Here is a 57671-nt window from a genome sequence, read left to right on the forward strand (position 1 = left end):
TTCAGGAGCCATGTATCGTGCAACCACTTTACACTTTTTAAATGGCTATCTCGGTGCTACCAACCCCAAAGACATCCAAAAAGGCTTGAAAGATTTGGAGATCAGTTTTCAGTTGAATCCTGATACAGGACAGCAGGATACTTTTTTGAACGGATTGAACGTTGAACAGGAAATTCGGAGCATGCGCGTTTCCGAGCGGGTAAGCGATTTTGCCAAAGTCAAAGAAATCCGGGAAGAACTTGTCGCACAGCAGCAACGTTTAGGGAAGGAAAAAGGAGTCGTCATGGATGGTCGGGATATCGGTTCGGTAGTTTTTCCGGATGCAGAGCTCAAGGTTTTTATGACTGCAGATTTGGATACTCGAGCATTTAGAAGACAAAAGGAACTCCTCGAAAAAGGTGAGATTGTAGATCTGGAAGATATTAAAAACAATTTGGGCGAACGAGACCGAATTGACAGCAGTCGAGCGGAGAGTCCTCTTTTTAAAGTGGAGGATGCCGTGGAAGTCGATACAAGTAATTTGAGTTTTGCAGAGCAGGTTGCTCAGATCGTAACCCTTGCTAAGCAACGAATTAATCAAACAGAGAAATATGCAAGTAACCATCGATAAAAATTCAGGCTATTGCTTTGGGGTGGAGTTTGCCATCAAAATGGCAGAGGATGAAATGGAGCAGTCGGACAAGCTGTATTGCCTGGGAGATATCGTGCACAATGATATGGAGGTCAAGCGTCTGGCTGACAAAGGACTTGTGGTTATTGATCGGGACCAATTATCCGAATTGAGCGACTGCAAGGTTTTAATTCGTGCTCACGGGGAGCCACCGGAAACGTATAGGACAGCCATTGAAAATAATATTGAGTTGATTGACGCCTCCTGTCCAGTAGTTTTGAAGCTTCAGCATCGTGTGAAAACAGCTTTCGACAAAATGGAGCGTGAAAATGGGCAGATTGTGATTTACGGGAAAAAGGGCCATGCTGAAGTTATAGGCTTGACTGGGCAGACGATGGAAAAGGCTATTGTGGTGATGGAAGATACCGATTTAGAAAAAATTGATTTCAATCGTCCTGTGACCCTTTTTAGCCAAACGACCAAAAGCACCAAAGGCTTTTATGAATTATCCCAAAAAATCCAGGAGCGAATTAAAGCATCCAAAGGAGAATTAACCGAAGTGGATTTTAATGCAAATGACTCCATTTGCCGACAAGTATCCAATCGGGAACCCCAACTTCGTCAATTTGCCAAGGAGAATGACGTGATCGTTTTCGTTTCTGGAAAGAAAAGCTCCAATGGAAAGGCGCTCTATCAGGTATGCTTGGAAGAGAATCCAAGAAGTTTTTTTGTAGAAAATCAAACAGAGATACAGCCGGAGTGGTTCTACCCAACAGATAGGGTAGGGATTTGCGGGGCTACTTCTACACCGATGTGGTTGATGGAAGATGTTAAAAAACACCTGGAATCTATGGAGGCAAATACGCTTCCTGCCTGAAAATGATAGGGTTTAAGTCAAAATTCTACCGCTTAGGAGAAAGTTCAAAGATTAAAATTCAATTCGCCTCAAAATAAAAAGGTTATTTATTAGATTTGGGGCGTTTTTCAAAAGCCCATAGTTACGAAATAGATATGTCAAAAAACGTGAAGCTTAGGAAAGGCTTTGACATCAACCTGGCAGGCAAAGCAGCCAAAGAAATGGTTGACTTTGAGCCAGCTCAAACCTTTGCCATTAAGCCGACAGACTTTGTGGGTATGCAACGTCCCAAAGTCCTTGTCAATGAAGGGGATACTGTGAAAGCAGGTACACCCATCCTATTCGATAAAGCCATGGATCAAGTTCAATACTTGGCTCCAGTATCAGGCGAAGTTATCGAAATCAAACGTGGTGAAAAGCGTAAACTTCTTGAAATCAGGATCTTAGCTGATAAAGAAATTAGCTATGAAGATCTTGGTAAAATTGATCTGAAGTCGGTTGACCGAGCTACTTTGGTCGAGAAACTAGCTTCAGGGGGAGTTTGGCCTCATATCATCCAACGACCATTCGGAGTGGTGGCAAATCCAGCCGATGAACCAAAGGCAATTTACATTTCAGCCTTTGATTCTAATCCATTAGCTCCTGATATGGGATTTGTATTGCAAGGGGAAGAAGGATATTTCCAGGCAGGGTTGAATGCTTTGACTAAATTGACCAATGGAAAAGTCCATTTGAATGTCAATGGCGCCGAGCAAGTTCCTGCAATTTTCGAAAATGCCCAAGGCGTTCAAATCAATAGATTTTCTGGAGCTCATCCGGCAGGAAACGTGGGTGTTCAAATACATCACTTGGACCCAATCAACAAAGGAGATCTAGTTTGGACGGTTAGTCCTTCCGGAGTTGTTCAGATTGGTAAATTGGTCCTAGAAGGTAAATATGATGCTTCCAAAGTCATTGCATTGACTGGTTCTGAATTGACAAAGAAAGGTTATGTGAAAACTATTTCAGGAGCGTCTGTTTCCACTTTTGTTAAAGGAAATCTACAAAGCGGTAATATTCGAGTAATCTCTGGTAACGTATTGACTGGAGAGAAAATCTCCATGGAAGGTTACCTAGGATTCTATCATAATCAAATCACTGTAATTCCTGAAGGAGATTATGAAGAGTTTTTGGGTTGGTTGATGCCAAGCACCAAAAAACTCAGCTTCCATAAAGCGATTGGAATGTTGTCTTTCCTTAATAAAGGGGAATTCAAGGTTGATACGAATACCCATGGGGAAGAGCGACCTTTCGTAGTTTCAGGAGTATTTGAAAAAGTACTTCCAATGGATATTCTTCCAACTTATTTGTTCAAAGCAATTATCGCGGAAGACTTTGATGAAATGGAAGAGCTAGGACTTTATGAGATAATCGAAGAGGATGTGGCTCTTTGTGAATTTGTGGATCCTTCTAAGAATGATTTGCAGCAGTTGGTAAGAACAGGGATTGAATTATTAATGTATAGCTAAATTATGAAGGCATTACAAAATCTTTTCGATAGCATTAAGCCAAACTTTGAAAAGGGAGGTAAATGGGAAAAGTTTCATACCCTCTATGAAGGGCATAGAACGATTGCATTTGCTCCTGATTTGACAACAAAGGCTAAAGGAGCTCAAATTAAGGATGCAACTGATTTGAAGCGGGTAATGATCACCGTAGTGATTGCTATGGTTCCTGCTTTGATCTTTGGTATTCTAAATATTGGTCATCAGCACTTCTTGGCAATAGGTGAAGAGGTGACTTGGATCGACAAAGCAATCTTTGGAGCTATTTCAGTTCTTCCTGTTCTAATTGTTTCTTACGCTGTTGGTCTTTTGACGGAATTCACTTTCTGTGTTATAAGAAACCACCCCATTTCTGAGGGGTATTTGGTTACGGGTATGTTGATTGCACTAGTGATGCCTCCATACATCCCTCTTTGGCAGGTAGCTTTGGCTACAATTTTCGCCGTAGTGATTGGAAAAGAAGTTTTTGGTGGCACAGGAATGAATATCTTGAATGTCGCCATGACAGCAAGAGCATTCTTGTATTTTGCATATCCTGCTCAAATTTCTGGCGATCAAGTATGGACGTATCTTTCAGACAAGACGGCTGTTGATGGTTTCTCTGGAGCTACTGCTCTTGCTGTTGCTTACAACGCTGGTGTGGAGGGTGTTCCTGCAAGTCAAGCCTTAGCAGAGCATAACGCCGCTTTTGGGGCGGACTTTAGCTTCATGAATATGTTTATGGGTTGGATCCCTGGATCTATCGGAGAGACTTCAACCCTAATGGCCTTAATTGGCGCGGTAATTTTGATTTATACAGGTGTTGCTAGCTGGAAAATCATTGTATCTGGATTCGGCGGAGCTTATTTGATGGGTGTGGTAATGAATCTATTTGCAGCGAATGAGTTTATGGCGATGGCTCCACATTTACATTTAGTAATGGGAGGTTTGGCCTTTGGTGTTGTCTTCATGGCAACTGATCCAGTATCAGCAGCTCAAACAGAAACCGGAAAATGGGTTTATGGATTTTTGATTGGTGCATTGACCATCATCATTCGTGTGACGAATCCTGCCTATCCGGAAGGAATTATGCTAGCCGTTCTATTGATGAACGTCTTTGCTCCATTAATTGACTATTACGTAGTGAAAGCTAACAAAACAAGGAGGTTACAACGTGCAACAGTCTAACGCATACATTATTACATTTTCGGTTATTCTGACCGTAGTTCTTGGTTTGCTTCTTTCAGGTACCTCTCAGGTATTGGGACCTTTGCAGCGAGAAGCAGAAGCTTTGGACAAAAAGAAGCAGATTTTAGGTGCTGTAATTTCCGGAGAAGAAATCAGAGCTATGTCTCCTGAGGAGGTTAACGCTTTTTACACTTCTCATATTGCTTCCACGGTGGTGGATATCAATGGAAATGAAGTTACCGAGAAAGAAGGTGCTGCTGTTTCTGCAGAGAATGTAGATATCGCTAAAAACTATAAAATGCCTGCTGAGGATCGGCTTTACCCAGTATTTATCTTCCATGCAGAAGGAAATCCTGATGACGTTCAATCCTATATCCTACCCTTGTATGGTGCAGGTCTTTGGGATGCGATCTGGGGATATATTGCGCTCGATACAGACATGAACACCGTAGGTGGAATTACCTTGGCACACGCTGGTGAAACTCCAGGTCTTGGAGCTCGAATCACTGAGTCTGGGGTTCAACAACGCTATGTAGGGAAAGAAATTTTTGATGAATCCGGTGAATTGGTAGCAGTTCAAATGCAAAAAGGAGAAGGCAAAGACTATTCTGCAGACCCTCATAAGGTGGATGGAATGTCCGGAGCTACCATTACAGGTAACGGTGTAAACAGTATGTTGAAAAACTACTTAAGCCATTACCAGGCATTTATCGAATCCAAGAAATCTTCTCAGGCTGTTGCGGCAGCTTTTTAATCAATCAATCACTCTCTGACCATCATACGTATGAGTACTGAAACAGTAGAAAAAGCGATCGAGAAAAAGCCCGCAGAAGCTTTACTCTCTAAGCGAAGAAAAAAACTCATCACAGATCCGCTTGTAGATGATAACCCAATTACCATTCAGGTATTGGGAATTTGTTCTGCATTGGCTGTGACCACGCAGATGAAACCAACTTTGGTGATGGCGATTTCGGTAATTTTCGTAATCGTGATGTCCAACTTGGTAATTTCATTGATGCGAAATACCATCCCTACACGAGTTCGAATCATTGTTCAATTGGCAGTGGTTGCAACTTTGGTAACCTTGGTTTCCGAAGTATTGAGAGCCTTTGCCTATGACATGTATAAGGAACTTTCCGTATTTGTAGGTCTGATCATTACCAACTGTATCGTTATGGGTCGTCTGGAAGCATTTGCTTTAGGAAACAAACCTTATGATTCTGTTTTGGATGGTTTTGGATCAGCTTTAGGATATTCATGGATCATTTTGACAGTAGCCTTCTTCCGGGAGCTTTGGGGATCCGGATCTGTATTTGGAATTCCGGTATTTGATTATGTGTCTGGAATTTTCGGACCAGATTTCAAATTAGCAACGAATGGATTGATGGTTTCTCCTGTGGGAGCCTTCATCATTCTCGGATTGATTATCTGGGTACAGCGTACCAAAACAGGCTATGTAGAACACTAAAATCGGGTAGAAAAAATGGAATTATTCAATTTAGGAATTCGGTCGATCTTTATCGACAACATGGTTTTCGCTTACTTCCTCGGCATGTGTTCTTTCTTGGCCGTTTCTAAAAAAGTAAGTACCGCCTTAGGTTTGGGAGCTGCTGTAATCTTTGTGTTGACAGTGACTGTGCCTGTTAACTGGCTTTTGAATGAGTTCGTATTGAAAGAGGGTGCGTTGACTTGGGTTAATGCTGAACTAGCAACCGTCGATTTGACTTTCTTGAGATTCATCATGTTCATCGCCATCATCGCCGCCATGGTGCAGTTGGTGGAAATGGTTGTAGAAAAATTTGCTCCTGCTCTTTACGGAGCTTTGGGTATTTTCTTGCCTTTGATTGCTGTAAACTGTGCCATCTTGGGTGGATCCCTTTTCATGGCTCAAAGAGATTATACTTTGGCAGAATCTGCTGTCTATGGTTTCGGTTCTGGTACAGGATTCTTCCTAGCCATTGTTGCTTTGGCAGCGATTCGAGAAAAGTTGAAATATTCTGCAGTTCCTAATGGATTGAAAGGTTTGGGTATCACCATGCTTTTGACTGGTTTGATGGGGATTGCATTTATGTCCTTTATGGGAATTGACCTTTAAGGAATAGAATTCATTTTAAAAGGCTCTGGAGAAATTCAGAGCCTTTTTTATTTTCCTCAGGTTTGGATTGCTACCTCTACAGATCGTATCTTACTATTTCAAACCTGATCTCATACTATGAAAAAGCCTATTTCACTTTTAATCTTCCTTCTTATTACTCAGCTTTCTTTTGCGCAATCCGGAGAATGGATTGAGTTGTTTAATGGAGAAAATTTGGAAGGATGGAAGATATCCGAAAATCCAGATTCATTCCAGGTAGTAGATGGAGTAATTAAAGTTGATGGTCCGCGTGCCCACGCATTTTATGTGGGTCCTGTAGGAAATCATGATTTTAAGAATTTCGAGCTGATGGTGGAAGTAAAAACCATGCCCAAGGCCAATTCTGGGATATTTATTCATACAGAATACCAAGAAAACGGTTGGCCCAATGTAGGCTATGAAATTCAGGTCAATCAATCTCATTCTGACTGGAGAAAAACCGGGAGTGTGTATTCTTTCCAAGATGTGCGTGAAGTCTACGTGGAGGATGGGGAATGGTACACGGAGCATGTGATCGTCAAAAGTGACCAAATCACTGTGAAAATCAACGGAGAGACTATCAATGAGTATGATGAGTCGGAGGTACGAAGCGGTGATTTAGGGACCAAGAAGTTAAGCTCAGGAACTATCGCTTTACAGGCACATGATCCCGAATCTGTGATTTATTACCGCAGTGTGAAGATTAAGATTTTGGATTAAGTTATATTTTGAGTTTTGAGATGCCTAGCAAATTGTTAGGCATTTTTTTTGAAATACACTTCCTATGGCATTTACCTATAGACGAATTCTATCCTATTTCTTTCGGGGTTTACTATTTCTGACTCCGCTTGCGGTCACGGGTTATGTGATTTATGCAATATTCATCTTTTTGGATGGACTAATTCCTGTACCAATCCCGGGGATAGGTATTGCTATGGTTTTGGCCCTGATTACCTTTATTGGGTATTTGGCTAGTTTGTTTTTTACCAAGCCTTTTTTTGATCTCTTTGAGAGAGCGGTTTTTAAGATTCCATTAGTGAACCTGCTTTATACCTCCATCAAAGATTTAATGGCTGCTTTTGTGGGAGAGAAGAAAAAATTTAGCTCTCCAGTAATCGTGCAGGTTTCTGATTCGCTCTCCCGATTGGGCTTTATTACCCAAGAGGATATGAGCAATATCGGAGAGCCTGAATTAGTAGCTGTTTATTTCCCTCACAGCTACAATGTGTCGGGAAATGTATTCCTCGTTCCCAAAGACAAGATCACACCTCTAAAAGGGGTCAAAAGCTCAGATGTAATGAAATTTATGGTGTCGGGTGGGGTGTCGAGTTTGAAGTAATGAATCAACGATGATACCTCACATAAGCAATCCACTCACCATCTGGTGACCAGGAATGCACATTGATAGTTCCTTGTCCTCCATAGAAAACAGGCGTCAGGTCACGAATTTCTTTAGACTCAACGTCTAATAGTCGGAGTTTGACGTCTTTTCCAAATGGATGTGCGCCTTTTTGATCTTCCAAATAGGATATGATTACCGCGGTTTTTCCATCGGGTGAAGGATGCGGAAACCAATTATCAAAGTCATCAAAAGTTAATTGTTCTTGCTGCGACCCATCCGGCTTCATTCGGTAGGCATGCATCCGTCCTGTACGATGAGAATTAAAATAAATCCACTTTCCGTCATAGGAATATTCCGGTCCATCATCTAAACCGGGGGCATCCGTTAAACGGACTTCTGTACCTCCTTCAGTTGAAATTGCCCAGACATCCCAGTCTCCATTTCTTTCTGCACAGTAGACTAAGGTTTTTCCATCTGGACTGATTCCATGCCAGTAACTTGGGTACTTCTCGGTGATTAATTGGGGAGTTCCTCCTGCTAGCGGGATTGTATAGATACGTGAACTTAGTCCTTCATCATTTCGACTGTAGACCAAGGTTTTCCCATCAAAACTCAGCCCATGGTCATTATTGACTCGATCTATTTGGTCAGGAAATAGGAGTCCAAGATTTTTGCCATCTAAGCCTATTTTCTCCAGTTTCCCTCCAGAATTAATGAGGAGGTATTTTCCGTCTCTAGACCAGTTCGGAGCTTCAAAGTGTCTATTTTCAAGTAGGATGGTTTTTTCTTCCCCAGAATGGACATTCAGAATGACCAGTTCACTTTTTATATTTTCTGGCACCTGTGAAAATGTAAGAAGAGGGGCTAGCATAATCAATAGGGAAAGAAGCAATCGTAGATTCATTTTAGTTGGGATTGATGGTTTATTAAGTTACCAATCTTCTCCCATAAATTACAGTACTTCGACTTTAAAGTCCTGCTTTTCAATAAATCGTCCAATTTCCCAAACGATTTGATTTTCTGTCTTCATAGTATCTTCAAACCATTTTTGATTTTCTTCCCCTACGGCAATTAGCAATCCACCGCTTGTCTGAGGATCACAAAGTGGTACCAAATCCATTCCGGTAACACCCTTCGCTTTTGACTGGAAGGCATTCCAGTTTCGATAAGTATTGTCAGGGAAAATGAATTGCTTGACGTATTCCTGAATTCCTTCAAGCAAGGGAAGCTTAGAGAAATCAATTTGTGCAGAAATGCCAGAAGCTTCTGCCAGTTCGATTAGATGTCCCAAAAGCCCAAAACCAGTCACATCCGTCATGGCATGTACTTCTTCGTGATTCCCCAAAACCTGCCCGATTCGATTTAAACGACAGGCTGTATCGATCAAGGTTTGGTAATCTTTTTCTGAGATTTTCTGTCTTTTCAAAGCCGTGGCTAAAACGCCAATTCCCAGAGGTTTGGTCAAGTATATTAAATCTCCTGCTTTAGCTCCTTGGTTCGTTTTGATTTTTCGGGGATGAACCACCCCATTTACGGAGAGTCCAAAAATGGGATCTTTTGCTGCAATGCTATGCCCTCCCGCTAATTCAATTCCCGCTGTTTTACAGATGCTTTTTGCACCTTCAAGAACTTTCGCTGCGAGTTCTGGAGCAATTTTTTCAACAGGCCAACTTAAAATCGCATTCGCAAAGAGCGGCTTTCCGCCCATTGCATAGATATCCGAGATGGCATTAGCAGACGAAATCCGTCCAAAATCATAGGGATCATCCACGATGGGTGTAAAAAAATCTACCGTATTCACCATGGCCAAATCCTCACTTACCTGATAAACGGCGGCATCATCTTTGGCCGAATTCCCTACCAATAAATTTGGATCCGATTGCGTCCAAGATTGGCTTGAAGACAGAATTTGATCCAAAATGGCAGGGGCAATTTTACACCCACACCCAGATCCTTCACTCCATTCAGTTAATCGGATTGTTTGCTCGTTCATAAAGTTGATCTTTCGATTGGATTAGCAAATCAATTTGGGCCGATAAGGATAAACCTGTCAAATCAAGGTTCAAGGTATCCTCCTTCGGATGTTTTTCAAGTTCAAATTCGTATGCCTTGTCGTAGTAAGTCAAGAGGTTTTGAATCCAGCGAGGATGATCTCCTTCTTCTATGGCTTCAAGGGCTTCTTTGGTACGCAGCCCTCCCAATTTTTTGCTTAATTTTTTTACAGCCTGTTTCAATTCTTCTTTTGGAAGCTCAGCATATTCTGATTCAATATGCTTGATCCTTTCTTGATCAGATTTGCTGATATCCAAATGCGGACTTTTCTGCATTTGTGAAAAAAACAGATCAGGAAGGATGATGCGACCGATCTTTCTACTTTCATTTTCAACCCAAATTGGGGGATCTGAATTCAGAAGAAGAAGTATTTCTGCCAGCTTATTTTCAAATTGTTCTACGGAAGGTTGTGGGGATTGTCCGATTCCTCCAAAGGCAGAGCCTTTATGATGTGCCAATTGTTCCAAGTCCACAACTTGCTCCCCGGCTTCTTTTAGGTGTTGGAGCAAGAGTGTTTTTGCAGTTCCTGTTTTTCCGCCGAGAACTATAAGATTTCGTTTTTTTCGAACTTCTTCATAGGTGAAATTCCGATAGGTTTTATAGCCTCCTTTAAGTCTAAAAACCTCAAAACCGACCATTCCCAAAAGCCAGGAAAGAATTTGACTTCGCATTCCTCCTCTCCAGCAATACAGGATGATTTTCCGATTGGTAAAGAGACGGATCGCTTCTTTCTGTATTAAATGAAACCGTGGCCCAACTAATTCAAAGCCTTTTATGGTGGCTTTCTCACTTCCTTCTTGCTTGTAGAGCGTCCCTATAGCTTTCCGTTCTTTATCATTTAAAATCGGGATATTGACCGCTTCGGGGATATGGCTATGAGAAAATTCTCCCTCACTTCGGGCATCTACAATAGGAAGGGTTTTCCGTAGTTCTAAAAATTCAGAAAGTGAAATCAGCATTTCTTTCATACAGTCCGAATATAAAAAAATGCCACCGGATTTCCGGTGGCATTTCAATAAGGATAATTTTTGATTAAAGCTGTGCTTCCAACTTTTGGGTCAAAATCGTTTTTGGTACAGCACCGATTTGCTTGTCTACAATTTGACCGTCTTTAAAGAACAATAAAGTAGGGATGGATCGAATTCCAAAGGCTTGAGCCACACTTGGGTTGGTGTCAACATCCACTTTTCCAATGATTGCCTTTCCCTCGTAATCACCCGCTAGTTCTTCAACAATCGGTCCGATCATTTTACAAGGTCCACACCATTCTGCCCAAAAATCGATCAATATTGGCTTATCAGACTTGATAACCTCTTCAAAGTTGGCATCAGTTATTTCTACTGCTTTTCCCATTTTATAATACGTTTAGTTTCGGTTCGAATCCTCAAATATATGAGAGAAAGTAGATTAGCCGGCAATAAGTTCAAATTGCTTGGCAAATAATTTCTATGAGCGATAGTTTTTTTCTTTATAACTAGCTGCTGATCACCTTGTAGGCTATCTCCGGAATCAACTTTAGCTCTCCAATTAGCTCTTCGCAAGGGTTGATTGAAAAGCGTTTGGAGAACAGTTCCAAGGTGATGTTTTCTTTCCGGTCTTTGACGGTAAAATACAATTTGGCTTCCCCCTTATACTTTTCAGTTATTCCCTCCAATTTTTCCATCAGGTCATAATTGAGATCATCCAAATCGATATTTACCCGGAGGCCTTTGACCATTTTTCCACGTATTTCCGAAAGCAGCATGATGGAGCTTACTTTGAACTCCAATTCATTCTCGGCCCATTTCTTTTGACCGACTTTCCCTTTGATGAAAAGGAACCAACCTTTCATGAAGTACTCCTTATACTTGACATAGTCTTCTCCAAATAAGAAGAAAGTATAACCGCCTTGATAATCTTCTAAGCTCAGAGTACCAAAAGGTTTCCCATTTTTGGTTGTTCTATGTGCAAAATCAGTTACAATTCCAGCGAGCTGAATTTCATTTTTCGATCGAATGGTATTTAAATCATTCAAATCCGGTAAACCCGCATTGGTGAAACTCTCGATTTCAAGTTTGTATTGATCCAGCGGATGGCCGGAGATATATAGGCCAACCACTTCTTTTTCAATGTTGAGCTGCTGAAGCTGGGAAAATGGTTCCATTGGATTCACCGTAGGTAGTGGAATGTCCATGCCGCCTCCTGCTCCTCCAAATAAACTCACCTGAGCGCTTTCTTCCTCTTGTTGGATCCGCTGGGCGTATTTGACCGCTTTTTCAATCAATGTGACATCGCCTTCCGGAGCTTCCAGGTACTGTCTTCGATGATGCTCTGGGAAACAGTCAAAACTTCCTGCCATCGCCAAAGCTTCCATGGTCTTCTTGTTCAACGCTCTGGAATTGACCCGTTTTGCAAACTCGAAGATGTTTTTGAAGGGACCATTCTTTTCCCGTTCGGAGATGATATCATCAACTGCTGCAGATCCTGCACCTTTGATAGCAGCCATTCCAAATCGAATTTCGCCTGCTTGGTTTACCGTAAATCCTCCTTTGGATTCATTTACATCCGGTCCCAAAACGGGGATTCCCATTCGTTTACATTCTTCCATGAAGAAGGTCACCTGGGTGATATCATTCATATTGTTACTGAGTACAGAGGCCATGTATTCAGCAGGATAATGAGCTTTCAGATATGCCGTCTGATACGCCACCCATGCGTAACAAGTTGAATGAGATTTGTTAAAGGCATAAGAGGCGAAGGCTTCCCAGTCGGTCCAGATTTTTTCTAGTTTTTTGGCATCATGACCTTTGGCTGCTGCTTGATCGATGAATTTGGGTTTCATCTTATCCAGAACGTCCTTTTGCTTTTTACCCATGGCTTTTCGAAGCACGTCTGCCTCACCTTTGGTAAAGCCCGCCAATTTTTGGGAAAGTAGCATCACCTGCTCCTGGTAAACGGTAATCCCATAGGTCTCCTCGAGGTATTCCTTCATATCATCGAGGTCATAAGTGATTTCCTTTTTACCATGCTTCCGCTCAATAAACTCCGGAATGTAAGCCAAAGGCCCTGGACGGTAGAGGGCATTCATGGCAATCAAATCGGCGAAAGCAGTAGGTTTCAAATCCCGCATGTATTTCTGCATTCCGGGGCTTTCGTATTGGAAAATACCGACCGTTTCACCGCGCTGGAAAAGCTCATAAGTCTTCTCATCATCTATCGGGAAATTATCCGGATCTAACTCGATTCCATGCCTCTCCTTGACGATTTTACAGGCATCCTTGATAAGCGTGAGGGTTTTCAAACCCAAAAAGTCCATTTTTAGTAGCCCTGCCGATTCTACCACGGAGTTGTCAAACTGGGTACAAACCATGTCCGAATCTTTGGCAAGTGCCACTGGGACAAAATTGGTAATGTCGTCCGGCGTGATGATCACTCCACAGGCGTGAATTCCGGTGTTCCGAACAGACCCTTCCAAAACCGTAGCCTGATTGACGGTTTTGGCTGATTCGTCCTGACCTTGTGCAATTCGTAATAATTCCTCTGCTTTTTGAATCAATTCACTCTGGCCTTTCAGTTTGTCGGCGAGGGCACTTTTATTTTTTGCTAATTCAAAAAGCGTTTTGAGTTTGAGGTCAGGGACTAAGTTGGCTAATCTTCCTGCCTCCGGCAAAGGTAAATTCAAAACCCTTGCAGTGTCCCGAATGGCGGATTTTGCTGCCATGGTACCGTATGTAATGATTTGGGCTACCTGATTGGAACCGTATTTTTTGATCACATAGTCGATGACTTTTCCTCTGCCTTCATCATCAAAGTCAATATCAATATCGGGAAGTGAAACCCGGTCTGGATTCAAAAATCTCTCAAAAAGGAGATCGTACTCGATAGGGTCTACATTGGTGATTCCAATACAATAAGCAACGGCGGAACCTGCTGCAGATCCCCGTCCTGGACCTACCGATACCCCCATGTCTCGAGCAGCTCGGGTAAAGTCCTGAACAATCAAAAAGTATCCTGGATAGCCTGTTCGCTCGATCGTTTCCAATTCGAAATCCAATCGCTCCTGAATCTCTAGCGTGATTTCGCTGTACCGTTTTTTAGCCCCTTCATAGGTTAGATGTCGGAGATAGGCATTTTCACCACGCTTACCCCCATCTATGTCATCTTGGGGATCTTTGAATTCTTCAGGAATGTCAAATTTTGGAAGCAATACCTCTCTAGCAAGCTTATAGGCTTCACACTTATCGACAATTTCTTGAGTACATTCAATAGCCTCCGGTAAATCCGCAAAGAGCTTTTTCATTTCCTCGGGAGATTTCAGATAAAATTCGTCATTGGGAAAACCATAACGAAACTCTCTCCCTCGTTTACCTACGTATTTTTTCGGTTTCTCTACCAATTCGCCATCTTTCACACAAAGCAAAATATCATGGGCTTTTGCGTCTGCTTTATCATTGTAATAGGTGTTATTCGCGGCGAAATACTTGACATTGTACTTCTTTGCAAATTCGAGTAGAACCTCATTGACCTTTTCTTCTTCTGGGATACCATGTCGGTTAAGCTCCACATAAAAATCATCGCCAAACTGCTCCTTCCACCAAATAAAGGCTTCTTCGGCTTGGGTTTCTCCCACATTTAGAATTAGAAAAGGAATCTCTCCCCAAAGCCCACCGGTAGTCACGATTAAATCGCCTTTATATTGAACAAGAAGCTGCTTGTCAATCCGGGGTACATAATAGAAACCTTCGATATTAGCATAGGAGGCAAGCTTAGCTAAATTGTGGTAGCCGGCTTTATTTTTGGCAAGGAGTACGGTTTGGAATCCGTCATCCTTGTTGCTTTTATTTTTTCGATCCCGACAAAGGTTAAATTCACAACCTACAATAGGCTTGATCTCTGCAGCCATGGCAGCTTTCACAAAATGAAAAGCTCCCATCATATTGCCATGATCTGTCATAGCAATGGCTGGCATATTCATAGATTTTGCTTTGGCGACTAAGGCTGGGATTTCAGTCGTAGCCTGCAAAACCGAATATTGAGTGTGAACATGGAGATGTGTAAATGGCACATCCACCAACTCAGAAATATCTGCTTTGCCTGCCTGCTTTAAAATTTCTTTAGCCGCGGCTTTTTGCTCATCCTTTGCTTGGGCAAAATTGGCTTCTCCCAAATCAGGAGCCTCATAGATCACATGCTCCACCAGAATGCCTTCTTCTGGTGGGTGAACTCGCTGAGTGATCAACCCAAAGAAACAACGAGCAGTTGCGTCTACATCATATGCCGCATCGTGTGCATCTCCAAAGCCTTTCCCGAATAATTTCTGATGGAGTTCTGTGAGGGTAGGCCATTTGAATTTTCCTCCTTTTCCACCTGGAATCGCACAAAAATCAGTTGATATATCTTTGGTATCCAGTGGATTAGCCGTCAATGGCATTCCTAATTCGGAGCGGAGAAATTCCGAACCAACGACATTGATGTCGAATTCGATATTATGCCCGACTAAATATTTGGCTTCATTGACATCTTTCTCAAAAATCTCTAATACTTCCTGTAAAATATGACCTTCTGCTAATGCTCGCTTGGTGGAAATTCCGTGAACCTTTTCCGCATTGTAAGGAATGGTAAACCCTTCCGGCTTTATAATGTAATTGTGATTAGAAAGTAGTTTTCCTTTGGCGTCGTGGAGCTGCCATGCCAATTGAACTAGTCGTGGCCAATTGTCCAAATCGGACATGGGGGCATTGTAATCGCGAGGTAATCCAGTGGTTTCGGTATCGAAAATAATATACATACAGCACAGAAAATTGAGGTTTCAAATTAGGGGAATTCGATCAGTCAAAAAAGCGGAGTGGCAGGAATTGTCAGAGATATTCCACCAACTAGAAGTAAGAGTTTTTTAGGGGGATCAGGAAAGATTTCCCACCTTAACGTTTGTCCTCCCAAGGCATATAAACAACCTTTTTGGTCTCGAAGAAGTCCTCTTTGAAGTAGTCACTCAAGTGATAGGTGACATAGGATTTTCCTGTTTCTTCCATTTCCTCATCCACATCTCCTCCTTTGAGATATAGGATGCCATTGGGAAACTCGTTGAAATCTTCCTTTTTGATTTTTCCTTTGACCCAAGGATAAAAATTAATCATTCGCGTGACTGCACGACTAATTACAAAGTCATATTTCCGGACCAAAGTCTCTGCTCTAGCTTGTTGAGCATCCACATTGCTTAGCTTGAGAGCCTTTGCCACTTCTTTGACCACGGTAATCTTTTTGCCAATGGAATCTACTAAGTGAAAATGGGTGTCTGGAAAAAGGATAGCCAAGGGAATCCCCGGAAACCCACCTCCAGTCCCGATATCCAAGACCTTCGTGCCAGGCTGGAATCGCATAACCTTTGCAATTCCGAGGGAATGAAGCACATGGTGAACATAAAACTGATCCATGTCCTTTCGGCTGATCACGTTGATTTTAGAGTTCCAATCCTCGTATAATTCCTGCAAGCGATCGAATTGCTCGATTTGCTTATCAGTCAAATTCGGGAAATAGGACAGGATTAATTCAGTGCCGGAATTCATCAGATATGCTTTTCTTTGCCGGAAGCGATTTCATAAAGCAATTCCCGGGAGCGGTGCAATTGTGCTTTCACCGTTCCGAGCGGTTTTTCCAATTCTTGGGCGATTTCTTCGTATGACAATTCGTCAAAATATCGCAATTTGACTAGCTTTCGGTATTTAGCTGGAAGCTTATCAACAAAAATCCGAACCATTTCAATCCGTTGTGATTTGATGAATTCATCCTGTGGATTGTTTTCATCGTCTTCAACATCAATATTGACAGCATTTCCACTGTCATCAGACATTGTGGTATTCAAGCTCATGGTTTTGAGCTTTTTCTTACGGATAAAATCAATGGCGTTATTAGTGGCGATTCGGAATAGCCATGTTGAAAAAGTGTAGTCTTTTTTAAAGCGATGTAAGTTTTTAAATGCCTTTGCAAAGGCTTCCATGGTTAGGTCTTCGGCATCATCTGCATCTCGAATCATTTTCAGGATCATGAAATACACGGCTTTTTTGTACCGCTTCATGAGGGCCGCATAGGCAGACTGATCCTTCTCGATGACTGCACGATCGATCAGTTCGAAATCCTCTAAAGCCTTGTTTGAAAAACCGCGTTCGTTTATTTCCATTTGATGTCTTTTGACTGATGGGAGAAGGTTCCTAATCCCCAAAAATACCCGATGTATATGAGATCATTAATCAGGATATTGGATCGGGTTTTGGTTCCGTTAAGTTTTTTATTGGCTTTGGAATAAATCCATATCACCAATAGAACCCTTACGAGGAATATACCTAAAACGATGAGAAATTGTTCCCAATTCTGTTCTAATCCCAAATAAATCAGTAATCCAATGCCTCCTGCCCAAAATAACAAATGGGAAAATGCGAACCAACCGATTTTCATCTTGTCTTGACTCTTATACTGCTTCCCTACATGCAAATGCCTTTTTTTCTGTCTGAAGTAATCTTTCCAGGTATCCTTTGGAATTGACACTGTTCGTGCATCTGCGTCAATGACGACTTTAGTGTTCTTTCCGGTGGCGTATTTGTTGATGAAAAGATCGTCATCTCCTCCTTCAAAATGCCAAAGATCTTTGAATGCTTTTACATCCATGAAGAAGCTTTTGCGGTAGCATAAATTTCTACCGATTCCCATAAAAGGTGCTTTCCAACTCGCAAAGGATAAGTAGAATAAGGCTGTTTGGATGGTTTCAAACTGTATCCAACTATTCAAAAATCCTTTAAGTGATTCATAGCCGCCAAATCCTAAAGAAAATGTCATTCCATCGTTTCGTACTGGAGCAGTCATTTTTCGAATCCATTGATCGGAAGCCGGAATGCAATCCGCATCGGTTAAGAGGATAACGTCGTTTTTGGCCACTTTGATACCTAAAGTCAGCGCATATTTTTTAGATGTGACATGATCTGGAGTGTATTTGACGGTGACGGTACGAAGCTTGGGATAGCGGTCCATCATCTCTGCCAATAATCGAGGCGTGCGATCACGGCTCCGGTCATCAATAATCAATACATCAAAATTTGGGTAATCCTGTTCGAAAAGTTTTGGAATTAAAACTTTGAGATTTTTGAATTCATTATGTGCCGCAATGACAACGGTTACCCCTTCTTCTTTTTCAGCTTGTTGCGATTTAACTTTTGGTCGGAAAAAGGCTGTTCGGCCAAAAATAGGCAAGAGGTAAATGAGCTGTATTAAGACTCCTAAACCAAAGATTATCCACAATAAAAATAGGGCCATAAGTCGATTGTGCTGGGCAAATATAAAATCAATTTCAGCATTCGTTTAAGAATAAAGGGATATTTTTGCGAGCAGAGTTTTTCCCTGAAAAAAGTCTAATTTCTTTTCAATGAAATTTACCTTACAGCATGCTGATCCCCATTCCAAAGCCCGAGCGGGTAAGTTGGAAACTGACCATGGGACGATTTTAACTCCGATTTTTATGCCGGTAGGAACAGCCGGTTCGGTGAAAGCCGTTCACCAGCATGAGCTACTTGATCCTATTAAGGCACAGATCATTTTAGGAAATACGTATCATCTCTATCTTCGACCCGGATTGGATATTCTGGAAAAAGCCGGTGGGCTTCATCGCTTTATGGGTTGGGAGCGTCCTATTCTCACTGATTCGGGAGGTTATCAGGTGTTTTCCCTGTCAGGAACCCGTAAGATCAAAGAGGAGGGGGTCATGTTTAAGTCTCATATTGATGGCTCAAAACATCATTTTACCCCTGAGAATGTCATGGATATCCAAAGAACTATCGGGGCTGATATTATCATGACCTTTGATGAGTGTACGCCTTATCCCTGCGAGTATGGCTATGCCCGAAAATCCATGGAAATGACACATCGTTGGTTGAAGCGATGCATGAATCGATTTGATGAGACGGAGGGGAAATATGGCTATTCTCAAACCCTTTTTCCTATTGTTCAAGGTTCAGTATATAAGGATTTACGGATCCAAAGTGCTCAGTTTGTAGCAGATCAGGAAAGAGAAGGGAATGCTATTGGTGGCTTGTCTGTTGGAGAGCCTGCGGAGATGATGTATGAAATGACGGAAGTGGTGACGGATATTTTGCCGAAAGATAAACCACGTTATTTGATGGGGGTAGGTACTCCTGCAAATATTCTAGAATGTATCGCTTTGGGTGTAGATATGTTTGACTGTGTGATGCCTACTCGGAATGCTCGTAATGGGATGCTATTTACATCTGAGGGGATTATCAACATTCGAAATGAAAAATGGAAAGATGATTTCAGTCCCATTGATCCCGCAATTGGAAGTTCCGTTAGCTCCTTTTATTCAAAAGCGTATCTTCGTCATTTGACTATTTCGAAGGAAATTCTGGCTGCACAGATTGCCAGCATCCATAATTTGTCCTTTTACCTTTGGTTGGTGGGAGAGGCTAGAGCTCATATTTTGGCAGGCGATTTTGCAAGCTGGAAGACTGAAATGGTCAAGAAAGTAAGCACTCGACTTTAAAATGAAATTAATCGACCGACTCATTATCAAGGATTTTTTGAAGACCTATGTTTTTGTGGTCTTAATGCTGATTTTGGTGGTCTTGGTGCTGGATTTTACTGAGAAGAATGATAAGTATATCCAAAATCAAGTGCCTGCGGTCGAAATCCTCAAGTACATGGGGAATTACGGCTTGTACTTGAACAATCTTCTGACTCCTATCACAGTCTTTATTTCTGTAATATTCATTACTTCCAAAATGGCTGGTCGAACGGAGATTATTGCGATTCTAGGGAGTGGGGTAAGTTTTATTCGGTTATTATTCCCTTTTTTACTTTCAGCTGCATTGATTGGAAGCATTAGTTTTTTATTGAATGGGTGGGTGCTTCCTGCTGCCACTGAAAACCTCACTGTTTTTAGACTGGTGTATTTAGAAAAAGGTACTCCCCAAAACGAGCAGAATATCCATATTAAGGTAGGGGATGAGAGCTATGCCTATTTAAGCCGGTTTTTTAAAACAAGTAATACCGGATATAACTTTACTTTGGAGACGATTCGGGATGGGCAGTTATTAGCAAAACTCTCTTCCGACCGAATCGAGTGGGATACCGCCAAAAGTGTTTGGACTCTTCGGAATTGGAGATTACGGGAATTAAAAGATAACGGAGAGGAATGGTCGGTCGGGACTGAATTAGATACGTTACTTTCAATTGTTCCCGATGATTTTGGTGTTCCAGAAAATCACCATGAGACACTCAAACTTCCCCAATTAGGCCGGCAAATTCGAATACTTGAAGACCGAGGAGCCGACAATGTAAATTATTATAAAATAGAACGGTATGTTCGCTTTATGTCTCCTTTTGCTGCGTTGATTTTGACGTTTATTGGTGTCATTATGTCAGCCAGAAAGACCCGAGGTGGTTCGGGTTTTCAAATTGCCATGGGATTCTTGCTGGCATTTATTTATATTCTTTTGTTTATCCTCTCGCGAACCTTCGCGGAAAATGGCTCGGATTATCCAATTTTGGCTGTTTGGCTGCCTAATATCATTTTTGGTTTGACTGGATTGGTGCTTTATAAAACGGTCCCTCGATAGACGATGGCTTCTTTAAAAGATTACTTTCTTCTTCATTTTATTGTCCTGATTTGGGGTTTTACAGCCATTTTGGGTCTATTGATAAGCCTTCCTGCTTTGGAATTGGTTTTTTACCGGACATTAATCGCCTCCATCGGAGTGGCACTTCTTTTTGCCTGGAAGCGAAAACCATTGTATATCCCTCCGCATCAAATGATGAAGGTATTAGGGACAGGGGTAATTATCGCATTGCATTGGATTTTGTTTTTTTGGTCTGCGAGGGTTTCTACCGCCTCGGTCTGCTTGGCTGGAATGGCAACCACCTCTCTTTGGACAGCTTTTGTTGAACCTTTCTTCAATCGTACAAAAATCAAATGGTATGAGGTAGCCCTAGGCTTACTTGTTATTTCAGGCTTGCTGGTAATCTTCAAATTTGAGACTGGGTACTGGCTAGGGCTTTCTATGGCTTTGGCATCTGCATTCTTGGCTGCCTGTTTCTCAGTAATCAATGGTAGATTGACCCAGCGTCATGATCCTTACCAAATCACCTTTTATGAGATGGCTGGTGCGAGTTTGGCAAGTTTGCTGTTTATGCCTATTTATACCATTTGGTTGACAGATGGATCCGGTATTCAATGGACTTGGCAAGGTTTTGATTGGTTTTGGCTCCTGCTTTTGGGTGGGGTTTGTACAGTTTATGCTTTTTCAGTTTCTGTCGATTTGATGAAGCGGCTCTCTGTTTTTTCCATTAACCTGACCATCAATTTAGAGCCGGTTTATGGGATTGTTTTAGCGGTTTTGATTTTTGGGGAAAAAGAAAAGATGACTCCTGGGTTTTACCTAGGCACCCTTATCATTTTGTTTTCGGTTTTAATCTATCCAGTCTTGAATTACTGGAATAAACGAAGGAAAGCAATTCGGACTTTGGGGTAATCTAAAGCGTGGTTAGGTCATTGAGGGTTTCCAAAGCTTGTGAAAGCTCAACTTTTGTGAGTTCTCCAACTTTTTCGATTAGATGTTCTTTAGAAACTGAACGTAATTGAAAAATCAGAATTTCAGAATCTTGTTTTAATCCGTTTGTGGGACTGGGTTTTAATATCGGGTTTCCCTTATAGTTTTTTATTTTGCTGGTAAGTGGGGCAATAATTACCAAGTTTAAATACCTATTCATCAGGTTTCCGCTGAGAATTGCCACAGGTCGATAGCCTGCCTGTTCAGAGCCTCTGACTGGGTTGATGTCCGCATACCAAATTTCACCTTGCTTCATTGTCTTCCAATTGCTTGAAGTATTCGGCCATTCCTTCTTCTGCTAGAGCAAGGGTATCTTCATCATTGGCTGCTCGCTTAAAAGACTGAATGTATTCCACTCTTTTGAGATGATCTAGGTAGAGTCTAAGCGCATTTTCTAGGAGCTTATTTTTCGGAAGAGAAAGCTTTTTTGCCTCTTTTGTGAGTCTATCCAATAGGTCGTCAGGCAAGGAACTTGTAAAAGTAGCCATATGATTTATATTTATAATTTGTAAATATAAATCACAACTATCTGGATTACAAGTATTTTTCAAACACAAAGAATCCCTCTTTCCAGCTTAGGTCACTTGGCTTTTCATCAAAGAGTCCGAAAACGGTCGAGCCTGAACCGGACATAGCCGCATAATAGGCGCCGGATTGATAGAGTTTCGATTTGATTTCCGCGATTTCAGGATAGGATTGGAAAATGGACGCCTCGAAATCATTGACCAATTCTTCTTTCCATCTGGATTTGTCCTTCAAAACCTCTTCTAAGTTGATAGAAGGTTTCTTTGGCGTTACTCCCGCATAGGCTTCTTTTGTCCCAACATGAATCCCCGGATGAATTAAAATCAGGAAAGATCCTTGAAGGGAGAGATCGATGGGTTCTAAAATTTCCCCTCTTCCCCGAGCAATTTTGGGCGTGTTTTCAACAAAAAATGGACAATCACTTCCTAATTGGGCGGCATACTCTTCAAGAAAAAAATCATCCAGATGAAGGTCAAAAAGATTATTCATCAATTTCAATGCAAATGCAGCATCGGCTGAACCTCCTCCTAAACCTGCACCCATTGGGATGTTTTTATGTAGATGAATTTTCAGATTAGGAAGTCCTTGAAAATCTTTTCTAATAAGTTTTTCGGCTTTTAGGATCAGATTGTCTTTGGAGTCTCCAGGGATAGAAAGTCCCGTGCTTTCCCAGCCGCCTTTTTTATCCACGATCATTTCCAAGGCATCAAAAAGCGGGATCGGAACCATGCAGGTTTCGATTTCATGATAGCCGTCTTTTCGTTTTCCGGTGATTTGGAGGCCTAAATTGATTTTGGCATTTGGAAAAGTGATCATATGGTGAAGATTTCAGACAAAATAAGGGAATTTTACAATGAAGTCATTGAAGGTCAAGCTTGAGATTTTTTTAACTGTTAAGCCAAAGATTTATTGAAAAGGAATGAAAAACCGATATTTCTTGAGGAAATTCAAACAAAATGTCAATTTGATTGAAAAAGGTTTAAATCAGTACAAAATTTCGATTTTTTGAAAAATAAAAAATTCAAACATGGTAAATAGCTTAAAACAATCCTTTAATAGAATATAATTTCAAAAAAAATCATTTTACAAGAATTTATTTTCTGCAAAAATTCATTTATGACAAATTAAATATTGTATCTGTGGTTTAAGAGGGTTAATTTTGAAGAGTTATTGATGGAATAGCAGCTCAACCCAATACTATGAATCGAAACGTCTTTTTGCTTAGCATTATTATTCTCCTTGGATTTTAAGGTGAGGCACTAGACGATTATCAAAATATTAAACAATTAAGTGCCTCAATTGAAAGAGGCACTTTTTTTATACCCTAATTATGAATCTAAAGAAATACAGCTGGGAAATTTCAGATAATCCAGAGCATCCTGCAGGTAAAGCCATGCTTTTTGCGACGGGGTTGTCTGATAAAAAAATGAAACAGCCTTTCGTGGGCATCGCAAGTTGTGGGTATGAAAGTAACCCTTGCAATATGCATCTCAACGATTTTGCCGGTCTAATCAAAGCCTCCTCTCAGGAGTATGATTTGACCGGTTTGATTTTTAATACGATTGGGATTTCTGACGGAACTTCTATGGGTACGTTGGGGATGCGTTATTCACTGGTTTCCAGAGAGATCATTGCGGATTCTATTGAGTCATTTATCCTTGGTCATTCCTTTGATGCCTGTGTAGCGATCGCAGGCTGTGATAAAAATATGCCCGGGGCGGTCATGGGAATGCTTCGCATTAACCGTCCATCGATTATGGTTTATGGTGGTACGATTGCCTCGGGCAATTATAAAGGGGAGAAACTGAATATTGTTTCTGCCTTTGAAGCCTTCGGTAAAAAGATTCAGGGTACAATTTCGGATGAGGATTACGATGGGGTTATTCGTAATGCTTGTCCCGGTGCAGGAGCCTGTGGAGGAATGTACACTGCAAACACCATGTCTTCAGCTATTGAGGCCATGGGTATGTCTTTACCTTATTCTGCTTCTTATCCAGCTAATTCCCCGCAAAAGCTTCGGGAATGCCGAGAAGTAAATCAATATGTGAAGATTCTTTTGGAAAAAGATCTGAAGCCAAAGGATATCGTCACCAGAAAAAGTATTGAAAATGCCGTTCGGGTCATCATTGCCTTGGGTGGCAGCACTAATGCAGTCTTGCATATTCTTGCAATTGCCAAGACGGCAGGAGTAGATTTTACATTGCAAGATTTTAAAGCCTTGAATGATGTGATTCCTATGTTAGGGGATTTCAAGCCTTCAGGGAATTTTTTAATGGAAGATCTTCATGAACAGGGAGGGCTTCCTGCCTTTATGAAATTCATGCTTAATGAAGGCTTACTGCATGGGGATTGTATGACTGTTACCGGAAAAACCCTGGCAGAAAACTTGGAAAAGGTGGAGCCAATTGTTCCTTCCATGGTCAATTGTATACGTCCCCTGGATCAACCGCTTAAAAAGACAGGGCACCTGTGTATTCTCAAAGGAAACTTGGCTCCAGAAGGAGCGGTGTCTAAGATTACTGGAAAGGAAGGGATTTCATTTACTGGACCCGCGAAGGTTTTTGATTCTGAATTGGATGCCAATAATGCTATCCGGGATCACAAGGTTCAGGCTGGAGATATTGTCGTCGTTCGAAATGTCGGGCCAAAAGGGGCTCCGGGAATGCCTGAAATGTTGAAGCCTACCTCCATGATTATTGGAGCAGGCTTGGGTTCAGATGTAGCCTTGATTACTGATGGCCGGTTCTCAGGGGGAACGCATGGTTTTGTGGTAGGTCACGTGACGCCGGAAGCTTGGTGTGGTGGCCCAATTGGACTTTTAAGAGATGGGGACGTGATAACTATCGACGCAGATAAGTTGGAGCTATCAGTAGCTGTCAGTGAGGAGGAATTTGCAGAACGTAAAAAGTCTTGGTCTCCAAAGGTCATCGAAGGTCTGCAAGGGACTTTGAAAAAATACAATAAACTCGTTGCCACTGCCTCTGAAGGTTGTGTGACAGATAAATTTTAAACCTATGAAGGATTCCATGATCCGGGGAGCAGACATAGTAGTTGAATCCCTTATTGCTGAACAAGCTGAGATTATATTCGGATATCCCGGTGGAGCAATCATGCCTGTTTATGATGCCTTGTATGACTATCATGAACAAATTAAGCATGTCCTTACCCGTCATGAACAAGGAGCTATCCATGCGGCACAAGGTTACGCCCGTGTCTCTGGAAAAGTTGGTGTCTGCCTCGCTACCTCAGGTCCAGGTGCGACAAACTTGATAACCGGCTTGGCCGATGCTCAAATTGACAGCACGCCTTTGGTTTGTATTACAGGACAAGTAGCTGCTCATTTGTTAGGAACGGATGCTTTTCAGGAAACAGATGTGGTTGGTATTTCCATGCCGGGTACAAAGTGGAATGTTCAGGTTAGACGAGTAGAAGATATTGCCCCGGCAATTGCTAAAGGGTTTTACATAGCTCGCTCGGGAAGACCAGGACCAGTGTTAATTGATATCACCAAAAACGCTCAAGTGGATTTTGGAGAAATGAATTATACTCCATGTTTGGGCTTCCGATCGTATAAAGTTCATCTTCCTGTTGAAAAAACAGCTATTCAGCAAGCTGCGGATTTGATCAATAAAGCTGAACGTCCATATGTATTATATGGTCAAGGGGTAGTACTTGGAAAGGCAGAAACGGAATTGAAGTTTTTCCTAGACAAAACAGGAATACCGGCTGCTTCCACCTTATTGGGTTCTGGAGCATTATCCCAAGATCATCCATGCTTTGTGGGAAAACTGGGTATGCATGGTAATTATGCTCCTAATTTATTGACTAATCAATGTGATGTACTTATTGCAGTAGGAATGCGATTTGATGATCGCGTGACGGGTGATTTGAAGCGCTATGCAAAGCAGGCCAAAGTTATTCACCTGGAATTAGATCCTGCTGAAGTCAATAAAAATGTAAAAGCCGATGTGCCTGTTTTGGGAGATTGTAAGGAAAGTCTTTCCATGCTGACAGAGGCTGTTGAAAAGAAGAGTCATCCGGAATGGCTGGCTAAGTTCCGGGAGTTGGAGCAATTGGAAAAAGAAGCTGTGATGCAGCATGATATTTCTCCTACCAAAAATGGATTGACCATGGGAGAAGTGATCAATCAAATCAATCAATACAAAGCAGATGATGCGGTTCTAGTCACCGATGTAGGACAGCATCAGATGATTGCCTGGCGTTATTTCAATTATAAAAAGCCACATACTCAGATTACATCTGGAGGATTGGGAACCATGGGTTTTGCACTTCCGGCCGCTTTGGGGGCTCAGTTATATGATTATTCTCGACAAGTGATTTGTGTAGTTGGGGATGGAGGTATCCAAATGACGATACAGGAGTTGGGCACTATCATGCAAACAAAAGCACCAGTGAAAATTGTGCTTTTGAATAACAATTATTTGGGAATGGTGCGACAGTGGCAGCAGATGTTTTTCGATAAGCGCTATTCATTCACTGAATTGGATAATCCGGAATTTATAAAAATTGCTGAAGCCTATGGGATCAAAGCCCAACGGGTAAATGCAAGAGGGGAATTGACAGAGGCAATTGAAGATATGCTGATCTATGATGGTTCCTATTTCTTGGAGGTGATGGTTGAAAAAGAAGATAATGTGTTCCCGATGATTGCCACTGGCTGTTCGGTAGAGGAGGTACGATTAAGCTAATCCAGACTATGAAGCGCTATACGATTTTTGTTATTACTGAGAACTTCATTGGAATTCTCAACCGAATCACGATCATCTTCACGCGGAGAGGGATCAATATTGATGCGTTGACGGCCTCTGAAAGTCGCGTAGATGGGATTCATCGAATCACCATTGAAGTTACCACCTCTGAGGAAATGGTCATCCAACTCGTCAATCAGATCGAAAAGGTCATTGATGTGATCAAAGCATTCTATCATGAAGATGAGGGAGTAGTGTATCAGGAGATTGCTTTGTACAAAATTCCAGTGACCCGATTGGATGGGGGGCTGGAAAAAATCATTCGGCAACACAATGCGAAAATTATTGCGGCGGAGCCTCAGTTTGTGGTGTTAGAACTTTCTGGACACAAGGAACAAACCCAAGAATTGCTGGAAATTTTGAAAGGCTATGGGCTTTTGGAATTTGCCCGGTCGGGTAGAGTTGCTGTCGCCAAACGAATGGTGACGATCGATGATTTTATTAAATAAATAATTGAATATCAAACTATTAAATCTTATAAAGCTATGAAGTTAAAATTTGGCAATGTGGAAGAAAATGTGGTCACTCGGGAAGAGTTTCCTCTAGAAAAAGCCAGAGAGGTACTCAAAGATGAAGTGATTGCAGTTATTGGCTATGGGGTTCAAGGTCCAGGTCAGGCTTTAAACCTGAAAGACAATGGCTTCCACGTTATTGTAGGTCAGCGTAAGAATTCAAAAACCTGGGATAAAGCCGTTGCTGACGGATGGGTTCCCGGAGAAACACTTTTCGATATCGAAGAAGCTTGTGAGCGTGGAACGATCATTCAATTCTTGCTTTCTGATGCAGGTCAAATTGCCTTATGGCCAACCGTGAAAAAGCATCTGACTCCAGGAAAAGCCTTGTATTTCTCTCATGGTTTTGGAGTGACTTACAAAGACAAAACTGGAATCATCCCACCTGCTGATGTAGATGTGATTTTGGTGGCACCAAAAGGTTCTGGTACTTCTTTGAGAAGAATGTTTGTGGAAGGAAGAGGCTTGAACTCATCTTATGCCATTTATCAAGATGCAACCGGAAAAGCCAAAGATCGCGTGATTGCTTTGGGGATTGGCGTTGGTTCCGGATACCTTTTTGAGACTGATTTCTATCGCGAAGTAACTTCCGATTTGACTGGAGAGCGTGGAACTTTGATGGGAGCAATTCAGGGTATTTTTGCAGCGCAATATGAGGTGCTCCGTGAAAATGGACATACTCCTTCCGAGGCATTCAACGAGACCGTGGAAGAATTAACGCAATCCTTGATGCCTTTGGTGGCAGAGAATGGGATGGATTGGATGTATGCCAACTGTTCGACTACTGCCCAGCGAGGAGCTTTGGATTGGTGGAAACCTTTCCGGGATGCGACTAAACCGGTTTTTGAAGCTTTGTATGAATCCGTTAAAACCGGAAAAGAAGCACAAAAATCCATCGACTCCAATTCCAAGCCAGATTACAGAGAAAAGTTAGAAGAGGAATTGAAAGAATTAAGAGAATCAGAAATGTGGCAGGCAGGTGCTGTCGTCCGACAGTTGCGGCCAGAAAATAATTAAACCCAAAAAATCATGAGTGACAAGCTGTGGATATTTGATACCACCCTTAGAGACGGGGAGCAAGTTCCTGGATGCCAATTGAATACCCAGGAGAAAATTGTGGTGGCGAAAGCCTTAGAAGAATTAGGTGTTGACATCATTGAGGCAGGATTTCCGATTTCAAGTCCGGGTGATTTCAACTCAGTTGTAGAGATTTCAAAGGCTGTCTCCAACCCGATCATTTGTGCCCTTTCCCGAGCTGTGGAAAAAGATATTGAGGTGGCGGCCCAAGCTTTGAAATTCGCTAAGAAAGGAAGGATTCATACCGGAATCGGTGTATCTCCTTACCATATTCAATACAAACTTCGCTCGACTCCGGATGAAATTATCCGAAGAGGGGTGGCAGCGGTCAAATTCGCCAAGCAATTTGTCGAGGACGTGGAATTTTATGCAGAGGATGCAGGTCGATCCGAGCCGGATTTTCTTTGTAAGATCATCGAAGAAGTAATCAAGGCTGGTGCTACCGTAGTCAATATTCCTGACACGACTGGATATTGCTTGCCCGAGCAATATGGCGGAATTATCGCAGACCTGAAAAATCGGGTTCCGAATATTGATAGAGCTATCATCTCCACGCATTGCCACAATGATCTGGGTATGGCTACTGCCAATACGGTTGCTGGTGTACAAAATGGTGCACGTCAGGTAGAAGTGACGATCAATGGAATCGGTGAACGGGCCGGAAATACTTCCATGGAAGAAGTAGTGATGGCGATTAAATGTCATCAAGCCATTCCAGTTCATACAGATATTGTCACTCAAAAAATCTATCATACTAGTCGCTTGGTTTCCAAATTGATGAATATGCCTGTGCAACCTAACAAAGCGATAGTGGGTAGAAACGCTTTTGCCCATTCCTCAGGAATTCATCAAGATGGAGTGTTGAAGCATAGGGAAAATTATGAAATCATCGACCCGAAGGAGGTTGGGGTGGAAGAGTCTTCCATTGTTTTGACTGCACGGTCTGGTCGGGCCGCATTGAAGCACCATTTGGATGCCTTGGGTGTAGAATTGGAAGGAGAGGAGCTTCGCAAAGTTTATGAGGCCTTTTTGGAATTGGCTGATTCCAAGCGGGATATTGGTCGAAAGGATCTGCTTTCACTTGTTGGAAAGTATCTTGATGAGTCCAATTTCATCGAATTGCAGGGAGTGAGTTATTCTTCCAATGGAGAAGTTAAAGCAAATGTCAAGTTAAAAATTGGGGATACCAGCCACCAAGCCTCCGCAACCGGGGTAGGTCCTGTTGATGCTGTTTTGACAGCAATCGAGAAAATGGTCCAGCCACAAGTAGACCTGGAAGAGTTCCTCATTCAGGCCATGACTCATGGATCCAATGATGTGGCAAAGGTCCATATGCGGGTGATCAAATCCGATAAACCGTATCATGGCTTTGCCTCCAATGAAGATATCGTATTGGCTTCTGCACAAGCTTTTGTAGATGCATTAAACAAAATTCCAGTCAAAGAATACGCGACTGCCTAATTATGGAAAAAACAACACTATTTGATAAAATCTGGGATTCCCACGTCGTACGCCATGTACCCGCTGGACCTGATGTGTTTTTCATCGATAAGCATTTTATCCATGAAGTAACTTCTCCAGTCGCATTTCTCAATTTGGAGAAAAGAGGAATTGGAGTAAAGTATCCAGAGCGTACCATCGCAACTCCTGATCATAATGTTCCGACAGTCGATCAGGACCAAACTATAAAGGACAAATTGTCTCGAATGCAGGTGGAAAAGCTTCGGGAAAACTGCAAAAAATACGGAATTGAATTGCATGATTTGGGTACAGCACATCATGGGATTGTCCATGTAATTGGTCCTGAATTGGGTGTCACTCAACCCGGAATGACCATCGTTTGTGGGGATTCGCATACGTCCACTCATGGAGCTTTCGGAGCGATTGCTTTTGGCATCGGTACTTCTGAAGTGGAAATGGTTTTGGCCACCCAATGTATCATGCAGTCAAAGCCAAAGAAAATGCGGATTTCTGTAGAGGGAGAGCTTGGAAAAGGCGTGACCTCTAAGGATATTATCTTGTACATCATTTCGAAGATTTCAGCTGCTGGTGCCACAGGTTATTTTGTGGAATATGCAGGTTCGGCCATTCAAAGTCTTTCCATGGAAGCCAGGATGACCATTTGCAATATGTCTATTGAAATGGGAGCTCGTGGTGGACTGATTGCGCCGGATGAAACCACCTTCAATTACCTAAAAGGTCGGCAATATGCTCCTAAAGGCGAAGAATGGGAGAAAGCTGTTTCATTTTGGAATACACTCAAAACAGATGAGGGAGCCGTTTTTGATAAGGAATATCAATTTGATGCAGCGGATATCGAACCCATGATTACTTATGGAACCAATCCAGGGATGGGAATCAAAGTCAAGGATAGAATTCCTACGACTGAGGTAATGGAAGGATCAAACAAGACCTCCTATTTGAAATCCTTGGAATACATGGGCTTTCAACCTGGGGAACAGGTCAAAGGAAAGCAAGTTGACTATGTGTTTGTAGGATCATGTACCAATGGTCGGATTGAAGATATCCGTGCGGTAGCAGAGTTTGTCAAAGGAAAGAAAAAGGCTGAAAACATCACCGCTTGGATCGTCCCGGGTTCTAGGGAGGTTGAAAAGCTTGCCCATGAAGAGGGCTTGGTGAAAATCTTGGAAGAAGCAGGGTTTGAATTGCGTCAGCCCGGCTGTTCAGCCTGTTTGGCAATGAACGATGATAAGATTCCTGCAGGGAAGTATGCAGTGTCCACTTCCAATCGAAACTTTGAAGGTCGTCAAGGTCCAGGAGCTCGAACCATGCTAGCTTCTCCATTGACCGTAGCAGCTGTTGCCGTCACCGGCAGAATCACTGACCCAAGGGAAGTTTTTGAGAATTAATATTTCAATCTTCCAATCTTTCAATTTTACAATTCGAAAAAATGGCTTACGATAAATTCACTGTTCTTCGAGATACGGCAGTTCCTTTGCCGACCGAAAACGTAGATACAGACCAGATTATTCCAGCACGTTTCCTAAAAGCAACTGAACGAACGGGCTTTGGAGATAATCTTTTCCGAGACTGGCGATACGATGTCGAGGGGAACCCTAAAAAGGATTTTGTTCTTAATGACCCAACTTACAGCGGAAAAATCCTGGTTGCTGGAAAGAACTTTGGTTCGGGTTCTAGCCGAGAACATGCGGTGTGGGCACTTTATGATTACGGCTTTCGCTGTGTGGTATCCAGCTTCTTCGCAGATATTTTCAAAAATAACTGTCTGAATATTGGGGTGCTTCCAGTTACAGTCTCCCCGGAATTTGCTGACAAACTCTTTGCAGCAATTGAAGCAGACCCCAAAACCGAAATCGAAGTAAATCTGCTTGAGCAGAAAATCACATTGCTTTCAACAGGCGAGTCTGAGACTTTCGACATCAACGAATACAAGAAAAGTAATATGCAAAATGGCTTCGACGATATCGACTATTTGTTGAATATGTCAGATGAAATCGAAGCATTCGCTGCATCTAGATAATCTAAAGGTCATGGAGGCAAAGAGAAGAATCGAAATCATGGATACCACTCTGAGGGATGGAGAACAGACTTCCGGTGTTTCCTTTTTGCCTTCTGAAAAGCTTCAGATTGCTAAGTTACTTTTGGAGGAACTAAAAGTTGACCGTATAGAAGTGGCTTCTGCTAGAGTATCAGAAGGAGAACTCGAAGGTGTGCAGAAAATAACCCAATGGGCTTCTCAAAAAGGATACTTGGATCGTGTTGAGGTGTTGGGTTTTGTGGACACACCTGCTTCAGTGGATTGGATTGTGGAGTCAGGTGCCCGGGTGATGAATCTGCTGACCAAAGGCTCCTTAAATCATTTGATTCATCAACTCAAAAAAACACCGGAGCAGCATTTTGAAGATATTCGGCAAAGCATTTCCTATGCTCAGGAAAAAGGAGTTTCAGTCAATGTCTACTTGGAAGATTGGTCCAATGGTATGCGAAACTCCCGGGATTACACCCTTTCCTTAATTGAGTTTCTTCAATCACAACCGGTCAAGCGGGTGATGCTGCCCGATACCTTGGGTTTGCTGGCCCCGGAGGAAGTAAAGAGTTATTTCCATGATATCACGCAGCAATTCCCCGAACTTCATTTTGATTTCCATGCGCATAATGATTACGATCTTTCAGTGGCGAATGTCATGGAGGCAATTCTTTATGGTGCAGCAGGAATCCACACGACAATTAATGGTTTGGGAGAGCGTGCCGGAAATGCACCCTTGGAATCTGTAGTTGCGGTTATCGAGGATTTCACTGATTTTGAAATTGGGATTCAGGAACAGAAGATTTTCCGTGTATCCAAATTGGTGGAGCAATTTTCCGGACAACATATTCCAGCGAACAAACCTGTGGTCGGGGAAAATGTATTTACTCAAACCGCGGGAATCCATGCCGATGGGGATAATAAAAAGAATCTCTATTTCAATGATTTGATGCCGGAGCGCTTTGGGCGGCAAAGGAAATATGCCTTGGGAAAAACCTCCGGGAAAGCCAATATTCTAAAAAATTTAGAGGAGTTAGGCATTTCTTTGGAGAAAGAGGAACTCGCGAAGGTCACCCAACGAATCATAGAATTGGGAGATAAAAAAGAACGGGTGACTACTGAGGATTTACCTTATATCATTTCCGATGTGCTCCAAAACAATGTAATTTCGAAGTATATCAGTATCGAGGGCTATCACATGACCCACTCCAAGGGACTCAAACCGACAGTTCAACTTCGAATGAATATCCATGGGAAGTTCTATGACGAAAGTGCAACTGGAGATGGGCAGTATGATTCCTTTATGCGTGCCCTAAAAAAGATTTACAAGTCCTTGGGGAGGGAATTGCCCAAGCTGACCGATTACCATGTTTCAATTCCTCCTGGTGGGAAAACCGATGCCTTTGTGGAGACGGTGATCACATGGGATTATGGAAAAATCTTCAAAACCAAAGGTCTGGATCCAGATCAGACGGTAGCGGCGATGATGGCTACCGAAAAAATGCTCAACATCATCGAAAACATGACTTACAATCCAGAAAAAGAAGAATCAACCTATTATGGAAATGAATATCGCGCTGTTGCCGGGTGACGGCATTGGCCCTGAAGTTATCGCTCAGGCAGTAAAAGTTGTCAAAGCTGTTGGGCAAAAATTCGGACATCAAATTACTTTCAAAGAAGGTCTAGTAGGAGCCTGTGCCATCGATGCTACTGGAGATCCCTATCCTGATGCCACACATGAGATTTGCGCAGCTTCAGATGCTGTCCTTTTTGGAGCGATCGGAGACCCAAAATATGACAATGATCCCAAAGCCAAGGTTCGTCCAGAGCAGGGACTACTAAGGATGCGTCAAAAGTTGGGGCTTTTTGCGAATGTGCGTCCAACCTTTACTTTTCCTTCCTTGGTACATAAGTCTCCCTTGAAACTGGAGCGAGTGGATGGGGTGGATTTTGTTTTTTTCCGGGAATTGACCGGTGGAGTTTACTTCGGTGAGCCAAGAGGTCGAAATGAACAAGGTACGAAGGCTTTTGATACGAATGTGTACAGCAAAGAAGAGATCGTTCGCTTGGCTCGGATGGGCTTTGAAGCTGCACAAAAGCGAAGAAAACTCTTGACCTGCGTGGACAAAGCCAATGTGATGGCGACTTCCAGATTGTGGAGAGAAACCGTTCAGGAGTTGGCTTCCGAATACCCAGAGGTAAAGGTGGAATATGAGTTTGTAGATGCCGTAGCCATGCGATTGATTCAGTGGCCAAAAGCTTATGACGTCTTGATTACTGAGAATCTTTTCGGGGATATTTTGACGGATGAAGCTTCGGTGATTTCAGGTTCTATGGGCTTGATGCCTTCCGCTTCCTTAGGATCTAAGGTGAAATTATTCGAACCGATTCACGGTTCTTATCCGCAAGCTGCAGGAAAAGATATTGCAAATCCATTGGCTACGGTTCTTTCTGCTGCAATGATGTTTGAGTATGCTTTTGATATGAAAGACGAGGCTCAGGCCATCAGTGATGTGGTGAATCTTTCTCTTTCCGAAGGAGTAGTCACCGAAGATATAGCAGAAGGAGGTAAGGCCTATAAAACTTCTGAAGTTGGAGATTGGCTGGCTGCGAAGATCTTGGAATAATAAAAAATAGAATAGTAGAAAAGGCTGACAAAAGACTAGTTTTAGGTCAGCCTTTTCTTTTTTAATAAACTTTAAAAGGGTAGACCATTTTTCGATTTAGGGCATCTGGAACCTCTGAGATCAAGACATAATTTCCCGGTGTGAGTTCCGCTTTGAAATAACCTTTCTTTCCAGCAGGCATATCTTCTGTACCTCCCATAAATAGGAATTCCTTTGGTTCAGGCGAAGACAAGGCAAACATATCCGAAGGGTTGATCCAGGCAACTAGACTATCCAATGCAGCTCCTTCCTGAAGTTTTACCAAATTCACATCATGTCCAGCGAAATGCTCGTATAGCTGCTGATCTTCAAATTCTACCCCAAATTGAAAGTTTCCTGCAGGAATTGAATCTTGAAATTGGATCCCTTCGGTCGAGGAAATAGAGATGTTGTAATCCGCTTGGGGTTCTACTAGCTCAGAGGCTTCATCAGTTACAATGACTTCTTTGAGCATGCCAAGGAAAACATGAGGAGTCCCATCTGGCATTCGGATGTAACATTCCATCGCATAAACTCCCGGCTCCAAGAATAGGGTAGTTTCTCCGGTAGAATTGCCTGAAAGAATCCCAACTCCTCCATGATTGACCACTCCTCCAAACCATTGAGGGATTTTTTCAAAAGCTTTCATCCCTTCTTCCATCTTTCCCAAAATCATAAAGTCAAAACCCTCTTTAAACACCGGGATTAATTCATTTTCGTAATTCGAAATACGAATACCTTCTGGAAGCTTTTCCAAAACAAAAAAGTGGGCTTCATTCGACTTGTTCACATAGCGGAATGTGTTCCAACCGGAAGGAATGGAATCCACCATCTGAAAATCCATGGCATTCGTAACGACTTCAATAACCGGATCATTTGATTCGGTAACCGGCGCTTCTTTTTTAGAGCAAGAAAAAATCATAAAAGATCCCAAAGTGATCGCGAAAAACAGGTTTTTTTTCATAGGACTTTCCATTTATTTATTGATCTAAAATTTAAACAAGTCTTCCGAAATTTTTAATTCATTTTCTCTGCTTTTGGATTTTAATTGGGTTTTTTGACTCGAACAAGCTTTCCGTTTGACTTGGTTATGTCATTTCTTTCCACCAGAAGCAGAAGGTTTCCATCTTGTTCTTGATATATCGAGCGAATTCTTCCCTGCATTTTTAGACCAAATGTATTCCCTGTTTTTGGGTCGAATTTTAATAGCCTTTGGAAAGCTAGGGATGCAATTAGAAAATGATCTTCCCATTCAGGGAAGTTACTGTTCCTGACCAAAATTGCGCAGGAAGGTGCAATTGCTCTTCCTCCATCTGAAGAAGGTACAGTCCAATAGTGTTGTGGCAAGACTGAGATTTTTTCTGCAGAATCTCGGGAGATTAGGGAAACGGGTTCCCCATTATAATGGGTGCCGTAGGTAAAAAGAGGCCATCCATAGTTCTTGCCCGGTAAAATGATATTGAATTCATCACCTCCTTTTGGTCCGTGCTCTATTCCATATAGGGTTTGAGTAGAGGATTCATATACCAAGCCTTGAACATCACGGTGACCAAAACTATAAATTGACCCAGGTTTTTCTTCACCTTCCAATATGGGGTTGTCTTCTGGAATGGTCCCGTCTTGGTTTAATCGATGGATTTTCCCCCAATCTTCTTTTAAGTCCTGAGATACTAAAACTGGATTTTTTCGGGTCGAGTAATTGGAAACACCAATATTTAGAAAAAAATGCTCTTCATCCTCCCAGACAATCCGCATCCCATTTCCGTAATAGCCTTCTGTTCGGGTTTGAAAGATGATTTCTTGGTCAAAAATTTGATTTTCTCTGAGTTTAAATCTAGCTACTTTTCCTCGGCCATCTTTCCCAAAGTAAGCCATATAAATCCAAGGTACAGTTGGGTAATCTGGGTGGAGGCTTAAATCCATCAATCCTCCATGGATAATCAAAGGACTTCCGGGATCCTCAAACGTCTGCACTTCCGGAGCTACATATACTTCTTGAAGATTTTCTCCCTTAAACCTGAAAATTTTCCCGATCCGATCTGAAATCAAAAAATCATTATCATCCAGAAATACCAAGCCAAAAGGAATGGTTAATCCACTTGTAAGTGTGTCGGTCGTAAATAGATCGTCGCTGATCGGATAAGGATAATCGGATGAGGAATATTCTACAGGTTTATCACAGCCTTGGATTATGAGCAGGCCAAAGAGGGAAATAGTCCAGAGGAAAGATTTGAAAGGGCTTTTCATAACCGATCAATTCCTAGATGGATTGATCATGATATGTGCCCGATGGGTACCCGGATCCATAATCCAGGGCAGTCCCGGTCCGGCTGGTTTAAGCGGTAACCCGGTGCTTTCAGCAGTAGCCCAAGGGATATACACTACGGAGCGCGTATAGGTGTTTTGAGCTTCTCCTGTGGTCCAGTTTATATCTTGATCGTCTGCCACTAAGACATGCAGTACACTTCCAGGATCAGGAAGTTGGAGTTTTCCGGCTTTGGCCTCGGCTTCTCTGGTATTGAAAATTTCCTGGGCATTTTTTCCCTCTTTTCGCAAAGCCCAACCCCGCTCCATGAACGGTTGTGCGCTGCTGTGGTAACAGGAAACACTCAAACCTTCCCGACTAGGGTCATCTCCGAGACAAACGGTCTGATTGCTTCCTCTCCGAAGCATTACAATTTCCCCATTTTGATAGCCATATACAGTAGCCTCGGATCGCTGATCTTCTGGAGCAGCTAAAACGGCTAACTTGATTTGAATTTCCTTGCTCGGGGATTGTTGGGAAAAAGCTGATAAGCTGAGGCTTAGAAATAATAAAGAAAAGATGGATTTCATAGGTTAGTGGGTTTTGTATAGGATTGAATTTAAGAAAATTCTGAAAAAGTAAGGTACTCGTTGTTTTGGCGTTAGAATGAAGGTCTGACTGAGGAGGTTTCTTCGGGGCAATAAGATTTCTTGATCGCTTGTAGATTAGGGGGATTGGGCCTACCGATGACAGATTTTATTTGGGTATTCTAAAATGGGTCAGTCCGAGCACCCGAAAGACAGGAGTCTGAAGTAAAGAGGACCCTTCGATTTCGAAACTCCCGTTTCTCAAGTGCTCAGGGTGACCAGAATTAGGAGGATCTCGAACACTGTCATCTCGTTTTGTGGATTCTCCTAAATGTTAGGCCTCGAAATGACTTCTTGACCCTCACTGCGAGGAGGAACGACGAAGCAGTCTCAAGAAAGGGAAGGTTGGCGAGTGAGATTACTTCACTTCGTTCGCAATTACGCAGCCACCCTTCAAAAAGAATATTTCACCTGCGAGCCTTTTTCGGGATCCAATTCCACTTGGGCAAAGACCCCGATTTCCTGCTGCAATTCCTCGACATGGCTGATGATACCTACAATACGGTTTTCATGTCGTAGGGACTTTAGCGTTTCGAAGACGACCCGCAGGGAATTCCGATCCAAAGCTCCAAAACCCTCATCCAAGAAGAAGAAACTCTGATCGGCCTGATTCAGGGCTTTGACTTTTTCTGCCAAGGCCAAAGCCAAACATAACGAGGCCTGAAAAGTTTGTCCTCCGGAAAGGGTTTTTAAAAGACGCCTTTTACCTCCATTCAGGTAATCCACCACCCAAAAGGTATTGTCATCATCAATCTCCAGACTCAGACTGTTTTTGCTGAGTTTCATAAAGCGCTGATTGGCCGTATGGCAGAGTTCTTTTAGGTAGATCGAACTCACATACTTCACGAAGCCGCTTCCTTTGAAAAGCTTTTCCAGCTCTTTCAGGTAGGTTTCCCGTTTTTCCACTCCCTCCAATTGCTGTCTCAGCGTTGATTTTTCCTGAAGCTTCTGTTCGGAGACTTTTACTTCTTTTTGTAAAAGAATAAGCTCTTTCTGTCGGGCTTCATTGGTGTCTTGAAGTTCTTGTATTTCTTGTGAAAGCTGCTGAAAGGCTTCCTCCTGGAATTCAACAACTCCTTTTTCGGATGCCAGTTCCTGAATTCGGTTTTCTGCCAAATCCAGCTGTCGATCAAATTGCTCAATTTCCTTAGCGGTTTTCTCGGCATCCAGTGAATGCTCAAAAAGTTGGATCAAAGCATCCTCATTTTCAAAACCATATTGGTTTTTCAAGGATTCGAATTCATTTTCGAGCCCTTGGATTTTGCCTACTGCTTTTTCAAGCAAGGCTTTAAAATTCTTTAGATCAGCTTGATTAGTGGTGGCCTTGTTCTGAACTTCCTGCAGGTATTTTTGCTTGCTTTCCAAAGCAGCAGCGGCTTGTTCGATGTCTTGTGCTACTCTTGAAATCATGGCTTGGATCTCGGTAGGGTTCTTATCGAAGAATCCTTTGCAGAAAGTAGGATCCTTGATTTCATCCTGCTTGGTTTGGATAGCCGAAGAGAGACTCTCTTTTTTTAGTTGGGCCTGCTGCAGTTTTTGTTGGATAACCTCTAAATCAGCTCGGACCTGATCGGATTCTTTTCTTTTTTGTTGGAGCTTTTGAAGCAAATTCTCCCGGTTTTGATTGGCATGCTCCAATTCTGAAATACGGTTGGAAAGCCCTTTTTGATCCTTCAAACCTAAAGGCTGTAAGCTCTCGAAGAGTCCGTTTAATTTCTCATTCAGTTGGCCTTTTTCTTTTTTTCTCCAAGTCAGATTGTCTTGATGACTCTGTAAATAAAACTCCTGTTCCTTGAGTTGCTGCTTAATTAGAAGAATTTTCTCCAACTGATCTTTTTCTTCAGCAATCTGAATTTCAATTTCTTTGATTTTCTGATTCTGAGCCGATTGATCAATGGGTTGTGGATGCTCCAGAGACCCGCAAAGTGGGCAGGGTTTTCCATCTTCCAAGAGATGTGCATGAACTTTCAGCCCTGAATTCCGGAGAAGACTTTCCCGTTGTTCTTCCCAGTTTTGAATCACCTGTTTTTGAGCATTTTGCCATGCTTCCGTATCGGGAAATTCTGAAGGAACCGAATAACGGAGCTTTTCGAGCAGGTTTGCTACGTTTTTCTCCTCTTTTTCAAATTGCTCTATGAGTTTGTCATGCTCCTGAATTTGAGATTCTAGTTCAGTCCAAGTATGCAGCTGACTTTTCAATGTAGCGAGCAAATTGGAGTCGGATTGGGGAGAAGCTTCCAAAAGTTGAGTGTCCTCCTGAATTTCCTGCTGGATATTCCTTTGTTTGCTAACAAGCTCTTCCTGAGAAGGGGAAAGTTGCCTAATGGCATCTTGAGCTTCGGATAGTTTAATTCGGAGTTCCTTGATTTCCAACACCTTTTTCAGGTCCCGAATTTTGCTCTCCCGGTCAGGACGCTGTTGGTTTTTTTCACGGAGTTTTTGTTCTTCCTCTTTCAGTATGCTGATTTCTTTTTCAAACTCAAGTTCGAATCGCTCCGCATCAATGATGCTTACCCGGTATTTTTCTGCATCGGCTCTGAGGTCATTGAGCTGATTCCATACCGGGCGTAGATAGGTTTTAGCTTGGATAAAATCCTGATAGAGTTGCCGTTTTTCATCGACTTCCGGCTTGCGTTCCAGAAGTTCTTGTTTGGTTTTGGTAAACTCCTTCCAGGATAGGTGCTTTTCACGAAGCTTTTCCTGGGATTTTACTTTTTGCTCCAGCTGAAGGGCTTTTTCCAACTCTTTGTTTTGCTCTAGCTGAAGTTGGTTCAGACTTTCTTTTTCACTGTTTAATTTTTCCTCTGAATATTCCTCCAAGCCTTGGAATTGGGTTTCAAGTCTGATTTTCTCATCCTTGACCGTACGAAGTAGGAAACCAGTTTTAGCAGAAAGGTCGAATCGCTCCAAGCCAAAGAGTTCCTTCATCATCTCTGCCCTAGGTCCCGGAGTCAAATCGATAAATTCGCGGAATTTCCCTTGTGGGATGATAACGGTTTGTTTGAAATGCTCCTTTTTCATTCCCACGATTTCCTCCGCCCGAGCTTCCAAGGGCTCCCAATCCGTTCCCGATTTTCGGTAAAAAGTATGCGTAGCAGGATCTACTTTTTCAGGGTCTTTTTTATTCCGCTTGGCTTCATAGCGCGCTAGGTAAGTCTGACTGTTATTTTTTCCTGAATGAAAAATAAAGCGAATCAACAGCTCATCGCTCTGTAGGTTGAGCATGGAATTCTTTTCACCGCGGTCGGAAAGGCGCTCCGTACTTCCATAAAGTGCAAGTAAAATCGCTTCCAAAATTGAAGATTTGCCACTTCCTACGGCTCCAAAAATCCCGAAAAGTCCGGCAGCAGTCAGTTGACTGAAGTCAATCACCTGACGCTCCCGATAAGAATATAAGCCTTGAATTTCTAACTGGACCGGAATCATTTGTTTTCTTCTTGACTGATCACTTCTTTGAAAATCGTTAAAAGTTCTTCATTTGGTTCCTGTCCACGGACGCTTTCAAAATAGAGGGAAAACAAACTCACCATATCTTTCTCCAAATCTTCTGCTTTGAGAGTCAATTCATCGCGATTGCGTGGGTTTTGAATTTGAGGAATCAGGTTGACGATTCCGTCATGGGCTTTGAGAATGGCTTTGCGCGTGCTTGCGTCGATGGAGTCTTTTGTTTGATAAGTTAATTCCACAAAGCAGTACGGGTTTTCCTCCAGCCATTGGAGTGTTTCTGGGAGATTGTTAAAGGTTTTTCGGTACGAGGGTCTTCCTTGCTTCAATCCTATAGGGGTATAGTTGGCAGGTTTTCCAGGTTCCAATTCAATTAGGACAACTTGCTTTTCCTGGTCCGCTTCTGAAAAGGAATAGGCGAGGGGGCTGCTGGAGTAGACAACAGGACATGGATTCTTGTCTACCGCATGAAAACGATGGAGATGTCCAAGGGCTGCATATTGGATCTGGGAAGGGAGATTTTCTGTAAAAAGTGCTTGTGTTCCGCCTACATGGAGAATGGGACGTTCGGACTCAGGTTCGGCTTCAAGGGGAGCTCCTTTTTTTGCGAAAAAGAAATGTCCGACAAAGACATTCACTCCTTTTTCATCGCAATATTGATCTGCTAGTTTTTTCCATTTATCAGCAAGGAGATTTCGAAATTCCTCCTCTCGATTTTCTTCCCCAAGATAGGTCCGCAAACTAACCTCATGGGCATAGGGAGCTAAAATCAATCGAATAGGAAAATCAAATTTTGGCAATTTCAATTCCATAAATCCGCTTTCCGACCGAAGGACTTCCACTCCGGAATCAAGTTTACCAGCTGGAATTAAACTGTCGTATCGGCTGTAAAAAAAGATGCCCATTTCCCGAGCGAGTGGGTCGGGTGCCTCGACAAATTGGGAACTGTCATGATTGCCGGAGATAGCGATGATGGGTCGGTTTCCATTTTTGGATAATCTGCGAAGGGTTTTGTATAGGAGTTCCACAGCTTCATGAGCAGGATTGAAACTATCGAAGATATCGCCTGCCAAGAGCACAAGATCGACTTCCTGCTCATCGGCAATCAAGCAGATTTCATCCAGAACGAGCTTTTGCTCTTCGATTCTGGGAAATTCTTGTAAGCGCTTGCCGAGGTGCCAGTCTGCTGTATGGAGGATTTTGAGCATAAAAAGAATAAGTTTTACAACTCATCGAAAGTACTCCTAAAAGCGCAGGAAGTCAATTTACTTCTCTAAACTGACAAAAACTGTCTGAATATTCTAGAGGTCCTATCCGCGAAAAGAGTTTTACTATTGGTAGTCAACTTTTCATTTTACAACCAAAACTAAATAAATATGTAACTATAATTGCAATATTAGTTCTTGTTGTATATATTAGTTTTCGAAAGATCAAGGAATTGGCCAATCGAAAGTATTTTTCAACCGGATAAGTAGCTCTGCCGGATCTTAGAGCTTATCAAATAAATTCTTTAATTATGAAAAAGACGATTTTAAAACTTGGAGTTTTAAGTGCCTACCTTTTCGGTGTATTTTTAGTGAATGTGTCGGAAATTGATGCACAGACATCAAATACTTGGTATGAGGTGGAATATACAACATCCGTGACTAGTAGTGGTATTTATTTAGTTACAACATGTACAAATATTCCTGGTTCTGCATGTAATATTCCTGGTTCTGTCCATAGAACAGATTTGTCGCCGATTCTTGCTGCGATTCGTAGATTTTGATTTTAGTTAAATTTTATTTTTACCGTGAGCCAATAGTTTTTAGAATTATTGGCTCATTTAAATACTATTAATAATGCGAATTCTCATCGCTCTATTTTCATTTATTTTATTTCTATCAAGTTGTGATTTTGGTAATAAGGAGTCGAAGCAAACATATTCATTGCCGTTTTCAGACACTCTCGTTGTCGATTTTGAAAATTTACCAATGCCAAATGAAAATAGTTCTGTAGGAAGTTATCGAGGTGGTTTTTATTTTTCCTACAATTATCCTAATTCCATGGGACTTTTTTTTTATGACTTTGCATCAAAAACGTGGGAATCTAGCTTTTTTCCAAATCAAGGTCCAAATGGAATAATTAAAGAAGGTCCCTTTCTGATCATTAATGATACGCTAGCATTCCATCCATTGGTTGGTTTGTCAGCTTTTCAACTCATTAACTACCGAAATGGTCAAGTAAAACGATTCAAACTTCCTGATAGTCGATTTGGATTTGGGAAAATATCTGATAAATCCATTCATTTTGATGGTCAATTTATTCGTTTTCCCTTATCATTTTCTAAAAGCAATTTGGAAGAGAATTTTGTTTCTGAAGTACCAATTTATGGCGTTTTTGATCTAAAATCTTCTCATTTTACTTCACTAATGAACTATCCGGAGGAATTTCATGGTGATACGTATAGCTTGAATTTTTTATCCAAGACTTTTTTGGTCGTAGATGATCATATTTATTTGAACATGGCAAAATCCCACAATATTTTTATGTATGATCTAGACTTAAACTTAAAGGAGAAAATCAATCTACAGTCACAAAATGTAAATAGATCAAATCCAGGGGTGAAGGATGATCAAATTCTTAATATGATGGATTCTAAATTAGGAGGTGAGTATTCGGCTCTTTTTGAGTCAGGAGGCTTTCTTTTCAGGACTGTTTCATATATACCAAAGTCAGCCAATTTTCCAGTAGAAAATTTAAATGAATATATCGAGTCCTTAGAGTCTTTGCGCTTTGAAATTCTCAAATTTTCTCCTTCAACAAAAGAAATTGTGCGATTTGATTATCCAGGTTCTCCTACTTCAAAGGGTATAGGTGATGGGTTGGTTTTTAATAATAAGGCCAAGCTTTATTTTTGGCTTTTTGACAAAGAAGAAGAGGGAATAGAAAAATTTGTTTCCCTACCGTTTATTGGCAACCAAATTGAATAACTCATTTTTAGTTTATTCTAATTTATATAAATAAGCTTATCGATATAAAATCCTCAACAGGAGTAATTTATATCAATTTCGAGACAGGTTTTAGTTTGCCTGCCCTTTGTTAGCAAAACGGATGTGTTCAAAGTAATAAATTATCCAAATTTTGGAATTGAATTGGTTCAGACACGGGAATAAAGCCGGAATTAGAAAACAGTAAGCTGGCTCAATTCACCATTTTTAACAGCTTTTTTCAAAACCCTGGTTTGAAACCCGTTATTAAATTAGTTTATTAGTGATCTAACGATTCTTTAGATGAAAAACTACCACTATTTCGCCCTCATTTGTTTATTGGGCTTCAATTTTTCTTGCAAGGAAGACACTGAAAAACAAGAGGAAATTCCTGCAGAATCTTTCAGAAATGAAGTGGCCGCTACGGAGGTTCGGGTGGCTCAAGCCGAAACCAAAAGCTTTGACTACCTCATCAATGCTACAGGGAAGCTCGAAGCAGCTGCTCAAGTCAAAGCTGTCATTGAGCAACCGGGCTATTTAATCGAATTACCCATCCGAGAAGGGCAAGCTGTTTCCAAAGGACAGATCATTGCGAAGCTGGATCCTACAGAAGCCGAAATCCGCCTCGAAAAGGCTAAAATTTCCCTTCAGAATGCTTTAGCAGTCTATGAAAATGATAAGCTGGGTTTTTCACGTGACTTTGCATCCGGTGATGAAGAGCGGAAGAAATTTTTGGAGGAACAGCTTAAAGCCAAAAACGGAGTCTTTTTGGCTGAGATTGAACTTCGAGAGGCACAGCTCAATCTTGAGCGCTGCGAAGTCAAAGCTCCGATCAGCGGGAGGGTGGCTGATCTAAAATTTAAAATGGGTAGCCTGATCGCCACCAATTCGGAGCTCTGCGAAATTCTTAGCACTACCAATCTCGAACTTCATGTCAAGGTGCTCGAATCCGATATTAGCCTCATTTCCATAAATCAAAAAGCAGAGGTCTATCCAGTTTCCAATACACAAGAAGCACTGGAAGGAAGGGTCATCGCAATTAATCCTAAAGTGGATGAAAATGGACTAGTAGAGGTCGCCATTCGCTTAACATCTGCCAAAAACCTCCTACCTGGGATGAATGCCCGTGCCATCATTCGGGCTCCCCAAGCCAATTCCCTGGTCGTACCCAAAGATGCTGTCGTTTACCGTTCCGGCCGAGCTGTAGTATTTACGATTGAGGACAGCGAGTCTCGGTGGAATTATGTAGAGGTAGGTCGAGATAATGGTCAGGAAATTGAAATCTTGGAAGGAATCGAAGCTGGAAGCACAGTGATTACCACCAATAATCTACAGTTGGCGCATCAGGCTCCTGTTCAAATCGTAACGGAATAAGCTATGGTTCGATTTTTACTGGCACGGCCTATCGCCGTCTTCATGACTTTTTTGGCTTTGATGGTTTTTTCCTTCATTGTCTTGAGGACCCTGCCGATTTCCTTGTTGCCACCCATCGATGTTCCCCAGATCGTCGTCAAAGTCAACTATCCGAATGCCTCTCCAGAAGCCATAGAGCAGAATGTCCTGCGGAGTATTCGAGAGGGTTTAATCACGCTCAATGGACTGGAAGAGATGGATTCCAAGGCAGGATCCGAGGTAGGGACCATTCGGTTGACCTTCGATTATGCCACTCAGATGGAGTTGGCTTATATTGATGTCAACGAGAAAATTGACCGGATTACCAACTCTCTCCCTGAGGGTTTGGCTCGTCCCGAAGTCATTCGAATCAATACATCGGATATTCCAGTAGCGCGGGTACAAGTCATTCCCAAAGAAGGGATTGATGAAATTGAAGTCAGTCACCTGGCTGAAAATGTACTAAAAAAACGCATCGAACAATTACCTGGTGTATCTCTTGTCGATATCAATGGGAAAAAGGAACGTATCATCACCGTGGAGCCCAATGAAGCTGCCATTCGAGCCTTGGGGATGACACAACAACAGGTCATTAACGCCATACAAGCCGGTAATTCAGAGTTACCCGGTGTCTCGGTCAAAGATGGTCAGTTTCGCTATTACCTCCGATTAGCAACCCGTGTAGATACACCAACCGACATTGAAAGTCTTCCCGTTTTGGCTCCTTCCGGAGCGATTGTGCCTTTGGGAAGATTGGCAAAGGTCAGCTATCAGGCGCAGGAAATGCTGGGCTATCATCTTTATGGGGAACGAGAAGCCTTAGTCATTACTGTTCATAAGCAGGCTGCTGCGAAAATGAATGAGCTCATGCCGGAATTAAAGAATGCGCTGGAGTTTTTCAAAACGGATTATCCTCAGGTTGATTTCGAGTTGACCCAAGATCAGTCCAATCTCCTAAATGCGGCCATTTCCAATCTTCAGACTTCTTTGCTGTTTGGTGGCTTGTTTGCATTTGGCGTTTTGTTCTTGTTTATGAAGGATTATCGCTTGCCCATTATTATCGGGGTCAGCTTGCCTTCCTCCTTATTGATTTCCTTTTTAGTCTTTTATTTCTTCGACATTTCTATCAATATCATTTCCCTTTCAGGTTTGGCATTAGGAATTGGGATGCTGATAGATAATTCCATCATTGTGCTGGATAATATTTCCCGTAAACGGGAATCCGGGCTTACGCTCTTTGAGGCTTGTGTTTCCGGGGTGAATGAAGTGATGAGCGCCTTGGTCAGCTCTGTATTGACCACGCTTTCGGTTTTTGTGCCTTTGGTCTTTTTGAGTGGGATTTCCGGAGCTTTGTTTTTCGATCAGGCGGTGGGAGTGGCTGCCATTTTATCGGTTTCCTTGGCAGTGGCATTTATCCTGCTACCTATGTTGTATTTTCTCTTTTTCAGCAAAAGCAAAAAACAGGAAGATGGATCTGAAGGAACATTTTTCTCAAAAATCTTGGACCTGTATGAAAAAGGATATCGAGCTGTTTTTGGAAATCGAAAAATTGCCTTAAGCTTCTTTGCCTTATTGATTCCTTTAGGCCTGGGTTTGAGTTATTTTCTGTATTCCGAAGGCTTGCCAAAGATCGAAAAATTGGATGCGACCTTGGAAATTGATTGGAATGAACCCATTTCTGCCATTGAAAACCGAGACCGAGTGATTGCCTTGATGAATGCCATGAAGGGCCGCTATGAAAAGGCAGAAGCAGATGTGGGTGTGCGACAGTTTTTACTTTTTGATGGGGAAAACTCCATCCAACAATCCCTGCTTTATTTCCTTTTTAATTCATTGGAAGATAAAACGGGGATGAGTCAGGACCTCGTTGATTTTTTGGCTAAAAATTATCCTGAGGCCAATTATAAAATCGGGGATGCTCCCAATGCTTTTGATCAATTGTTTAGCTCCACCTTGCCTTATTATGAAGTTCGCTGGAAAGATCTGACCTCCAAAGAACCCGTTCCTGAGGAAAAAATGGATCCTTGGCTAAGCCAATTCCCGGTATCGGATTGGGAACGAGGACCCGGTTTGCAAAAGGAAGCCTCAGTAGTCTTTACCCTGCATGCAGATAGATTGGCTACCTACGGGATTGCTGTGGATCAAGTGCAAGAGCAACTTTCGAGATTGTTTGGGACCTATACGATTACGGATATTCGTCGATTTGGAGAAATCACCCCCATTCGATTGAAGGAATCAGAGGCCCGTTTTGAGGACTTGCTTCGTACTACTCAACTTGCAGCCTCTGACTCTGCTTTTTATACACTCGGTGAATTTGTGGATTATCGCTATGAAGACCATTACAAATACGTTACAGCGGATAAGGGCGGGATTTACCAGTCGGTTTTGGTGACTGCACCGGAGCCGGATAGCTATAATTCCGACTACATCCGTTGGGGAGCGGAGCGGAATTTGGGAGTGACAATGGTTGGACAGTATTTCAAGGATCAGGAAAATATTCAGCAGTTGATCGGGATTCTGCTGATTTCAGTACTCTTGCTCTATTTTATTTTGGCGGCACAGTTTGAAAGCTTCATCCAGCCTCTGATCGTGGTATTGACCCTTCCTTTGGGAATTGCAGGTGCATTTTTGGTGATTTTATTGGCCGGAGCTTCGCTGAATGTAATGTCTGCTATTGGCTTGGTGGTGATGCTGGGAATCATGGTCAATGATGCTATTCTGAAGATTGATACGATTAATCGACTTCGAAAAGAGTATGTGGAAAATCCAGAGGTTTCGGCACAGGAAGCCTTGGAAATGGCGATTCATCGGGCAGGTCAAATTCGCTTGAAGCCTATTTTGATGACTTCCATTACGACTATTTTGGCTTTGATTCCGATTATTTTCAGCTCGGGTTTAGGAGCGGACTTGCAACGGCCATTGGTGTATTCGGTGATTGGTGGCTTGACGATTGGTACCCTGACAGCCCTGTATTTTGTGCCCCTGGCTTATTGGTTTTTTGTGTCAAAGAAAAAATTGAAGGAGGCCTAAGATGACACCATTTCGGGTTTTAGTGGCATTTGTTGTTTTGGCTATTCTAGGGGTGGCAGTCATTCCTTTGCTTTCGGTTGATCTCAATCCTCGGGAAAAAGAACCCGTTTTGACCATTGCCTATGGCATTCCGAGAAGTTCGCCGGAAATTATCGAAAAACTTGCTACTTCTCCTCTCGAAGGGGCTTTTTCCCAACTTTCGGAGCTCAATAAAATCACTTCGATTTCCAACTATGACCGGGGCCAAATTACCCTACAATTTGACAAGGAAGCGGATATGGAATTGAAGCGATTTGAGGTCTTGTCATTGATACGGCAGATTTATCCTCAGCTCGATTCAAGGCTTTCCTATCCTGTTGTGACTCAAACTGCGGAGGCGCGAACAGATACCAAAACTCCCATTCTGACCTATTCGGTCAATGGTCCTTTTGCTGCCTTTGAAATAAAAAAAATAGCGGAGGACATTCTGAAACCTGCCTTGACGAAATTTGAAGAGGTGGAAGAAGTGTCGGTTCGAGGGGCAACGGATTTACAGCTTTATATCACATTTGACATTCAAAAGCTTCAGGCCTATGGCTTATCGCGTAGTCAGTTGAACAGTCGAATCAATCAGGCATTTGGTAGAAGTTTCCCGGGTTCCATTTTGAATAAGGAGGGGAAAACGCTTTTTGTGCAAGTGGATCGTTCGCTTCGGGATATGGATCAGCTGGAAAATCTTTGGGTAGCCCAGCTAAATGGACAGGATGTGCTGCTTAGGGATGTGGCCAAATTAACCCTCGAAGAAGCCGAACCTTCCAGTTACTACCGAATCAATGGCAATAATTCGGTAACGCTGACCGTCTTTAATCGGGACGGAGTGAATAAGGTCTTACTCGCTCAAAATTTGAAATCCGCCATAGAACAAGCGCAGGTTTTACTTCCAGCAGGATTTGAGGTAAGGTTGGAGCGAGACGATACGGAGTTTTTGGACAAAGAGCTGGATAAAATTTACAAACGATCGGGGCTTTCCATTCTGATCTTGATTGTCTTTATCTTCTTGATCAATCGCAATCTCAAATACCTTTCTGCTCTATTCCTAGGTATTTTGGTCAATCTCAGCCTTTGTGCCATCGTGCTGTATTTCCTCAAGGTGGATATTCACCTCTACTCATTAGCTGGCTTGACGATTAGTTTTGGTCTGATCGTGGATAATGCCATCATCATGATCGATCACCTGCACAAGCACCGAAATCGACGAGTGTTTTTGGCATTATTAGCGGCCTCTTTGACTACGATCGCAGCCTTGATGATTGTCTTTTTCCTTCCTGAGGAAGATCAAAAGAACCTGACAGAATTTTCCATTGTAGTTTCTGTGATGTTGGGGATTTCATTGATTATTGCCCTCTTTTTCACTCCTGCTTTTTACGAAATCTTATTCAAAGAGTCATCCATAAAAGGGCGCAAACTCAGTATTCCGCAACTTCGGAAGCGGGCCAAATACCTTCATCGCTTTGAGCGTACCGTATCCTGGACTGCTCGCTATCGCAAAGCTTTTATTACCCTAATCATTCTCCTTTTTGGGATTCCGATTTTCTACCTGCCAGCTAAGTGGGAAGGACAGGAATGGTACAATAAGACGGTGGGAAATACCTTTTATCAAGAGGAAATCCGTCCTTATGTAGACCAAGCTTTGGGAGGCTCACTTCGGATGTTTGTGCGGGGAGTTTTTGAAAAAAGCTCCTATCGCGAAGCGGCTAAAACGCGCTTATATGTCTCGGCCCGATTGCCTTTTGGGAATACCCTAGATCAGATGGACTTTATCATGCGTGAGTTTGAAGCCTATCTGAAGGACGTTGAAGGGATCGATAAGTTTGTGACCTTTGTGATGTCAGGTCAACGCGCCCAAATAGAAATCACTTTCAAAGAGGCCTACGAAAATTCTGCTTTGCCCTATCAACTCAAAGGGAAACTATCCGTCAAGTCCACAGACTGGAGCGGTGCACAATGGAATATCTATGGCGTAGGACAGGGATTCTATACCGGAGCAGGAGGGGAGGGCATTCCTTCTTTCCGAGTGACGATGAAGGGCTACAACTTCGATGAACTGGAGCGACAAGCGGAGATTCTGGCTGAAAAGCTACTCAAGCACAAGCGAATTCAGGAAGTAAATACGAATGAACGACTGGGTTGGGGCGAGCAAAAAACCGAGGAATACGTACTTCGTCTGGATCAAAATCAAATCGCCCTCGGGCAGACCAACCAATTTGAACTGATCAATACCATGCTGGACCTAAGCAAGCCACAAGGGACAAGCGGTTCGCTGACGCTAGAGGAGAAAAATTACGGCATGGTCATCCGGGAAGCCAAATCCAATGATTTCAGCAAGTTTGACTTGGAGCAAAAAGGCTTAATCAGTGGAGAAGACCGAATTTTTAAAATATCCGATTTTGGAACCTTGACCAAAGAAACTACGACTAATGCCTTGAATAAGGAAGACCGGCAATACATTCGGGCGGTTGCTTTTGAATATATGGGTTCGGCCAAGTTTGGCAATGAATACTTGGATGAGGTTTTGGAGGAAATGGAGAAAATCATGCCGATCGGCTACACCGCGGATAAGCAAACATGGTCATTCAGCTATGAAAAAGCCAAGCGGCAATATTCCCTTTTAGCCTTTTTGATCGTGGGGATTTTCATGATTTGTGCGGTACTCTTTGAGAATCTCAAGCAGCCGGTTTATATCATTGCCATTATTCCGATCAGTTTTATAGGTCTCTTTCTGATCTTTTCCCTCTTTGACTTCTACTTTGATCAGGGAGGCTATGCGGCTTTTGTGATGCTGGGTGGTTTGGCGGTGAATGCCGGGATCTTTATTGTCAATGACCTAAACAACCGAACGATAGGGGCCTATAATCGCAATGTGCTCAAGTCAGTAGCTGGAAAAGCCATTCCGATTTTATTGACGATTCTATCTACCTGCTTTGGTTTGATTCCTTTTATCATGGAAGGTCAAAATGAGATTTTCTGGTTTTCACTCGCGATTGGTACCATCGGGGGCTTGGTTTTCAGTATGCTGGGAGTATTCTGGGCCTTACCGGTTTTCCTATGGAAAAAGGAGGCTGCCTCTGTGGTTCAAAGACCCGAAGCTGAAGAGAAATCAATCAATTCCAGCTATAAGTGGAAATTCTGGAAAAAGAAGAAGTGATTTATTTTAAAGCTCAGACTTTTCAATGAAACAAATCATAATAAATCAATCCAATTGAAAAAGTCATGTATTGTAAAGGGCTTCTTCTAAAATTATAATCAAAAATCCCCTCATCAGGTAGGTAAGTGACATCCCCTTTTTGAAGAAAGCGGACACTGTTTCCGTCTTGGTAGGTAGCACGAAACTCTAATTTTAAAAATTCATCGATAGGAAATTGAAGACCTCCTCCGATACGATAGGCTAATGCCCAATCTTCAAAATCTTTATCACTTTCTATGGATTCTTCAGCTAGTATTGTCTCCCGAATTTTATAGCGCGTATAGAGGTAATTTGTACCCATTTGGGCTTCAAAAAAGGGAGTGATTTTCGTATTGACAGCTGGAAGGAATCGAATGACAGCCATTCCAGTAGCGAGGTTATTATTTCTTCGAAGGCGTAATTCGTCTGAAAATCCAGGATATAAATCGTTTCTTCGTTCCATCTTGCTTCCATAGATCCCATAGCCGAGTTCCAGCCCAACCTGGATTGGCGCACTTTGGAATTCATATAGGAAAATTCCTGAGATGGTCGGGAAAAATAGGGATTCGGTTTCAGTTTTTAATTTGCCTATCGGTACTGAGCCATTGAAGTGTCCTCCTGCAAGAAAAAATTGTGCAGAAGTCTTGTGTACGATTAGGAAAAAGAATACCAAAACGAAATATCTTCTCATCAAAAAACCTTTTAGTGCAAATACGAGAGAGAGGGGATCAGATGTTTCGTTTTTTAGTTTTGATTTTTTCGGGTTCCCATTCGATAGATAGGAACTTGGACTCCAAAATAGGCGTCTATACTTCTTGAGTTTTTGGAAAGTAAATTCGTCAGAATGGATGCTGACCCAATGGTTACCGGCCCCAACCGAAATCCTAAACCCCAGGCAATTGCCCCTTCATATTGGCGATAGCTGATGGGACTATATACACTCAACCAACCTGTTTCCATTCTGGGTGTAATCATCACGTTATTGACAATTTGGCTAACTGGAATTTCCTGGTGATTTCGGATGGAAAGTGATCCATGAGCAGAAACATAAAATCGATTGGTGATCGCATAATCAGCAAAAATCTGCAAGGAGGTGGGCATTCCCAAGTTTGTTGCTTTATCTGTTCGCGTGCTTACATAGTTTTCTTCTAGGATATCTTGGAAATTGTTTTCATCAAATTCATCTAGGGAAAGCGTATTGTCCATGTCGTAATTCCATAAGCTGAATTCATTGTACTTGATTCCTCCAATATCCATTACAGAAATTCCAGCCTTAAATTTATAACCATCAGTGTACGCATGCTCTGTGTCATCATCGAGTTCAAAAATAAAACCGACATCCATTCCGAAACCTGATCTTAAGTTGTTGAAAGTGATGTTCTCAATATCAAAACTACTGGAATAGCCATATTGTAATTCTCCTCGGGTTGTTAGCGTGTTGGGTCTTTCCAAATATAGAGCTCCAAGAACACTACTTGAACCTACAGCACCTCCTGCTCCTCCCAGATATTTCAATGTTGCGGCTCCTCTGATGGAATAGTTTTCTTGGTCGACGAGAACCCTTCCATAAGTAAGTCCGATTTCACCCCAAAGATGGAAAATACCAGAAAGATCTTGCATGAGCAGTTCGTAGCTGTTTGATTCTCTTTCTTGATAGGAAATTGATTCCAAAAATTCCCCACCGATGTTATTTAGGTTGAAAAAAGTTCTCATCCGAGTCGTTAGGGCAATACTATGTTTCGGGCTCAAGTTCAATTGAAAGCCAGGTCCCATTAGGTCTAAGTTTCCAACAAAATTATTGTTTGGTTGGGGATTAAGGGAACTGTTTTCTTGAAGACTTCTGAAGTTAGAAATCTCTTCAAGCTTTCCGAGGTTGATTCCAATGTAATCATTTCCGACGTACCCACTTCCTGAGAAAATATGGATTTCTGCTTTGAGTCGCGTGTTGATTACATTTGCAGGATTTAAAGTAAGGCCCTTGATACCCGCCCGATTGTCTATTTGTGCCCCAAGTAGTGTCTGTGAAAAACCTTGAGTAACGCTTTGAAATTGAAAAACGAGAAAGAATGCAACCAAATAAACAAGGGTCTTTTTCATAGGTCTAGTTTTTGAAAAGCGGTAATTAAAAGAGGCTTTCTCTCTACGAATACCCGAAATATCTAGCTAATATTCAATGAGTTTTCTCAGCTTTTCTCTAAATCTTTTCTCGGGCAAAAACTGCTTTTCCAAATTCGGGGCAAAAGGAACCGGGGTATCCAAACTTCCTTCCCGCATAAGTGGTGCATCCAGAAATTCGAAACAGTTTTCCGAAATCCAGGCACAGATTTCAGCGCCAATGCCACCAGTCAGACAGTCTTCCTGAAGGAAAATTGCCTTTCCTGTTTTCTTTACAGTTTCGCTTACCGCCTTTCGCTCCCAAGGAAGCAATGTGCGTAAGTCTAAAATGTCTGCTGAAACTCCCATTTCGGTAACAGCCTTTTTCGCCCAGTGAACACCCATGCCATAGGTGATGATGGAAACTTGATCTCCTTCATTCACTAATTGAGCTTTTCCGACTTCCACTGTGTAGTATTCATCAGGAATCTCTGCATTCAAAGAACGATAAAGTGCTTTGTGCTCAAAGTATAAATAAGGATTTGGATCCTCGATCGCTGCATTGAGTAGGCCTTTTGCGTCATATGGGTTGGATGGGTAGACGATTTTCAAGCCGGGAGTATGAAAAAACCAAGCCTCGTTGGATTGAGAGTGGAAGGGGCCTGCAGCCACGCCCGCACCTGTTGGCATCCGCACCACCACATCTGCATTTTGTCCCCAGCGATAATGGATTTTCGCAAGGTTGTTGACGATTTGATTGAAGCCCACGGAAACAAAATCTGCAAACTGCATCTCCACCATGGCTTTGAAGCCTTTGACTGATAGCCCCAATCCAGCGCCGATAATTGCACTTTCACAAAGCGGTGTGTTTCGGACACGGTCTTCCCCAAATTGCTTGACAAAGCCATCCGTGATTTTGAATACTCCTCCATACTCACCGATATCTTGTCCCATGAGTACCAAGTTGGGGTATTTTTCCATGGATTGCCGGAGACCATCACTGATAGCATCGACAAAGCGTCTTTCACTTACCTTGTCAGAAGTTGGGCTAATGGTCTTCTGCTCAAAGGGGGCATAGACACCCAGAATTTCCTCTTCCATCACTGGTGAAATGGGTTCTTCGGCAAAGGCCTTTTCCCAAGCTTCCGTAATGGCTTTTCGTACTCTTTTATTGAGCTGGTCCTTTTTCTTTTCGTCTAGGACTCCGATGGATTCCAAATAACTTTCGTAAGTCTCCAAAGGATCAAGTTTTGCCCACTCCTCCATCAATTGCTTTGGGACGTATTTGGTGCCGGACGCCTCTTCGTGACCCCGCATGCGGAAGGTAACCGCTTCTATCAATACTGGGCGAGGTTTTTTTCGAATGTCTGCTGCCAGTTTGGAAATAGTCTGGTACACATCCAGAATATTGTTGCCTTCAATTCGGACGGTTTCTATACCATAACCTGGCCCTTTATCCGTGAAATTTTTGAAGGCAAATTGTTCCCGGTTGGGCGTTGAAAGTCCATAGCCATTGTGCTCGATTACAAAAATGACCGGTAGCTTCCAAACTGCCGCCACATTAAGGCCTTCATGAAAATCTCCTTCAGAACTTGCTCCGTCTCCTGAGAAAACAAGGGTGACCTTCTTTTCCTTTGAGAGTTTATTTGCCAAGGCGATTCCATCGGCAATAGCTAATTGGGGGCCGAGGTGAGAAATCATCCCCACAATGTGATGCTCTGACGAGCCAAAATGAAAGGAACGATCCCTACCTTTGGTGAAGCCGGATTTTTTTCCTTGAAATTGAGCGAATAACTTGTCTAGTGGAACATTTCTGCCTGTAAAAATCCCCAAATTTCGATGCATAGGAAGGATGAACTCATCAGCTTGAAGTGCTTGGACCGCTCCTACTGAGATCGCTTCTTGACCCCATCCGCTAAACCATTTGGAAATTCTTCCCTGCCGAAGGAGTATCAACATCTTTTCCTCGATTCTTCGAGGAATTAATAAGCCTTCATACAATTCCAGAAGTTTGGAATCACTCAAATTCTTCCGATCAAAACGCAAGAGTTTTCCTGGGGTGGTGGCTAGTTCCATAGAAATAAAATTACCCATCTAAGGTACAAGATGCGGTCCGAATCCCAAGAAGAAAAAGGAGAAGCTTTTTTGCAAATGGGCCCCGACCAGAGTCGGGGCTAAAAATAAATTGCAAGGAGTTAAAAAGTATTTGCTGTACGATTCAAAATTAGCCAAAAGGCTACTAGGCATCGAAAAACTTGGATTAAGCTTGTTTTATTAAAATCATTCTTAAGTAGCATTCCCTTAATATTCAGGAAACCTTAGGGAATAACAGGGCATATGTCGTATAGAAAAAATTAGTCATGAGTCGCAACTTTGAAAGAAAAAACCATGAAAAAAATTCAGATATTTTTATTTGCCTTGATGGTTTCGGTTGCTCTAGGAGCCTGTAGTGATGAGGACGATCAAACCCCAATCGCTGAAGGTTGTGCTCCAGATAAGGTTTGTTTTAAATTGAATGGGACGGATGTTGCAGTGGACGCAGTTTGGTATGATATCAATAGTCAACGCACGCGGGTGTACTATGAAAACGGCTCAGGAACCTCCTATGAAAATATTGAAATTGATTTTTACGGAAGCGGGCCAGGAGATTATACTTTTGTTGATTAAAATTGGTCTTCCGGTGACGCCAGTTTTCAATATTTTAAGGCAAATGGTACAGTGGAGCTAGTGGCAGCAGTGGTACCTTGAAGATTACGGAGGTTGGAACGACGGTTAGCGGAACTTTTTCTGTCACCGGAACGGATTCGCAAGGTGCAACTATCCAAATTACGGATGGAGTTATCAATCAGGTCCCAGCAGAATAATTTTTTAAAAAAACAGGCTACCGATGGAAACCTCATAAGTAGCCTGTTTTGATTTCTTATACCTGGTCAGGCTCCGGATGGACGTAAGGGGCTCGGTAAGGTCGCCGTAATTTCGCGGTAGCCTCTGGGTCACCAATAACGGTTCTTGTTTTTGGATCATACTTTAAGGCACGACCTCCCAATTCCATGGAAATATTTGCCAAAATACAGGAAGCTGTAGAAATGTGCCCCTGCTCTACATCTGCAATCGGCAAGGACTTGGTATCGATAGCCTTGAGCCAGTCTTTCATGTGTAGTCGTGTTGCTGGAGCAGCATTCAGTTCAATTCGATCTTCAGTTACATCCTCAGGATATTCTTCCTTTTCATACACAACGTCATAATGAACAGGCTCTTCGCCTTCTCCGTAAGGAATGAAATCTGCTTGCATAGTGCTTCCAGCCAGCATCCCATTTTCACCATAGATTTTAAAAGCCCAAGGATATTCCGGGTCTACAGGATTCCCCCAGGTTCGATGTTGCCAAACCACGTTTAATTCAGGGAATTCGAAAATGGCCGTTTGGGTATCTGCGATATTGGATTTTCCTTCCTTTTGGACAAAAATACCGCCTGTTCCAGTCACTTGTGTGGGCCAGCCTAACTTTAGCATCCAGCGGACGGTATCCAACATGTGGACACACATGTCACCTGTAATTCCGTTTCCATATTCCATGAAAGTCCGCCACCAACGGGTATGGGGAAGTCCATCATAGGGCCGAAAAGGAGCCGGACCTGTCCAAAGCTCGTAATTGAAAAAGTCAGGAACTTCTTGCTCAGGTGGATTTCCGTTAGCTCTCATGTGATAATAGCAGCAAACTTCCGCGTGGGAAATTTTACCCAATTTTCCTGTGTCAATGATCTCCTCTTTAGCCTGAATTAAGTGAGGAGTGGATTTCCGTTGGGTACCGATTTGAACCACACGGTTGTATTTTCGAGCTGCTGCCAAAATCGCTTCTCCTTCTATGACATCTACTGAAATTGGCTTTTGTAAATAAACATGCGCTCCTGACTTGATGGCATCAATTGCTTGCAATGCATGCCAATGGTCCGGAGATCCAATCAATACCAGTTCTGGTTTTTCATTGGCTAGCAGGTCTTGGTAGTTTTCATATAGGGGAGGAACTTTACCTGACTTTTGTCTTTCAGAAACTAATTTTCCGGCAGCTTCCAGCATATTTTTATCTGGATCTGCCAATCCTACCACATCAATGTTTGCAACCTGAATCAGCCGGAATAGGTCTGATTTTCCGTACCATCCTGCCCCTATCAAGGCAGTTCGGATGGGACCATCTGGGTTTTTAAAGTCCATTCCTAGCAGTCCAAAACTGGCCAAAGTCATCAGAGCGGAGGATCCTTTTAAAAAATCGCGGCGATTGAATTGATTCATAGGTTGTTGGGTTTAAGTTGAAGCATCTTTCAATTTACGAAAACCCCAAAAA

The 57671-nt window shown here is 42.3% G+C and carries 47 protein-coding genes (1 of these 47 cut by a window edge); 27 read left to right on the forward strand and 20 right to left on the reverse strand.

Annotated elements, in window-relative coordinates; genetic code table 11:
- The 9 genes from cmk to HWE15_RS11800 all read left to right on the forward strand — a co-directional run.
- Positions 1–610 carry the 3' portion of a (d)CMP kinase gene (gene cmk / locus HWE15_RS11760; protein ID WP_290507730.1) on the forward strand. The gene continues 98 nt to the left of window position 1, outside the view, so only the last 610 of its 708 coding nucleotides appear in the window; the start codon falls outside the window, past its left edge; the stop codon is at positions 608–610.
- Positions 591–1487, forward strand: a complete 897-nt coding sequence (locus tag HWE15_RS11765; protein ID WP_290507731.1) for a 4-hydroxy-3-methylbut-2-enyl diphosphate reductase — start codon at positions 591–593, stop codon at positions 1485–1487. Before cmk ends, HWE15_RS11765 begins: the two co-directional genes overlap by 20 nt.
- Positions 1488–1621: 134 nt before the next feature.
- On the forward strand, positions 1622–2974 hold the full coding sequence (locus HWE15_RS11770; protein ID WP_290507732.1) for a Na(+)-translocating NADH-quinone reductase subunit A: 1353 nt from the start codon (positions 1622–1624) through the stop codon (positions 2972–2974).
- 3 nt (positions 2975–2977) lie between these two features.
- Positions 2978–4177: an NADH:ubiquinone reductase (Na(+)-transporting) subunit B gene (locus HWE15_RS11775; protein ID WP_290507733.1), complete on the forward strand. Its 1200-nt coding sequence runs from the start codon at positions 2978–2980 to the stop codon at positions 4175–4177.
- Entirely contained in the window at positions 4164–4931 is a 768-nt protein-coding gene (nqrC, locus tag HWE15_RS11780) for an NADH:ubiquinone reductase (Na(+)-transporting) subunit C (RefSeq protein WP_290507734.1), read from the forward strand. Before HWE15_RS11775 ends, nqrC begins: the two co-directional genes overlap by 14 nt.
- A 30-nt stretch (positions 4932–4961) precedes the next feature.
- Positions 4962–5645: an NADH:ubiquinone reductase (Na(+)-transporting) subunit D gene (locus HWE15_RS11785; protein WP_290507735.1), complete on the forward strand. Its 684-nt coding sequence runs from the start codon at positions 4962–4964 to the stop codon at positions 5643–5645.
- 15 nt (positions 5646–5660) lie between these two features.
- Entirely contained in the window at positions 5661–6272 is a 612-nt protein-coding gene (nqrE, locus tag HWE15_RS11790; RefSeq protein ID WP_290507736.1) for an NADH:ubiquinone reductase (Na(+)-transporting) subunit E, read from the forward strand.
- Positions 6273–6389: 117 nt separating this feature from the next.
- Positions 6390–7010 (forward strand): DUF1080 domain-containing protein, encoded by a 621-nt coding sequence (locus HWE15_RS11795; protein ID WP_290507737.1) that lies wholly within the window; start codon positions 6390–6392, stop codon positions 7008–7010.
- A gap of 64 nt (positions 7011–7074) precedes the next feature.
- Positions 7075–7629: a DUF502 domain-containing protein gene (locus tag HWE15_RS11800; protein ID WP_290507738.1), complete on the forward strand. Its 555-nt coding sequence runs from the start codon at positions 7075–7077 to the stop codon at positions 7627–7629.
- A gap of 4 nt (positions 7630–7633) precedes the next feature.
- Here HWE15_RS11800 and HWE15_RS11805 read toward each other — a convergent pair whose 3' ends face one another.
- From HWE15_RS11805 to HWE15_RS11840, 8 genes are all read right to left on the reverse strand, one after another.
- A complete protein-coding gene (locus HWE15_RS11805) occupies positions 7634–8536 on the reverse strand; it encodes a DUF5050 domain-containing protein (RefSeq protein ID WP_290507739.1) in 903 nt (300 codons plus the stop codon).
- 48 nt (positions 8537–8584) lie between these two features.
- Complete coding sequence (selD, locus tag HWE15_RS11810; protein WP_290507740.1) at positions 8585–9625, reverse strand: selenide, water dikinase SelD; 1041 nt, start codon at positions 9623–9625, stop codon at positions 8585–8587.
- Complete coding sequence (mnmH, locus tag HWE15_RS11815; protein WP_290507741.1) at positions 9597–10652, reverse strand: tRNA 2-selenouridine(34) synthase MnmH; 1056 nt, start codon at positions 10650–10652, stop codon at positions 9597–9599. Before mnmH ends, selD begins: the two co-directional genes overlap by 29 nt.
- Before the next feature lie 64 nt (positions 10653–10716).
- Positions 10717–11037: a thioredoxin gene (gene trxA, locus HWE15_RS11820; protein WP_290507742.1), complete on the reverse strand. Its 321-nt coding sequence runs from the start codon at positions 11035–11037 to the stop codon at positions 10717–10719.
- A 121-nt stretch (positions 11038–11158) separates the two neighbouring features.
- The gene (dnaE, locus tag HWE15_RS11825; protein ID WP_290507743.1) at positions 11159–15451 is read right to left on the reverse strand and encodes a DNA polymerase III subunit alpha; all 4293 of its coding nucleotides are present in this window, start codon (positions 15449–15451) and stop codon (positions 11159–11161) included.
- A gap of 133 nt (positions 15452–15584) precedes the next feature.
- On the reverse strand, positions 15585–16229 hold the full coding sequence (gene rsmG / locus HWE15_RS11830; RefSeq protein ID WP_290507744.1) for a 16S rRNA (guanine(527)-N(7))-methyltransferase RsmG: 645 nt from the start codon (positions 16227–16229) through the stop codon (positions 15585–15587).
- Positions 16229–16840 (reverse strand): sigma-70 family RNA polymerase sigma factor, encoded by a 612-nt coding sequence (locus HWE15_RS11835; RefSeq protein ID WP_290507745.1) that lies wholly within the window; start codon positions 16838–16840, stop codon positions 16229–16231. The genes rsmG and HWE15_RS11835 overlap by 1 nt, the downstream gene beginning before the upstream one ends.
- A complete protein-coding gene (locus tag HWE15_RS11840) occupies positions 16831–17967 on the reverse strand; it encodes a glycosyltransferase (RefSeq protein ID WP_290507746.1) in 1137 nt (378 codons plus the stop codon). The genes HWE15_RS11835 and HWE15_RS11840 overlap by 10 nt, the downstream gene beginning before the upstream one ends.
- A gap of 109 nt (positions 17968–18076) precedes the next feature.
- On the opposite strand from HWE15_RS11840, the gene tgt reads away from it, so the two are divergent.
- Genes tgt through HWE15_RS11855 form a run of 3 tightly spaced genes read left to right on the forward strand, consistent with a single transcriptional unit; the run spans position 18077 to position 21194 of the window.
- Positions 18077–19207: a tRNA guanosine(34) transglycosylase Tgt gene (tgt, locus tag HWE15_RS11845; RefSeq protein WP_290507747.1), complete on the forward strand. Its 1131-nt coding sequence runs from the start codon at positions 18077–18079 to the stop codon at positions 19205–19207.
- 1 nt (position 19208) lies between these two features.
- Positions 19209–20282, forward strand: coding sequence for an LptF/LptG family permease (locus tag HWE15_RS11850; RefSeq protein ID WP_290507748.1), 1074 nt, complete (start codon positions 19209–19211; stop codon positions 20280–20282).
- A 3-nt stretch (positions 20283–20285) separates the two neighbouring features.
- A complete protein-coding gene (locus HWE15_RS11855; protein ID WP_290507749.1) occupies positions 20286–21194 on the forward strand; it encodes a DMT family transporter in 909 nt (302 codons plus the stop codon).
- Between the two features lies 1 nt (position 21195).
- On the opposite strand, the gene HWE15_RS11860 is transcribed toward HWE15_RS11855, so the two are convergent.
- Genes HWE15_RS11860 through ispE form a run of 3 tightly spaced genes read right to left on the reverse strand, consistent with a single transcriptional unit; the run spans position 21196 to position 22613 of the window.
- Entirely contained in the window at positions 21196–21528 is a 333-nt protein-coding gene (locus HWE15_RS11860) for a type II toxin-antitoxin system PemK/MazF family toxin (protein WP_290507750.1), read from the reverse strand.
- Positions 21515–21760 carry a ribbon-helix-helix protein, CopG family gene (locus tag HWE15_RS11865; protein WP_290507751.1) on the reverse strand — a complete coding sequence of 82 codons (246 nt, stop codon included), beginning with the start codon at positions 21758–21760 and terminating at the stop codon, positions 21515–21517. Before HWE15_RS11865 ends, HWE15_RS11860 begins: the two co-directional genes overlap by 14 nt.
- Positions 21761–21806: 46 nt before the next feature.
- Complete coding sequence (ispE, locus tag HWE15_RS11870) at positions 21807–22613, reverse strand: 4-(cytidine 5'-diphospho)-2-C-methyl-D-erythritol kinase (RefSeq protein WP_290507752.1); 807 nt, start codon at positions 22611–22613, stop codon at positions 21807–21809.
- A gap of 514 nt (positions 22614–23127) precedes the next feature.
- Between ispE and ilvD the strand changes: the two genes are divergently transcribed.
- The 9 genes from ilvD to leuB are packed head-to-tail and all read left to right on the forward strand — an operon-like array spanning position 23128 to position 34290.
- On the forward strand, positions 23128–24807 hold the full coding sequence (gene ilvD, locus HWE15_RS11875) for a dihydroxy-acid dehydratase (RefSeq protein ID WP_290507753.1): 1680 nt from the start codon (positions 23128–23130) through the stop codon (positions 24805–24807).
- 4 nt (positions 24808–24811) lie between these two features.
- Positions 24812–26506: a biosynthetic-type acetolactate synthase large subunit gene (gene ilvB, locus HWE15_RS11880; protein ID WP_290507754.1), complete on the forward strand. Its 1695-nt coding sequence runs from the start codon at positions 24812–24814 to the stop codon at positions 26504–26506.
- 8 nt (positions 26507–26514) lie between these two features.
- Complete coding sequence (ilvN, locus tag HWE15_RS11885) at positions 26515–27015, forward strand: acetolactate synthase small subunit (protein ID WP_290507755.1); 501 nt, start codon at positions 26515–26517, stop codon at positions 27013–27015.
- Between the two features lie 36 nt (positions 27016–27051).
- Entirely contained in the window at positions 27052–28095 is a 1044-nt protein-coding gene (gene ilvC, locus HWE15_RS11890; protein ID WP_135072996.1) for a ketol-acid reductoisomerase, read from the forward strand.
- A 12-nt stretch (positions 28096–28107) separates the two neighbouring features.
- Positions 28108–29616, forward strand: a complete 1509-nt coding sequence (locus tag HWE15_RS11895; protein ID WP_290507756.1) for a 2-isopropylmalate synthase — start codon at positions 28108–28110, stop codon at positions 29614–29616.
- Positions 29617–29618: 2 nt separating this feature from the next.
- Positions 29619–31025 (forward strand): 3-isopropylmalate dehydratase large subunit, encoded by a 1407-nt coding sequence (gene leuC / locus HWE15_RS11900; protein ID WP_290507757.1) that lies wholly within the window; start codon positions 29619–29621, stop codon positions 31023–31025.
- A gap of 41 nt (positions 31026–31066) precedes the next feature.
- Positions 31067–31657 carry a 3-isopropylmalate dehydratase small subunit gene (leuD, locus tag HWE15_RS11905; RefSeq protein ID WP_290507758.1) on the forward strand — a complete coding sequence of 197 codons (591 nt, stop codon included), beginning with the start codon at positions 31067–31069 and terminating at the stop codon, positions 31655–31657.
- Positions 31658–31667: 10 nt separating this feature from the next.
- The gene (locus HWE15_RS11910) at positions 31668–33254 is read left to right on the forward strand and encodes an alpha-isopropylmalate synthase regulatory domain-containing protein (RefSeq protein ID WP_290507788.1); all 1587 of its coding nucleotides are present in this window, start codon (positions 31668–31670) and stop codon (positions 33252–33254) included.
- The gene (leuB, locus tag HWE15_RS11915) at positions 33223–34290 is read left to right on the forward strand and encodes a 3-isopropylmalate dehydrogenase (protein ID WP_290507759.1); all 1068 of its coding nucleotides are present in this window, start codon (positions 33223–33225) and stop codon (positions 34288–34290) included. Before HWE15_RS11910 ends, leuB begins: the two co-directional genes overlap by 32 nt.
- Before the next feature lie 61 nt (positions 34291–34351).
- Here leuB and HWE15_RS11920 read toward each other — a convergent pair whose 3' ends face one another.
- The 5 genes from HWE15_RS11920 to HWE15_RS11940 all read right to left on the reverse strand — a co-directional run bounded on the left by HWE15_RS11920 (position 34352) and on the right by HWE15_RS11940 (position 41852).
- Complete coding sequence (locus tag HWE15_RS11920) at positions 34352–35272, reverse strand: hypothetical protein (protein ID WP_290507760.1); 921 nt, start codon at positions 35270–35272, stop codon at positions 34352–34354.
- An 80-nt stretch (positions 35273–35352) separates the two neighbouring features.
- On the reverse strand, positions 35353–36555 hold the full coding sequence (locus HWE15_RS11925) for a PQQ-dependent sugar dehydrogenase (protein ID WP_290507761.1): 1203 nt from the start codon (positions 36553–36555) through the stop codon (positions 35353–35355).
- Positions 36556–36561: 6 nt separating this feature from the next.
- The gene (locus tag HWE15_RS11930; protein ID WP_290507762.1) at positions 36562–37143 is read right to left on the reverse strand and encodes a hypothetical protein; all 582 of its coding nucleotides are present in this window, start codon (positions 37141–37143) and stop codon (positions 36562–36564) included.
- Positions 37144–37593: 450 nt separating this feature from the next.
- Positions 37594–40626, reverse strand: a complete 3033-nt coding sequence (locus tag HWE15_RS11935) for an SMC family ATPase (protein WP_290507763.1) — start codon at positions 40624–40626, stop codon at positions 37594–37596.
- Entirely contained in the window at positions 40623–41852 is a 1230-nt protein-coding gene (locus HWE15_RS11940; RefSeq protein WP_290507764.1) for an exonuclease subunit SbcD, read from the reverse strand. Before HWE15_RS11940 ends, HWE15_RS11935 begins: the two co-directional genes overlap by 4 nt.
- Positions 41853–42160: 308 nt before the next feature.
- Between HWE15_RS11940 and HWE15_RS11945 the strand changes: the two genes are divergently transcribed.
- The 5 genes from HWE15_RS11945 (at position 42161) to HWE15_RS11965 (ending at position 51219) form a co-directional block, all read left to right on the forward strand.
- A complete protein-coding gene (locus HWE15_RS11945) occupies positions 42161–42412 on the forward strand; it encodes a hypothetical protein (protein ID WP_290507765.1) in 252 nt (83 codons plus the stop codon).
- A 205-nt stretch (positions 42413–42617) separates the two neighbouring features.
- Positions 42618–43616, forward strand: a complete 999-nt coding sequence (locus tag HWE15_RS11950; RefSeq protein ID WP_290507766.1) for a hypothetical protein — start codon at positions 42618–42620, stop codon at positions 43614–43616.
- 300 nt (positions 43617–43916) lie between these two features.
- A complete protein-coding gene (locus HWE15_RS11955) occupies positions 43917–44987 on the forward strand; it encodes an efflux RND transporter periplasmic adaptor subunit (RefSeq protein ID WP_290507767.1) in 1071 nt (356 codons plus the stop codon).
- 3 nt (positions 44988–44990) lie between these two features.
- Positions 44991–48035 carry an efflux RND transporter permease subunit gene (locus HWE15_RS11960; RefSeq protein ID WP_290507768.1) on the forward strand — a complete coding sequence of 1015 codons (3045 nt, stop codon included), beginning with the start codon at positions 44991–44993 and terminating at the stop codon, positions 48033–48035.
- Between the two features lies 1 nt (position 48036).
- A complete protein-coding gene (locus tag HWE15_RS11965; protein WP_290507769.1) occupies positions 48037–51219 on the forward strand; it encodes an efflux RND transporter permease subunit in 3183 nt (1060 codons plus the stop codon).
- Positions 51220–51241: 22 nt separating this feature from the next.
- On the opposite strand, the gene HWE15_RS11970 is transcribed toward HWE15_RS11965, so the two are convergent.
- The 3 genes from HWE15_RS11970 to HWE15_RS11980 form a co-directional block, all read right to left on the reverse strand.
- Complete coding sequence (locus HWE15_RS11970; RefSeq protein WP_290507770.1) at positions 51242–51928, reverse strand: hypothetical protein; 687 nt, start codon at positions 51926–51928, stop codon at positions 51242–51244.
- A gap of 53 nt (positions 51929–51981) precedes the next feature.
- Positions 51982–53334, reverse strand: a complete 1353-nt coding sequence (locus tag HWE15_RS11975) for a DUF5723 family protein (RefSeq protein ID WP_290507771.1) — start codon at positions 53332–53334, stop codon at positions 51982–51984.
- A 66-nt stretch (positions 53335–53400) separates the two neighbouring features.
- A complete protein-coding gene (locus tag HWE15_RS11980; protein ID WP_290507772.1) occupies positions 53401–55407 on the reverse strand; it encodes a dehydrogenase E1 component subunit alpha/beta in 2007 nt (668 codons plus the stop codon).
- A 312-nt stretch (positions 55408–55719) separates the two neighbouring features.
- Between HWE15_RS11980 and HWE15_RS11985 the strand changes: the two genes are divergently transcribed.
- On the forward strand, positions 55720–55998 hold the full coding sequence (locus HWE15_RS11985; RefSeq protein WP_290507773.1) for a hypothetical protein: 279 nt from the start codon (positions 55720–55722) through the stop codon (positions 55996–55998).
- 253 nt (positions 55999–56251) lie between these two features.
- Here the strand turns inward: HWE15_RS11985 and HWE15_RS11990 are convergent, their stop codons facing one another.
- Positions 56252–57619 (reverse strand): Gfo/Idh/MocA family oxidoreductase, encoded by a 1368-nt coding sequence (locus HWE15_RS11990; protein ID WP_290507774.1) that lies wholly within the window; start codon positions 57617–57619, stop codon positions 56252–56254.
- Positions 57620–57671: the final 52 nt, after the last annotated feature.

Origin of the sequence: Algoriphagus sp. (genome assembly GCF_013373065.1) — a bacterium.
In the GTDB taxonomy this organism is placed as follows: domain Bacteria; phylum Bacteroidota; class Bacteroidia; order Cytophagales; family Cyclobacteriaceae; genus Algoriphagus.

What these genes read in the sequence shown, in the direction of transcription:
- HWE15_RS11980 (WP_290507772.1), bottom strand. Translation starts at nt 55,407, where the DNA reads ATGGAACTAGCCACCACCCCAGGAAAACTCTTGCGTTTTGATCGGAAG.
- HWE15_RS11895 (WP_290507756.1), top strand. Translation starts at nt 28,108, where the DNA reads ATGAGTGACAAGCTGTGGATATTTGATACCACCCTTAGAGACGGGGAG.
- HWE15_RS11990 (WP_290507774.1), bottom strand. Translation starts at nt 57,619, where the DNA reads ATGAATCAATTCAATCGCCGCGATTTTTTAAAAGGATCCTCCGCTCTG.
- HWE15_RS11920 (WP_290507760.1), bottom strand. Translation starts at nt 35,272, where the DNA reads ATGAAAAAAAACCTGTTTTTCGCGATCACTTTGGGATCTTTTATGATT.
- ilvD (WP_290507753.1), top strand. Translation starts at nt 23,128, where the DNA reads ATGAATCTAAAGAAATACAGCTGGGAAATTTCAGATAATCCAGAGCAT.
- HWE15_RS11950 (WP_290507766.1), top strand. Translation starts at nt 42,618, where the DNA reads ATGCCAAATGAAAATAGTTCTGTAGGAAGTTATCGAGGTGGTTTTTAT.
- HWE15_RS11945 (WP_290507765.1), top strand. Translation starts at nt 42,161, where the DNA reads ATGAAAAAGACGATTTTAAAACTTGGAGTTTTAAGTGCCTACCTTTTC.
- tgt (WP_290507747.1), top strand. Translation starts at nt 18,077, where the DNA reads ATGAAATTTACCTTACAGCATGCTGATCCCCATTCCAAAGCCCGAGCG.
- HWE15_RS11775 (WP_290507733.1), top strand. Translation starts at nt 2,978, where the DNA reads ATGAAGGCATTACAAAATCTTTTCGATAGCATTAAGCCAAACTTTGAA.
- HWE15_RS11770 (WP_290507732.1), top strand. Translation starts at nt 1,622, where the DNA reads ATGTCAAAAAACGTGAAGCTTAGGAAAGGCTTTGACATCAACCTGGCA.
- HWE15_RS11800 (WP_290507738.1), top strand. Translation starts at nt 7,075, where the DNA reads ATGGCATTTACCTATAGACGAATTCTATCCTATTTCTTTCGGGGTTTA.
- leuC (WP_290507757.1), top strand. Translation starts at nt 29,619, where the DNA reads ATGGAAAAAACAACACTATTTGATAAAATCTGGGATTCCCACGTCGTA.
- HWE15_RS11985 (WP_290507773.1), top strand. Translation starts at nt 55,720, where the DNA reads ATGAAAAAAATTCAGATATTTTTATTTGCCTTGATGGTTTCGGTTGCT.
- HWE15_RS11970 (WP_290507770.1), bottom strand. Translation starts at nt 51,928, where the DNA reads ATGAGAAGATATTTCGTTTTGGTATTCTTTTTCCTAATCGTACACAAG.
- HWE15_RS11795 (WP_290507737.1), top strand. Translation starts at nt 6,390, where the DNA reads ATGAAAAAGCCTATTTCACTTTTAATCTTCCTTCTTATTACTCAGCTT.
- HWE15_RS11935 (WP_290507763.1), bottom strand. Translation starts at nt 40,626, where the DNA reads ATGATTCCGGTCCAGTTAGAAATTCAAGGCTTATATTCTTATCGGGAG.
- HWE15_RS11840 (WP_290507746.1), bottom strand. Translation starts at nt 17,967, where the DNA reads ATGGCCCTATTTTTATTGTGGATAATCTTTGGTTTAGGAGTCTTAATA.
- HWE15_RS11850 (WP_290507748.1), top strand. Translation starts at nt 19,209, where the DNA reads ATGAAATTAATCGACCGACTCATTATCAAGGATTTTTTGAAGACCTAT.
- HWE15_RS11785 (WP_290507735.1), top strand. Translation starts at nt 4,962, where the DNA reads ATGAGTACTGAAACAGTAGAAAAAGCGATCGAGAAAAAGCCCGCAGAA.
- HWE15_RS11975 (WP_290507771.1), bottom strand. Translation starts at nt 53,334, where the DNA reads ATGAAAAAGACCCTTGTTTATTTGGTTGCATTCTTTCTCGTTTTTCAA.
- selD (WP_290507740.1), bottom strand. Translation starts at nt 9,625, where the DNA reads ATGAACGAGCAAACAATCCGATTAACTGAATGGAGTGAAGGATCTGGG.
- ilvB (WP_290507754.1), top strand. Translation starts at nt 24,812, where the DNA reads ATGAAGGATTCCATGATCCGGGGAGCAGACATAGTAGTTGAATCCCTT.
- HWE15_RS11835 (WP_290507745.1), bottom strand. Translation starts at nt 16,840, where the DNA reads ATGGAAATAAACGAACGCGGTTTTTCAAACAAGGCTTTAGAGGATTTC.
- HWE15_RS11930 (WP_290507762.1), bottom strand. Translation starts at nt 37,143, where the DNA reads ATGAAATCCATCTTTTCTTTATTATTTCTAAGCCTCAGCTTATCAGCT.
- HWE15_RS11955 (WP_290507767.1), top strand. Translation starts at nt 43,917, where the DNA reads ATGAAAAACTACCACTATTTCGCCCTCATTTGTTTATTGGGCTTCAAT.
- leuB (WP_290507759.1), top strand. Translation starts at nt 33,223, where the DNA reads ATGGAAATGAATATCGCGCTGTTGCCGGGTGACGGCATTGGCCCTGAA.
- dnaE (WP_290507743.1), bottom strand. Translation starts at nt 15,451, where the DNA reads ATGTATATTATTTTCGATACCGAAACCACTGGATTACCTCGCGATTAC.
- HWE15_RS11865 (WP_290507751.1), bottom strand. Translation starts at nt 21,760, where the DNA reads ATGGCTACTTTTACAAGTTCCTTGCCTGACGACCTATTGGATAGACTC.
- HWE15_RS11965 (WP_290507769.1), top strand. Translation starts at nt 48,037, where the DNA reads ATGACACCATTTCGGGTTTTAGTGGCATTTGTTGTTTTGGCTATTCTA.
- rsmG (WP_290507744.1), bottom strand. Translation starts at nt 16,229, where the DNA reads ATGAATTCCGGCACTGAATTAATCCTGTCCTATTTCCCGAATTTGACT.
- leuD (WP_290507758.1), top strand. Translation starts at nt 31,067, where the DNA reads ATGGCTTACGATAAATTCACTGTTCTTCGAGATACGGCAGTTCCTTTG.
- HWE15_RS11910 (WP_290507788.1), top strand. Translation starts at nt 31,668, where the DNA reads ATGGAGGCAAAGAGAAGAATCGAAATCATGGATACCACTCTGAGGGAT.
- nqrE (WP_290507736.1), top strand. Translation starts at nt 5,661, where the DNA reads ATGGAATTATTCAATTTAGGAATTCGGTCGATCTTTATCGACAACATG.
- trxA (WP_290507742.1), bottom strand. Translation starts at nt 11,037, where the DNA reads ATGGGAAAAGCAGTAGAAATAACTGATGCCAACTTTGAAGAGGTTATC.
- HWE15_RS11860 (WP_290507750.1), bottom strand. Translation starts at nt 21,528, where the DNA reads ATGAAGCAAGGTGAAATTTGGTATGCGGACATCAACCCAGTCAGAGGC.
- HWE15_RS11925 (WP_290507761.1), bottom strand. Translation starts at nt 36,555, where the DNA reads ATGAAAAGCCCTTTCAAATCTTTCCTCTGGACTATTTCCCTCTTTGGC.
- HWE15_RS11765 (WP_290507731.1), top strand. Translation starts at nt 591, where the DNA reads ATGCAAGTAACCATCGATAAAAATTCAGGCTATTGCTTTGGGGTGGAG.
- HWE15_RS11855 (WP_290507749.1), top strand. Translation starts at nt 20,286, where the DNA reads ATGGCTTCTTTAAAAGATTACTTTCTTCTTCATTTTATTGTCCTGATT.
- ilvC (WP_135072996.1), top strand. Translation starts at nt 27,052, where the DNA reads ATGAAGTTAAAATTTGGCAATGTGGAAGAAAATGTGGTCACTCGGGAA.
- HWE15_RS11940 (WP_290507764.1), bottom strand. Translation starts at nt 41,852, where the DNA reads ATGCTCAAAATCCTCCATACAGCAGACTGGCACCTCGGCAAGCGCTTA.
- HWE15_RS11805 (WP_290507739.1), bottom strand. Translation starts at nt 8,536, where the DNA reads ATGAATCTACGATTGCTTCTTTCCCTATTGATTATGCTAGCCCCTCTT.
- HWE15_RS11960 (WP_290507768.1), top strand. Translation starts at nt 44,991, where the DNA reads ATGGTTCGATTTTTACTGGCACGGCCTATCGCCGTCTTCATGACTTTT.
- mnmH (WP_290507741.1), bottom strand. Translation starts at nt 10,652, where the DNA reads ATGAAAGAAATGCTGATTTCACTTTCTGAATTTTTAGAACTACGGAAA.
- ilvN (WP_290507755.1), top strand. Translation starts at nt 26,515, where the DNA reads ATGAAGCGCTATACGATTTTTGTTATTACTGAGAACTTCATTGGAATT.
- ispE (WP_290507752.1), bottom strand. Translation starts at nt 22,613, where the DNA reads ATGATCACTTTTCCAAATGCCAAAATCAATTTAGGCCTCCAAATCACC.